Origin of the sequence: Streptomyces sp. NPDC092045 (genome assembly GCF_044756005.1) — a bacterium.
Taxonomy (GTDB): Bacteria; Actinomycetota; Actinomycetes; order Streptomycetales; family Streptomycetaceae; genus Streptomyces.
Genome location: NZ_JBIVSC010000018.1, coordinates 55,546 through 112,313, shown reverse-complemented (window position 1 = coordinate 112,313; position 56,768 = coordinate 55,546). Strand labels below are relative to the sequence as shown.

The window sequence follows — 56,768 nt, the reverse complement described above, 5'->3', positions numbered from 1 at the left end:
TCGACGGCCTCGTCCAGCCGGCCGAGGTCGGCCAGGACCCGGGCGATACCGGCCGACCCGACGAGCAGCCCGGGAGGCAGCGCGCCACGCAGCGCCAGGGCGTCGCGGCGCAGCCGTTCGCGTATCTCCTCCGGTACCTCGGTCCCCGTGCGATGCAAGGCGTACACCGCCCCGGCCGTGCCGTGGGCCAGGCATACGTTGTTCGTGCGGAACGCCTCGGGCGAGGGCGGGAAGGCCCACTCCGGCCGGTCGACATCGGCCATCTCCAGCAGCCCCGCGGTCACCTCCTCGGCCAGCCGGGTGAGACAACCGTGCGGATCGGTCTCCGGTTCGGTGGGGGAGGGCGGACGGTCGGGACCGTTCTCGTTCCGCGTCCGGTCCTCCGGCAGGTGGAAGGCGGTCGCGCGCCGCCACAGGTCCTGCGGCGGAGCCACGTCCGCCAGATCGCGGCGCAGGAGCACGAGGTTGGCGGGCGCGTGCTCGGCGACCTCGTTGAACGGCGCCAGGAAGGCGAGGGCGACCGCCGACGTACCGTACCGGTCCTGAAGGAGCGGATCGGTGTCGGTCCGGCGCAGTCCGGGCGGCGGTGTGAACCCCGGGGTGCCGATCCCGCACGGGGCCGCGGACAGTGCCGAGGCCGCCTCGAAGTCCACCAGCCGGGCCCCGCCCGACGGCGTGACCACGACATTGCCCAGGTTGAGGTCACCGAACCGGTAACCGGCGCCGTGCAGTCGTTCCAGCGAGGCGTCCAGCGTAGCCAGCAGCCGCCGGCACGCCTCGTAGTACGCGGCGACGGACTCGGCCGTGCGGTCGGCGCGGGCCAGCGGGGAGGACCGGCTCAACCAGCCCACCAGCGGCTGCCCGGCGACGTACTCGGTGACGAGGAAGTCGTGCTCCCATTCCGTGAAGTGGTCCAGCGGCTCCGGGCCCACTCCCGGGGCGGCGGCGTGCAGCTCGCGCAGCACGTCGTGCTCGTGCCGCAGCCGCTGCCTCGCGTCGGTGCCGTCGAAGACCAGACCGTTGTGGGCGCGGGCCTCCTTGAGGAAGACGGTGCGGCCGGTCCGCCGATCGCGGGCCCGGTAGGTGCCACCGGCGTTGCTCAGGCGCACCGCCCGGGTCACCTCGTAGTCGCGGATCAGGATCGGACCCGCGTGGGACTCCTCCTCCTGCTCGACGAAGGGGTCCGTGATTCCCGCGGGCAGGTGGAAGGCGGGCAGCCGCGAGTCCACGACCTCGCGGCCGGAGCCGTCGCGGATCGTCCCCTCCCGGGTGCCGTCGGCCCTGAGCCGGCTGCGGACGCCGTCGAAGGAGCCGTAGCGGTAGTGGACCGTCCGCGAGTCGCGAAAGCGCCGATCGGTGAGGACGTACGGTCCCTCCTCCCCGTCGAGCGCGTCGCGCAGGCGTTCCAGCAGTCGGCGTGCGGTCGTCGTGTCCGGTGGGTAGACGGTGCAGAACTTGCCCGCCTGGGTTCGCGCGGCGTGCTTGTGGTGGAGGAACAGAAAGAAGAGCCGGGCGCTCAGGTGCTTGAAGGGAACCCCTTCGGAGAAGCAGATCCCGGCGACCCTGTCGAGCACGTGCTGAGCCCGGTCCAGACGCGCCGACACGTGGATCTTCCAGCCCTGCTCGGGAAATCCGGTCCGTGAACCGGCCCAGACCGTCCAGAGGCCCTGGGCGGAGCCGCGCAGGCCCGGCGGCACCTCACCGGGAGCGAAGCGCGGGCCGGGATCGGCCGCGCTGGGCAACGGCAGGAAGTACTCCTGGTCCGCGAGTGCCTCGCCGAAGCCTTCGAGCACGGGATCTCCTCACAGAGCGATGGTGGGCCGCGACAACGGTCTCGTGTACCGGGCGCCGGAACCGGCAGCTGCGGCGGCGGTTCGGGCGGCGGTGTACGACCGGCGTCGGACGAGAGCGCCCCCGGGCCGGCCCGCAGGACCCCTGTACAGCTTGGTGAGGGGGTGGCAGCTCCCGGTCCGTCACGGCGTTCACCACACGCGGACGCCGTTCTCGTACGGTCCCGGGAGCATCGCCCGGTCCGGCCCGGGCCCGGGTCACCCGGGCGAGCAGCCGACTCCCTCAGGTGGAAGGCAGGACGGGACGTCCAGGCACGGGCACGGCCCACGACAAGTGCGCGGTCCTTGATCCCCTGCGGGACGAAGGGGCGGTCCGGCAGGACTTCTGCGGGTCCGGCCGGAGCGTCCGTCCCTGGCTGCCACCGCGTGCTGTTGCTTCTGGAGGCGGCGAAGGCGTTTCTCGGACGGTGCGAACAGCGCAGGGCGGCTGCCGCGCACAAGACTGGTACCGGGGCCGGAAGCCCGGACACCGAGGGGTCCGAGGGTGGTGGGGAACACAGGTGAAACGGGAAGCACGCGCCGGACCTGGACGCTCCGGACACGCTCCCCTTGTGCGCCCGCGCGCCCCTGCACGGCCATGGTCCGTCGTCCCCGGCGGCCCCACCATGGACGCGGGAGCCGGAACGGGGCTGTCCGCCGGACGAGGGCCCACAGCGATGCCGCACCACGGGGGGACACATGGGACGACGTTGGCTGGTGACCGGATGCTCGTCGGGTCTGGGCCGGGCGCTTGCGGAGGCGGCGGCTTCCGCCGGCCACGAGGTCGCGGTCACCGCCCGGAGCACCGCGGCGCTGGAGGAGACTGCCGCCCGCCATCCGGGTCGGATCGTGCCGATCGCGCTGGAGCTGCGCGACGCCGCCCAGTGTGAGGAGGCCGTCCGCGACGCCACCGCACGGCTCGGCGGCATCGACGTCCTGGTCAACAACGCCGGGTCCGGGCTGTTCGGCGCCGCCGAGGAGGTCTCCGACACCGAGATCCGCGACCAGATGGAGACCCTGCTGATCGGCCCCTGGCGACTCGTCCGCCTGGTCCTGCCCGGCATGCGCGCCCAGGGCCACGGCCACATCGTCAACGTCTCCTCGCTCGCCGGCCGGATGGCCTTCCCGGGCCTCGGCGCCTACGTCGCGGGGAAGTTCGCGCTGGAGGGCATGAGCCAGGCACTTGCCGCCGAGGTCGCCTCCCTCGGCATCCGGGTCACCGTGGTCGAACCGGGCGGCTTCGCCACACGTTACGGAACCTCACTCGCCCGTTCGGCGCGGCGAATCCCCGAGTACGCCGCCGCGACCGCCGGGTTGTTGGACGGACTGCGCGGCATGGCCGACGACGCGGCGATGGGCCGCCCCGAGGACTTCGCGGCCCGGGTCCTCGCTCTCGTCGCCTCCCCGGACACCGGGCCGCTACGGGTTCCGATCGGCGAAGACGCCTTTCTCCACCTCGAGGCCGTGGAACAGGCGGCCCGTGACGAACTGGCCGCCGCCCGCGCCCTGACGGGCAAGGTCCCGTCCCCGGCGGTGGAGGGCATCGCCCACGGCTCGGTGTGACGCGGACGCAGGATCCCCGCCGAAACGTTGTTGCCCGGCTGGGCGCGGAACCGCCATGGGCCTGTGGTCGCACGCGGTCGTCGGAACCGTCGACACGGAGGAGGTCCGTCGCGCCTCAGGAGTCGGCGGGGGCGTGGTGGGCGGCGGAGCGGTCTGCCGGAGCGGTCTGCCGGAGCACGGGGGAACCGTTGCCGTTCGGTCGTTCGCGCGCGACCTCCCCGACAGTGGGACGCCTCGTCCGGGTCGGCCTGCTCGCCCACCACGGCGGCGAGGCGGCGTTCTCCGATGTCCGTCCGAACCAGGCTCCCGCTCCGGTCCGCCGCCCCGCCCGCTCCTGGACCGTCATGCCCCCGACCCGACCCGACCCGGCCAGGCCGCCGTTCGGAGTTTCGGGACCGGTGACGGTCGGGCGAGCTCGCCCGTAGTACTCGAAGAAGCAGGCGTCGAGGAAGTTCCACGGCATTTCCGGAGCCGGTCGCTGAGGACGTTGCGGGCGATACCGGTGCGTCGCTGGAACTCGGTGAAGGAGCGGGCCCCGCCCATCGCGCCCCGGACGGCCAGGAGGCTCCAGCGGTCCGGCCGACCCCAGGGTGCGCGGCGGCCTGGCCGGGGCCGGGCGGAGTGTCCGCGGCAACGAGCTCGGCCGGGTCCTCCCGCCCGCAGGCTTCGGAGGTCTGACCGGGGCGGGACAGCGTGCTTTTCGGGGCGGGGGCGTCGTTTCACCGGGCGTCGGACACAGACGCGTACGAAGGAGGACCGGTGATTCCGGAAGGGCTGCAGTGCACCGAGAAGCACGCGCGGGTGCTGAGGGCCGGCGAGGCCGGGGTGCGGGTCGGGATCACCGACGACGCCCAGGAACAGCTCGGGGCCGTCGTCTCCGTCCAGCTCCTCCGGGTGTGCGAGACGTCCTGGCTGCTTGGTCTTACTGGTCGGCCCTCGCCATCCGGATCAACCGCCTCGAACAGAGCCTCCGGAAGGCGCTGTTCGAACGCGTGGAACACGGTCGCGCCATGAAACCGACTTGCCTCGGCGAGAAGGTCATCGGAGCCATCAGCACCACGCAGGGGCAGGTCGCGAGTCAGCCCTGACCCTGATCGTTTGCGGTGCCTGCAACAGCAGGCCCGCAGTTCGCCGGGAGCGCCCCCACCACCATGGAGATGGCTGCTGCAGCGGTGTCGGCTTCACCGATGACCGTTCCACGAGAAGGACCGCAAACGCGATACCGACCGTCGCCCAGCGGATCGACGAACGGCACGTCCCATGAATACGGGAACCCGGTACAGGTCGTGAAGTGCAGTGACCAGTGGCTGGTGAGCGGATACAACTGCCGCAGCCTCGGTTCGGCAGACGCCACCTCGGCGAGCGCCAGCGTCTGGCGGGCGAGGCCGAGGCGATCGGCATCCTGACGCAAACCCTCCAAGAGAAGTCGCCACTGCACAGTGACCGCTTCGGCCGGACCGCGTTCATGCGCTTCGGCCAACTCGCTCACTTCGATGAAGGCGGCGTCGCCCTGGATCTCGCGGAGCCCGGCCCCGTTGCGCCAACCTGCCGCGGCGCGGACCAGTGCGCTCAGATCGGAAGTCGAGCCCGAGAGAAGCCGAACCCCCTGGCGTGAACCGTTGATGTTGAACCACCGGCTCTCCGACCCCATGAAGATCCAGCAGGGCTCCCGGTCAGGAACTGTGCTGGCGACCCCAGCTGCCCGCGGCGGATCCGAATCGTTGCTCAGCACCACACCCAAGTCGAGTCCCTGCCTGGCGGCAGCCAGTGACAGGGCCGCTGCCAGGCTGCCGGCAGCCGCGAGATCCGGATGGAGATCAGGGCCGGCAGGAGTCGGTTCACGTCGGGCGGGGCGCGGGGAGGTGAAGGTCATTGCTGGAGTCTGCCGTCTGCGCTGAGCAAAAGACCACCTCAAGAGACGGACCTGTTGTACGGCGCTGCAGTGAATCCTTTCCAACCCGACCGTCAGATCTGCCGACCATGCCCGGCCGAGCGTTCGCGGCACGGCGGCTGACTGTGGATCTGCTGGCCACGGACCTGTCATTTGATCTCGTGTCTGATGACCTGTGAGAACGTATCGCCCGCTGCTGCCGCCCCGACCTCTGCGGCGTCATCGGTATCCGGGGTGTCTGCCGGCGGATGACCGTGCGGTTCCGCGGGGCATCGTGTAGGCGCTGCGCGAGAAGGCGAGCCGGAGGGATGCGCCGGCCGAGCGGGCCAGGGGCAGTGCAGTGACGGCCCGGAGGCGGCTGCGGGACTGGACCGAGGCCGATGTCTGGCCCGGCCTGCACGAAGTGCTCCTGTCCGAGTGGCGCAAGGTCGGTCTGCTGGACATGGACGACTGCGCGATCGGCGGCTCGCACATCCGGGCTCTCAAAAGGGTGGCTCGCATCGGACCTTCGCCGGTCGACCGCGCCCGGTCGGGCAGCGAGCTCCACCTGATCGCCGACCGACACGGCAGATCCCTGGCCGTCTCGCTGACCGGTGGAAACAGGCACGGGGTCACGCAGTCGACGCCGCTGCTGGACTTGATCCCCCGTATCCGCGGACTTCGCGGGCGGCTGCGGCACCGACCGGGCCGACTGTTCGCCGACCGCGGCTACGACTACCACGAGTACCGGCGCTGCTTACCACTGCACTCACCACGCCAGGCCAGGGCGTTGGCTACGGCTGGGGGAGCGATGGAGGCGGCCGCGCCATGCTGCTTCTGTGACACTCCGCCCGGTGACAGATGTGGCCCGGAAACTTCCTGGACCGTCCGACCCCTCTCGGCCATGATCCCCACATGACCACCTACCTGGAGTCCGAGCGGCTGACCCTGCGTCCCTTCGCTGCCGGCGACGTGGACCTGCTGATCGAGTTGGACAGCGATCCAGCGGTGATGCGCTACCTGACCGGCGGCGCTGCTACCCCGTCGGAAGAGATGCGCGACCTCGTCATCCCCGGCATCCTTGACGGGTACGAGCGTTGGGACTGCGACCTCGGCCTGTTCGCCGCGTACGAGAGGGACGGTGGCGCGTTCGTCGGCTGGTTCTGTCTGCGTCCGCTGCGCAGCGGTCCGCGTGAGGAGGCCGAACTCGGCTATCGCCTGCGCCGGGCGGCCTGGGGCCGGGGCTATGCCACAGAGGTCTCGCAGGCGCTGCTGGCGAAGGGTTTTGCCGAGCTGGGCATCCGCACGGTCTGGGCCGAGACGATGACCGTGAACCGCTCTTCGCGCAACGTCATGGAGAAGCTCGGGATGACGCTCGTGGAGAGCATCCCCACGCCGGACGACATGATGGCGGTTGAGGGCTCCGAGCACGGGGGCGTGCGTTACGAGATCACGAAGGAGCAGTGGGAGCGGCGCCAGACGTGGGCGGTGTGAGGTACGGCGCCCGCAGAGGTGAAGTCGTCAGCCTGCACGGCCTTGTCCCATGATGAGCTGTCGGGCATGTCTCGACAGCACCTCGCCGAGCCGGTTGCCGAGTTCGCCCCGTTATGAGAGGTGCGGCAGGTGGGTTGTGTTGCGTGAGCGGCGCGGCGACCATTCCTGCTGCGGAGCCGATGTCGGTCCGAAGTGTCGTCTGGTGTTCGTCGACCGGGTGCTGGTTGCGCTCGCGTACTTGTGACACGCCCTTCGGAGCCGTCACCCGGTACGAACGGGACGTGTTCGGGCGGGCCGTACGGATCACCGACGCGCTGGGCCACGCGACCCGACCGGAGTGGACGACCGAGGGCAGACTGGCCCGCCGGGTCGAGCTGGACGGAGCCGATCAGGCGTGGACGTACGACGGCGAGGGCGACTGCGTCCACTACCGGGACGCTCTCGGCGGTGTCACGGCATACGAGTACTCTCACTTCGATGTGCTGACGGCCCTGAACGGTCCGGACGGCGCGCGGCACGAGTTCGACCACGACACCGAACTGCGGCTGCTGTCGTTCACCAACCCCCAAGGCCCCACATGGACATAGGAGCATGACGCGGCCGGCCGGACTGTCGCCCAGACGGACTTCGACGGCAGGGCCATCCGTTACACGCACGATGCGGCGGGCCGGGTCGTCTCGCGCGAGAACGCTGCCGGACAAGTCATCCGGTACGGGTACGACGCCCTGGACAACCGCACGTCGAAGGAATCCGGAGGAGTGGTCACCCGCTACGAATGCGGAACAACTCCCACAAATCATCCGGCACCAGCCGCCCGGCAAGACTCGTCATGCCCAGCACGACGAGCCCTCCTGCCACAGGAGACGTCGTCTTACCGGTGACACGGTGACCTTCGGGCCGACCGCTGCCACTGCGTGAACTCCGGGACGAATTCCCTACCTGTCACGTCGCAGGGACCCGGCCCACAAGGCCAGCTAGATCGGGTTCGTGGCCATCAGTATCCCCAGCGAGACCATCGGTGCTCGGTGCCTCGCCACCTGCTACACCTGGGCGTTCTGCGATAGCAGGTCCAGAGTCGGGACCCTCACGAGGATCCACCCGCTGGGGAATCACTCGAAGGCGCCGGCGGGGCCGTGATCGTCTTGCCGGATCCGGTCACGGGCACGATCGTGTCCTGGGCGCCGTACGGGGGCACCGGCGACCGCGCGGGGAATCCGACCCATTTCCGGAAGGCCGCCTTCTGCACCACCTGATGTTCGCGGAGACCGACCACCGGGCGACCGTGACCGTGACGCTCGAAGCCGGGCCGCCGGCGCCGGGAGCATCGACGACCTCGCATTCTTCTACGCCCGCCGAGCCGTGGACCGCTTCCGCACGCTGCTGGGCCGCCAGGGACTCCTCGACCTTCTGGCCGCGGATATCGAGGAGGGCAACGCCTTCCTGCGCGAGAGCGCCCGCACCTCCGGCGGCGTCTTCAAGGGGGCACCACCGTGCTCGCGGCACAGGGCCTCACCTCGGGAGAGTCCCTCGCCCGGATGGACGAGGCATTCGCCGGCGAAGAGCGTGTGCTCCTCGCCGCGCACCCCGAGCACCACGTGATGGGCACCGACGAGATCGGCGCGCGCGTGGTGGAGAACATCGGCCCCCACGTCGCCTCCTTCTACATGGACGGCTGGGGCACCGACGCGCTGGACCGGGCCGAGGACGCGGACGAGCTCCTCCCGGAGGCGGAGTTCCCGCGCAAGATGTCCTCGAACCTCTTCCTGGCCGACGGCACCGTCGTCGGACGGGCGCTGATCCGGTTCGGCGACACCACCGACGGTCTCACGGCACACCTGGCCGTCCGCTTCCCCGTCACCTGCCCCGGCGAGATCCTCGACCACCACCTGCGGCACTACGCCGTCGAGTTCCGCAACTGGATCGTCGCCACCGCGACCGCCCGCGCCTGGGATCCCGGCCGGACACCGGGACCGACCCGGCCGTCACCGGAGCATCCTGGTCGCGAAGACGGTCGGCCAGCAGGTCGGAGAGGCACGGGAAGACGAGTACGGCGTCGACGTCGACCACCAGCACATCGACCGCCCCGTCCCGTCCTCCTCCACCTCCGCCTGACCGCCGGTGCAGAAAGAGGGCGGTCGTCCCGGGTTCTCCTGGGACGGTCGCCTCGTCGCGACCGCGCCGGGGTTCATGTCAGGCGGCGAGGGCGTCTTCGAGGGTGGGGTGGCAGTGGATGACGGTGTCGATGCCGATGAGGGTCAGCACGCGCTGGACGGCTTCCTGGGGGCGGCGATGCGCAGGTGGCCCTGGAGGTCGTTCAGGTGCTGGTGGGCGAAGACGAGGACGTTGATGCCGCTGGAGTCCATGAAGCTCACGCCGCTCAGGGCGGTCACGACCCGCGGGGCCGTTCCTTGTGCGGGCGGCAGGGCGTCGCGCAGGGTGTCCTTGGTGGTGTGGTCGATCTCGCCGAGCAGGGTGGCGCCGCGGACGCCGTCGACGGTGTGGTGCGTGACGGACAGCCGCTCGGGCCGGTCCGTTTCCTCGTTGCTGCTCGTCTTCCCCCCGACCGCGCTTAGGCCGGCCCGTGACGACGGCGCCCGTCCTCTGTCGGACGGGTTCCTGCATGCGCGCCGGTTGCGCGCTCGGCGGGGGTGGCAGTCGCATCCCCGACGCCCGCCGCCACACTGTCGCCTTCCTGGACAAGGCCCGCGCCGAGCACAATCCGACGGTCTCCGAACGGGTACGGGACCTGACCACGCCGGTGGTCGGCGAACTGGTCACCGACGCCTGCAAGTGCGCTCCCGGCCCCGTGCCGATGGAACCGCGCATCAGCACGGGCAGCGTGGACATCGTGGTCCGGGACAGCGACCCGTCCCTTCCCGAGGCCCGACCCGACCCGACCCGACCCGACCCGGGCCGGGTCAGCCGGCACGGTATGGAGATCATCAAAGCGGTCGCGGAGGAGCTGTTCGTCGAGCAGGAGCCGGTCGGCAAGCGCGTCCCCGCATCGCCCTGGCCGACACGGCGACGACAGTACCGTCCACGGCCTGAGCCCACACGCCGCCCCACCCGCTTCGACACGGACGTGCGACTGGCGGCACGGAAGCGCCCACCACCTTCAGCAAGCGCCGCGCTCTGCAAGCCGGACGGGGTCGGTGACCGGTTCCGTCTGACCGGTTCAGGCGACGAGCTCGGCGTGGTCCGTACGGCGCCGGCGTCCAGCGCCTCGACCGACGACCTCGCTCGCCGGCCGTGAGCTCGCCCGCCGGGCCTCGCAGTCGACCACCCGGCGCGCGAGGCCGGCCCCTGCGCGGGGCCGGGCACGTGTCGGTTGCGTCCGGGCACGGTGCGACCCCTTCGCCGTCGGTGCGTACAGGAAGGGGTCGCTCGGGCCGGCCCCCGGAATCGCCGGGGCCGGTGGTGGGGGAGTGATCCGGGAAACCTGGTGTCAGGGCGAGGGGCAGGGGCCCGGGGTCCGGGTGAGGGAGGCGCGGGCGCCGCCGACGACGATGTCGGTGCCGTCGGTCAGCCGGATGTGCAGGGCGTTGACGACGAGACCGCGCCCGTCGCCGTACACCCGCTGCTCGTTGAGGGTGACCGTGCCGAGCTGCGGGAGGGCGACGACGGTGTTCGGAGCCGGGTGGGCGGCGAGCGTGGTGTTGCCCACGCGGGCTCCGGTCAGGGTGGTCGCGCCGGTGACGCCGATCGTGCCCAGAGCCGTGGGTGCGGTCGCGGTGGCCGTGGCGGTCACCGTGGTCGCACTGACCAGGCCGCCGAGGAGGTGCAGTCCGTTCACGGTGGCGGTGGAGGTGGCTGTACGGGCACCGCCGGTGCCGGCGGTGCCCGCCGCGTGGGTCGTGGCGGAGGTGAACGAGCCGGTGGAGGAGCCGATGTGGGTGTTGCCGAGCTGGGCACCGTCGGTGGCCGGATCTTCGGTGCAGGTGACGTCCGCAGGGGCCAGCGGCGCGGTCGGGGCGGCCGTGACGGCCCGGGCGTGTGCGTCCATGAGCAGCGCCACGAACGTCACCGAGGTGCAGCCGGGCGGGTCGATGCCGTGCCGGGCGGTGGTCGCCACGGCGCACAGGGTGTACGTACCGCTGCGGGCCGAGGTCACCCGGACCGTGATCGTGCAGGACTCCTGCCCGGCGGCGAGGTCGCCGCCGGAGGTGAGACCGTGCCCACCGGGGTCGACGGTGACCGTGCCGGAAGGACAGTCGGTGGTGGCGGAGCCGGGGTCGGCGACGAGCCCGGGCGGCAGCTGCTCGGTGAAGGACCAGCCGCGCTTCGCCGCCTTCTCGGTGGTGTTGGTGACGGTGAAGGTCAGCGTGGTCGGGTCGCCGACGCCCACCGGGTCGGGGTCGAAGGCCGTACTGAGCTGCGGTGTGGCGTCCAGGACCCGGAGGTTGTCGATTGCGCCGTCGTTGCCGGTCCCGCTGGCCTGGGCGTTGACCATGCGGACACCGGCCGAGGGGCCCGAGAAGAGCACGGCGTCGTCACCCGCGTAGGTGCCGACGTGGGTGCCGTTTGCGGTGACCGTATCGGCGTCGGTGCACGTGTCGATGGGATCGGTGAACGCCGGGACGGCCCGCTCTCCGTCGAGCAGGGAGAACTCCAGCAGCGGATGCGCGGCGAAGCAGTTGACGGCCGCCGCGTCCACCGAGAAGGTCAGGAAGCGGCCGTTCGCCGCCACCGGCACCGGCTGCACCGTCTCCAGCTGCGTCTTTCCGGCTCCGGGGTTCCCCGCGGTGTACGCGGTGACGGCGTGGTTGGCGGCCGGGTCGCCGCCGGCCCATTCGGCCAGTGCCGACGCCATGGCCTGTTGAGAGGGCCAGGACGTCCCGCAGCCGCTGCCGGCCGGGGCGGTGGCGGGGTCGGCCGCCGAGACCAGCCAGCCGTTGCAGGCGGTCAGCCAGGCCGGGTCGGCGGTGTACGTCTCGGCGAGCGGCGGAGCTCCGGTGTACGAGGTCAGCAGGCGGGGAGCCCCCGGGGCGTTCTCGAACCCCTCCTCGAAGAGGACGGTCGCCGCGCGGGGCACCGGCGCGGGCACGGCCGCGGTTCCGGTGGGCGCGGGTGCGGTGGACGCGGGCAATGCGGCGGCCAGTACCGCTGCGCACGCCAGGCCGGACGTCACGACGGCATGCAGGAACGGTACGGTCCGGCGCGGCCGGCCCGGTAAGTGTCTGTACACGTCTTCCCCTCCTCGATTCACTCCGCAGACCGCGACCGCAGCGTGCGGGACGCCCGTCGTCGAGCAGCGCGGGCCGCCCGACGGTCGCGGCCCGACGCGGCAGGCGATCCCCGGCCGCGAAACGGTGACCAGTCTGGCCGCCGCGCCCGGACCCGGCAGCAGCGCACACAGGAGGGCAGGGCGGCGCGCGCCGGGCGCATGCGCCGTCAGATCCTCTCCAACTGCGCCAGGGGACTGCCGCCTCGGGTAGCCGGCCGCGACGGATCTGCCGACGACTACCGCCCCGGCCGCATCAGCCCCGAGAGGAACCGGCCACCGTCTCCCCGGGGGCCGCCTTTCTCGCCTGCCCGGCCTCCACGCCGGTTCTGACACCGCTTTCGCCTCCGCCTTCGGGCGCAGTGCGGCGGGCGGCGGGCGTCGGCCCTCCCCGATCTGGCGGAACTCCTCCCCGCCGGCCTCGGGGTGCGTGCCGGCGAGGGAGTCGACACTGACGATGCGGTGGAGCGGGACCCGGACCGCACCGGTCCGCGAGGTGCCGAACTCGACCTCGGCCCGCTCCGCAGACGGGGTCCATTCGAGCCTGACCATCCAGTCGAACTCCCTCCTCCTCACACCCAGGGGGCCTGGGCGAGCCCGAGCGGGGTGCCCGCGGCGACGAGCTCGGCCAGGTTCTCCCGTCCGCAGAACTCGGCGATCCGACCGGGATGGTGCAGCGTCCCCTGCGGGTTGCCGGACAGGTCGACCAGCAGCCCGCGGGCGGTGAACCTGCGGGCCACGAACGAGGTGACGCCGTTTTCCCGCTCATTGTGTTCGGCGTGCCGAGCGGGGCGGCGATCCGGTCCACCGCCGCTCCACCCGAGATCGGCTCCTTGCTCATCGCGGCCCGTGCGGCGCCGGCGTCCAGCGCCTCGACGGCCGCCCACGACTGCTTCCCCGAGGAGACGCCGGGGGACGGGACGACCCCGGTGCCCCGCGCCCACCGGCACACCGTCACCGCCACCTTGAGCCGCTGGGCGTCCTGGTACTCCAGTGCGGTTTCGTGATCTGTCCGGCGAGTTCATCGGCGGCCAGGAAGACCGGAGCCTGCACTCTGCCGCTGCCAGGCGGTGGCGGTCAGGCGTTCGGCGACGGTGTCCGCGCGGACGGGGGCCCGGCCCTGGTCGATCCACACCCGCGTTGAACAGGCGACGGCCATCACGTAGCCGGTCCCGCGTGCCTCCAGACCCGCACGAAGCTGTGGGTCCTGCCCGTATAGGCTTCGTCGCCGGTCACCCACTGTGCCTCCACCCCGGCGTCCGGCACGGCAGTGATCATCTCCCGGGCCGGACGGGACTTGGTCGCGAACGGGACCGTCCCGGGTGTCCCGGCCGCCTGGCGGCGTTCGGAATCGGTGCACCAGGAGTGTTCGGGCAGGTGGAGCCGGCGGTCGATCAGTGCCCGTTCCCGGCTGGTGGCACAGGCGAGGAAGGCACCGACCTGAGAGTTCTCGATGTGCCCGGCGGTGCCGGTGTACTGCCGCTGGACGCCTGCCGGGGCCCGGCCCTTCTTCACGAAGCCGGTCTCGTCCGTGATCAGCACGCCGCCGTCGGCGCCGAGGTGTTCGACGGCGTGGGTGCGGATGTCGTCCCGGACGGCGTCGGCGTCCCAGCGGGCGTAGCGCGGCAGTCGCTGCATCGGCCCCGGTCGGACGTGACCAGCCTGTTCTGCCCACTGCCGGCAGTCCTTCCGCTCGACGCGCGACAGCAGCCCGAGCAGGTGGGCGCGGGCGGTCGCCCGGGGCTCAACTCGGCCGAACCGGACTGCGATCCGGGCCATGATCTGGTCGAACATCACCCGCCGGCGGGCACGGTCCACGCCGTGGCCGCGGCCACGGCGTGATCTTCAGGAGTCCACACAGCCCCCGATGATCACGCGATGGCCGCACCCGTTCCCAGCCGGGTCCGTCACGAGATCGCGAAATCAGAACGGATGACCAGAAGTCCCGTCGCCCCCGACATTGGCCACCATCTTGCGCAGTACCTTGAGCGCGGCCACGTACTCCTCGTCGCTGATGCCCCGGTGGACCACGGCGCGTACCTCGGTCGCCAACTCACGGAGCCGAGCTCTGGCGGCCTCCCCGGCGTCCGTGAGGTGCAGGCGCTGCCCGTCGTCGATCCGGAGCCATTCGCGGTGGAGCAGCTGGTCGACGACCCTGGCGATCTCGTGCGGCCCGTCGGCGAGGTGCGTCAGCTGTGCGATCGTCTCCTCGCGGCTCGGCGCCGTGAGACCGCCGTTCACACGGTTGAGCACCCAGTACTGCGGCTGCGTGACGTCGATCTTGGCCATGGCGTCACGCAGATGCCGGGTGACGGCCGTCTGGGTCAGGCCGCACCAGTAGCCGACCGGCTGGGTGGCCAGCACGTCATCGGTGGCGGCAGGGTCCGCCGGCGCCTGGTCGGTGGTGGATCCCGTCGGTAATTCCATGATCGCGACGCTGTACGCCTCCGGCGTGCCGAAGCATCGGAACGCGACGTTCACCGCAACTCGTCCTGGGCGCGCATCGGAACTGCCGACGGCCGTACTCCTCGGGTCCGCCACAGCCCGCGCCGTCATGCCGAAGCCCACCGCGGCCTGTGCCGACGATGGCCCACCCACGCAGCCGGCGGGGACATCACGAAACCGCACCGGAGTACGAGACCCCGCAGAGCCGCACGGTCGTCCGCCGGCAGGCGCCCGGGACACCGATGACGCCGCGGCGGACGGGGCGGCGGCAGCGGAGCGACGCGTTTCCACAGGTCATCAGGCACAGGATCACCCGACACCCGCGCCACTCTGCCGCGACCACGCCCGACCGCCAGCCCCCGACACCGAACCCATTCCGAAACGATCAGCAAGGCCGCGTTTGAGGTCTCAGTAATTCTGAGAGTGCGGCTCATGAGCTGATGTCCGTTCCTGGCGGCTCGCTCACCAGCGGCGGGTGGTGGCTGACCTCCCCACGCGTAGTGCGATCGGCCGGCTCGGGAACTGCGAGCAGGGCTGTGGCGTCCGAGCTGCCGTGAAGGAAGAGATCAAGGGTCTTGCTGGTTTCCTCGTCGCCGGTCTGGGTGCCACAGCGGTACTGCTGGCCTGGGCACCGCTGGCGAGGGTCAATGTGGTGGGTGGATTCGACGGGAGGCACCAGGACCTCAGCGTGCTCTACGTGGACCTGCCCCTCATCGCCGCGGGGGGCGCCTTGGTGCCGCTCGCCTTCTGGATGCTCGCCTTGCGCCGGTTCCATCGCCCGTGGCTCGCCGCCTTGGTCGTCGTCACCGCGGTCGGCCTGGGGATCTGGGGCCTGACGAGTTGGTGGGCTCCTTATCAGGCGCCTGAGTTCGGCTACTGAGATGGCGGTTCATGAGCCCTTGCGTTCTGTATGTCTTCGCGTGATGGCGTGAGTGCGGGCGGAACCCTCCAGCCCACAGCAGATGGTCTGCTGGTGTGGCGGGGTGAGCGAACGCAAGCCGTACCCGAGCGACCTGGGGCGTGCATCGAAACGGATCTTGAGCCGTGAATGATCACCGTTCATGGGACGAGGAGATCTCACGGACGAGCAGTGGGCGGTGCTGGAACCGTTGCTGCCGAAGGACGCGAGAGTGGGACGGCCCCTTGTCTGGCCGCGCCGGCAGATGATCGACGGCATACGGTTCCGTGTGCGGACCGGTGTTCCGTGGCGGGACGTGCCCGTCGCGTACGGACGATGGAGCCGGATCTATGACTCGTTCCGCCGGTGGCAGCGCAACGGCACCTGGCAGCGGATCCTCACCCGGCTCCAGTCCCTGGCCGATTCGGAGGGAGCGATCGCGCGGGACCTGGGCGTCGACTCCACGGTGTGCCGCGCCCATCAACACGCGGCCGGGGCTCGCAAGCAGGGCAACCTGCAGAAGGAGCCGCCGGGCGGTACGTTCACCGAGTCCGATGATCACGGACCGGGTCGCTCGCGCGGTGGGTTCACCACCAAGTCGCACCTGGCCGTCGAGCAGGGGCAGGAGCCCATGTCGATCGTTGTCACGGCCGGGCAGCGCGGCGACTCGCCGCAGTTCGAACCGGTGCTGGAGAAGGTCCGCGTGCCCCGCCTCGGGCCGGGCCGACCACGCGTCCGATCCGATCAGGTGCGGGCGGACAAGGCGTATGCCTCCCGAAGAAACCGCGCCTATCTGCGCCGCTGCGGCATCCGCTGCACCATTCCGGACGAGGCCGATCAGGCGCGCAACCGCGAGAAGCTCGGTTCCCTCGGTGGTCGGCCGCCCGGGTTCAACGCCGAGGACCACAAGGCTCGGCATGCCGTCGAGCGCTGTATCAACCGCTTCAAAAGGAACCGGGCCGTGGCCACGAGATACGACAAGCTCGCGGGCCGCTACGAAGCCACTGTCCTCGTAGCGACCATCAACGAATGGCTGTGACCAGCTCAACCAGGAGCGACGGACGGGTTTCTGCGGAGCTGTGGAGGTTCAGCTGTTGATGGCGTGTTCGACGAACTGGCCGCAGGCGCGGAACCCCAGGCGGCGATACACGGGCTCACCGTCGGCCGACGCCTGCAGGACCGCGATGCCGTGGTCTCGTTCGCGGGCGGCGTGAAGGGCCGCGAGCGTGACGCCTCCGCCGTAGCCGCGCCGGCGGTGGGCGGCCAGGGTGGAGATGTTGTAGATGCCGGCGACTCCCGCGTGGTGGAACACCTCGGCGGAGCAGACCGGACGGTTCTCCACGTAGCCCACCAGGTACCGGGCCGGGCAGGTCGCGGCCAGCGCCTGGGAGGCGGTCCGGGCGAAGAAGTCCCGGACGGTTTCGGCGGGTGGATTCCAGTTCGCGGCGAGGACCGTGGCGTAGTCGGCGAGCTGCTCGGGCGTGGTCACCGTTCGGATGTCCAGACCCGGGACGGAGGGACTCGGCAGGGTGTCGTCCAGCTCGGCCCACATCGCCGTCTCACGCTCGGACACCGGCAGACCGGCTGCGGTCAGGCGGGTGGTGAGATCTGTCGGTGTCGATGCAGGTCCCACCCACCAGGAGAAGCCGCGGCCGGTGCCGACCAACGACCCGACGGTCTCGGAGATGCGGGCCGCGGCGTCGTCGGCGGTGAAACGGGCCGCTGCGACGATGTTGAACGTGTCGTCGTCCAGGCCGCTGTCTGCGACCAGGAGGTCATCGGTCTCCGTGACGGTCGCACCGGAGATGCTCCGGTGCAGATGGCAGGCGTGTTCCGCCAGGTTCCGCTCCATCCTGTACGTCAAGTCGGCTTCATCGGGAAAGTAATCATTCATGGGGAATCATCCCAGCACGGCGGAGCGAGAGCCGCATGTCATTTTAGGCGGTGCCACGCCGACGACCAGCCCTTTCGACACACGCTCCAAAGGGTGTCGCGGAAGGTCGGGCTTCAGCAGGCTGAAGTGGCTTCTGGCCTGTTGTTCCACCGTGTCACGGCGAGGTCGTGCGTGGTGGCGACGGCCTGGACCGCGTGGTGGGGGCCGTCTCCTTTCTGGCGGCAGTCGCACGGGATCTTCCGGTTCTTCGTCCGGGCGAAGGTGTGCTCGACGCGGGCACGGACGCGTCGGTGTTCGGCGTTGTCCTCCTCCTGGTCGCACAGGAGCGGGCGGCCGGCTCTTCTGCGGTGCGGGGCTATCAGGCCGGTGCCGAGGTGGGCGCCGTCAGCGATCACCGTCGTTCCGGCCGCCGTGGCCGACAGGCCCGATTCCCGCCACACGGGGGCGTCGGCCCTGTTGCCCGGCGCCGGTCGGGCCGGGTCGGGCCCGGGCGATCACCAGGCGGGTGTCCGCGTCGATGACGGCCTGCACGTTCGCCGAAAACCGGTAGGTGCGGGAGGAGGCTTCGACGGTGCGGTCGCGGACCGGGATCGAGGTTCCGTCCACGATCCACAGCCGGTCGACGTCGGCGACCGGCCGCGGGGCGGGCTCCAGGGCCAGCAACGGACGCAGCCGGTGGACGGCCCGGCAGACGGTGGCCGGGGAGATCCCGAAGAGCGGAACGAGCTGCCGCATGGTGAGGTTCGTCCGGTGGTGGACGGCCACCAGCAGGACCCGGTCGGCCAGCGGCAGGCACCACGGTCGGCCACCACCGGGACCGTTCCCGCCCCGCTCCCTCATTGCTTTCACCAGCTTCGCGAAGTTGGAGGCGCTGCGCGGCCCCGTGGGCGATCTGTTCGCCCGTCCAGCCTCGCGGGAGAATCTGCGGCGATGGCGCGCGGGCTGCTGAGCGAGGTGCCGCGTAAGAACCTGTGGCAGCCGGCGGAGTTCGCGGGTCGTCCCCACCCTGGCCGGCTGCAGGGCTTCCTGGCGAAGGCATCCTGTGACGCGGACGAGCTGCGCGACCGGGTCCGCGCGTATGCGGTCACCGCCCTGGCCGCCGACGACGCGGTGCTGATCGCGGACGAGACCGGCGACATCGAAAAGGGCACCAAGACCGCGGGCGCGCAGCGCCAGTACGCCGGCACCGCGGGCCGGATCGAGAACGCCCGGGTCAGCGTCCACCTGTTGTACGGCTCAAGCCGGGGCCGCGCTCTGATCGACCGCGAGCTCCACCTCGGCAGGCCCTGGGTCGGCACCACTGCCGAACACGAGTGACGCCGTGCCGAGCAGGGCATCCCGCCCGAGCGGGCCACCACGGTGGCGGCCAAGCCGGAGCTGGCCCGGCGCATGCTGGAACGCGCCCTGGCCGCCAAGGTGCCCTTCACCTACTTCCTCGCCGATGAGGCGCACGGGCGGTGCCGCGCGCCGCGCGCCTGGCTGGAGGAACGCCAGGTGCGCTATGTGCTCGCGGTACCCAAGGACGAGGTGGTCCAGCTGCCGGACGGACGCACCCGCCAGGCCCGCGAGCTGCACGTCCTTGTGCCCATGGAGGCGTCGAGCGCCGCTCATTGCGCCGACGGCGCCCAGGGCCCCCGCGAGTACGACTGGACAGCCGTCCGGCTCGCCTCCACAGCGGAAGGGCTGGAACGCCACCTGCTGATCCGCCGCTCCACCGTGCCCGACGAGAAGACCGGCGGACTCGTCCGTGAGATCACTTACTTCCTGTGCCACACCGCCCCGGGCGTGACCATGGCCGAGCTGGTGACCGCCGCCGGGCAGCGGTGGATGGTGGAGGAGGCGTTCCAGGTCGCCAAGGGACAGGCGGGACTGGACGAGCACGAGGTGCGTAAGTGGTGCTCGCGGTACCGGCACGCCACCGTGTGCGTGCTCGCCATGGTCTTCCTGGTCACCGCCCGGAGTCGGCCAATACCCTGTCAGCCGCTGACGCCCGGCCACCGGCCGTGAACGGGATCCGCCGCCTGTACGACCAGATTGTCCTCGCTCCCTTCCGGACCTGACTGGCCATGCACTGGCACCGCTGGCGCACCCGCCACCAGGACCGGGCCCGGACCAGCCACTACCGTGCCCGAGCCACACACCCTCCTCGCCGTGAAACCACCGGCCGTGACATCAGTGATGCCAGGCCCGCCCGCCCGTGTTGTGGATGAACCGCTGCAACACCTTGAGGGTGGTCAGGTACTCCTCGTCGGAGATACCCGCGTGTCGTTGCGCCCAGAGCTCGTCCTGAAGGGCCGCGGCCTTGTCGTAGAAGGCCCTGCCTTCATCCGTGATGCCCAGGCGTCCTTCGGAATCCTCAGTGATCCAGCCCTGAGCGATGATCGTGTCGATCTCTGACTCCATGGTTTCCGGGCCGGTGTCGAGGTAGTTCCGAAGGAGACGGGACACTTCGTCACGGGTCTTGACGGTATCGGCGTTCGCCACCTGTGCGAGGGCCCACCACTGCGGTTGGGTGGTACCGATCCCGGCCAGGGCGGCCCGGGTGCGGGCGATGACGGCCCTGTAGGCCGCCCAACTCCAATAGCCGATGGGCTGCTTGATCAAATGGGCGTCACTGTGCGAGTACTCCACGGCTGCAATCCCTGTCGTTGTCTGAGTCGGTTCGACGAGATCGACCGTAGAAGCTCAACCAGACTTGAGGTCAAGGGCGTACCGGTCGACTCTCCGAGAGGGCGCTGCTCACTTGCCCGGGCGGTCGCGCAGGGTGTGGAGGAGCAGGTCGTGGAACTCGGCGGCGGCTGCCTCGATCGGGCGGTGCTCTGCTCGGCCGGGCACATGATCACCGCGCCTTCGACCGCGGCGATGATGAAGGCGCCGAGCCGTCGGCTGCGTTCCTCTGTCAGCCCCTGCCGGGCAAGGAGTCCTGCGAGGGCTTCCTGTCAGCGGGCGAAGACGGCGGCGGAGCGGGCAAGCCGGGGTGCGTCGTCGTTGGTCTCGACGGCGACCGTCACGATCGGCCAGCCGGCCCTGAAGTCGCTCTCGACGAGTCGGTCGCGCCAGGGCACGAAGAACGTGTCGACGGCTTCCACTGGATCGTCCGCCTGCATGGCGGCGTCGATCAGGCCCGCGATGAAGTCCCCCGCCAGCGCCAGCGCCAGTGCCTCACCGCACAGGACACGATCTTCCTGATCGTTTCGGAATGGGTTCGGTGTTGGGGGTTGGCGGTCGGGCGTGGTCGCGGCAGAGTGGCGCGGGTGTCGGGTGATCTCGTGCCTGATGGCCTGTGGGAACGCGTCGCTCCGCTGCCGCCCCGTCCGCCGCGGCGTCATCGGTATCCCGGGTGCCTGTCGGCGGACGACCGTGCGGCTCTGTAGGGCACCGTGCACGTGCTGCGCAAGAACGTCAGCCGGAGAGACGTGCCCGCCGAGCTGACCGGGTGTGCAGTGGAGTGACGGCCCGGTGCCTGCGGGACTGGACCGAGGTCGGCGTCTGGCCCCGCCTGCACCAAGTGCTCCTGGCCGAACTGCGCAAGGCCGGCCTGCTGGACATGGACGGCGCCGCGATCGACGGCTCGCGCATCAGGGCCTTGAAAGGGGGGCTCACACCGGACCTTCGCCGGTCGGCCGTGCCCGGCCGGGCAGCAGGCACCACCTGATCGTCGACCGTCACAGCACTCTTCTTGCTGTGACGCTGACCGGCGGAAAGCGTCATGACGTCACCCGGCTGACGCCGCTGCTGGCCGCGATTGCCCGCACCCGCGGCCTGATGGGCCGGCCTCGTCACCGGCCGCGACGACTGTCCGCCGACCGCGGCTACGACTACGACAAGTACCACCGCATCCTCCGGGCCCGCGGCACCACACCTGAGATCGCCCGACCCGGCGTCCCGCACGGTTCGGTTCCGGGCAGGACACGCCGGCTCGTGGAGCGGACCTTCGCCCGGCTCCACCAGTTCAAACACCTCCGCATCCGCTGCGAGATAAGCGCCGACCTCCACCTTGGCCTGCTCCAACTCGCCTGCGGCGTCATCTGCTTGCGACGACTCCGAACCTCATTCCGAAGGGATCAGTTAGAACGCAAAAAAGCGGCTTTTCCGCCCGGGGCTTGGGCCCGGGCGGAAGGGGCCGCTTTGCGATGTTCAGGTGGTGAGGTCGAGGTCGGGTGGGAGGTGGCGTTCGGCGTGGGTGTGGTCGAGGGGGCGGTACGACGTCGTCCAGGTGCCGTGGATCCGGGCCCAGGTGCGGTGGAGCGGGCCGGTGAGGGGGTCTCGGTGCCGGGATGGGTGAGGACCAGGGCGACGGGGTCGGTGTCCGGCCACTGTCCTTTGGCGGGGCGTGCATGCTCCAGGCCACGAGCATCGAGGGTGAGGCGTACGGCGATGTCGCCGTGTCCGGTTCATGGTGCCGGGTGTCGGCGGGCGGCAAGGAGCATGATGAACCCGCTGACTACTTTGCGGTCTTCTGGTGAAGAGACGGCGTTCTGACCCTGCACTGTTCAGCCGGGCCAACAGGTGCCACTCGATGTCGCGCACTTGGACTGGAAGCGCGCGTCCTGTTGGCGCGTACGATGCCTCGAGCTGTATTCGCCTCACGCGCTCGGCGCGTTCCGGGGGCGAGGGCCGGACGACGTCGGACTGAAGGCTGCGGCCTGAGGCGCAGCTCGCGGTCGACGGGGTTACGAACCCTCAGTGAACGCGATGGCGTGGTCAACGGCCCACCGACGAAACGTTCGCGGCGCCGTCCCGAGGATGTCGGCCACCGCAGTGGTGATGTAGGCAGGCTGTCCGATCGCCGCACTCCAGGCGGTGAGCAGCATGTTGATGGCCGAGCCGGGCACCGTACCCGCCCACAGGCTTCGGAACTCGTCTGGCGTTATCTCTTCGAATGCGATCCGGCGTCCCAGGGCGTCACCGATGACGTCCACCTGCGCGGCTTGGGTCAGCGATTCGGGGCCCGTAAGGACATAGTCGCCTCCGACGTGTCCGCCCTGATAGAGCGTCCGTACCGCGACGGCTGCGATGTCGCGGTCGTCGACCGGTGCCGCCTCGGCAGCGCTGTAAGGCCACCGGACGACTTCGCCGGCTCGGATCGCGGGCGCCCACCAGGCCAGCGAGTTCGACGCGAACATCCCCGGCCGGATGATCGTCGACTCGAGTCCGGTGGCCGCGATGAGCCGCTCGATGTCGGCGTGCAGCACCGCCATGGGATTGGGCTGTTGGAAGAGGGGGTGCGGCGTCTGATGCGGGGAGGAGAGGAAGACGATCCGCCGCACGCGGGCTGCCAGCCGCTCGACGACTGCCTCCGCAGTCCGAGGTGGGGCGGTCCAGACGAGGAAGACCGCACCGGCGCCGTCCAATGCCGGGTCGAGTGTCTCAGGCGCGGTGAGGTCACCGACGAAGACCTCGGCCTTCGCCGGCAGCGTCACCGCCGCCCCAGAGCGACGGGCGAGGGCACGCACCGGCACGCCCGCGTCGAGCAGTTGGTCGATGACGAGGCGACCGACCCGGCCCGTCGCCCCAGTGACCAGCACGGGGGGAGCATCTGTCTGATTCATGCCACCCATGAAAACGTTACTCGGTTAGAAAGGCAACTCGGTTAAGAATGTTACAGTGGTCAGATGAGCGAGTCGACGGGACTGCGGGCCCGCAAGAAGGAGCGGACGCGCGACGCCATCGGAGACGCGGCCGTCGCGCTGTTCCTGGAGCGCGGCTTCGACCGCGTCTCGGTCAACGACATCGCCGCGGCGGCCGAGGTCTCCAAGCCGACTCTCTTCCGGTACTTCCCCACCAAGGAAGACCTGGTGCTGCACCGGTTTGCCGATCACCAGGGCGAGGCGGCACGCGTCGTACGTGACCGCGAGTCCGGCATCAAGCCGGTGACGGCGCTGCACCGGCACTTCCGGGCAGGCCTCGATCGGTACGACCCTGTCACCGGTCTCAGCGATCACCCCGAGGTGGTGGCGTTCCATCGGCTGGTGTTCACCACACCGAGCCTGGCAGGACGGCTCACGCGGTACCAGCTCGAAGACGAGGAGGCACTGGCGGACGCCCTCGGCGAAGACATCCAGGCACGCCTGCTAGCCGCCCAGGTGCTCGCGGTGCAACGGGTGCTCGCCCGGACCAACTGGCAGAAGATCGCCGACGGTCGCACCGCCCACGACGTCCACCCCGAGGCCGTGGCCGACGCCGACCAGGCATTCAACCAACTGCCGTGACAGGCGCCGCTCCCAGTCGAGGAAGACTCTGCGGCCTGGTGCAGGCACGGCCAGATGACTCCCCGGGGCCGTCGGTTGGGAATCAGAACTGGCCACCGACATCACGATCCTTCCTGCGATCCCGTTTCGTCATTGGAGCAGGCAGCGAGGTAGTCCGCCCAGCGGGGCGGCCTTCGCGGACGGTCCGGCGACCGCCGAAGTTGGGCCGTACGACCAGGAGCAGGAGCAGGAGCAGGAGCAGGAGCACGGCGGCGGTCGCGAGGGTGAGGACGGTGGCTCCGCCGGCGATCCGCGTGGATAGCGGGAATGGCTTGTCGGCGAGGCCGGCCAGATCGGCCAGGGCCGTGCCGTCGAAGGCCAGCAGTAACGAGGCCTTGCTGTCGGTGTGGCTGAAAGCGCGCGGGTTCCCGGAATCCTTAGCGTGGGGAGGCCGGAACCCGTACGTCAGCTGATGGCTGTGGTGGTCCGGCGTGTGGTTTCGCCGTGATGTACGGACTTTGGTTTCCTGAGCGTTCGCGGTGCCGCATCTGAGTGGCTGTCTCACAGGCCAGTGCGGGTTCGGCATGCCGTCATTACTCATGTGCGCCCGCTGCCAAACCCCCTTCCGGTTGAACGGCGTCTCCGTGGCGAACCGGTGCCGCTGACCGCACGGACACGGCACCAGCACCCGTGCGCACCCACAGCACAGCTTTACTCAGCCGTGCCCGGTCGAGTTCGACACCAGCGGTCTCTCGTCCCCGCAGGCGGGGCATTGTCGGTGGCTATGTCGGCCACCCGGAACCCGCCGGCGGCGAACAGGTCGGGCATGGTGAGCAGTCCGTGCAGGAACGCGCCGAGCGGGTCGGTCGGGCACGGCCCGTGCTCCTCGTCCGGCTCGAAGTTGTTGCACTCGGCGATCCGCATAACCGCCGTGCCGACTTCCGCCGGAGTCCGCTTCCCGTCCAGTACGAGGCAGCCGTACGACTCGTGCTCGCCAACCGGTCACAGGACGAAGTCGCCGGCAGCGAAGGTATCCAGAACGGGTTGCATCACAACCACACAGGGATGGTGTCGGACCCGCTGCGTCGCCGCCACGGGCTTTCGCTGCGGCATCGGGCTCGGCGGATGCCTGCCACCCGGGCAGCTTCGCATTTCGTTCCGGGTAGGCGATGCCGGCGTAGCGCATGGTGATCTGTTCGGCGATGCCGAAGAGTCGCACGAGCCCGAGCGGGTCGCCGGTGGTGAACGCTTCGTTCCCAACGTCTCGCCAGGTGCCGAACACCACTACCGCAGGCGCCGCGACGAACAAGGAGACTGGCACGCGCCCGCCCGGCGCACCTCTTCAATCGTTTGCCCGGGCAGCTCTTTCACTGCATCCAGTACGCGACGGGACCATGGCCCCCCACAGCAGCTTCCACGGGCGTGCTGGTGGCGCGAAGAGCCGGAGGAGCGGGCGCGGTGGGTCCTCGATCCCTTGGTGGCGGTGGGGCCGCTGCGGTTCGGGATGGGGCATGAGGAGGCGAAGGCGGCCCTGGGCGGCAGGTGGAACGGCGGCGGACAGCGCACGGTCGACGGTTGGCGCTGGACTCCGTACGACGACTGCCATGTGAGCGCTGTCTACGACCAGGGCAACCACCTGGTCGCGGTCCAGGCCGATGCGACAGGGGGTCCGTTCGTCCGGCTCGACGATGTCGAGCCGATCGGCCGGGCCCCCTCCGGGGCTCGCGCCGAAATTCTCGGCCTCGCGGCCCGGTGGGGCGCCGGGGCGACGACGAACCGCAGTGGGAACCCGCAGATCGCGGCGTGGAGTGTCTCCATGATCGCCGGGCAGGAGGGGGGGATGGCTACCGGAAGGGCACGTCGGACGGAAGGACACCGTGATCACCAGTGCCCTGTTCACCGCCCCCGGCGTCACCGACGATACGGCAGCGAGCGGCCGGCCCGCTCGTCCCACGATCGCGTTGTCGGATCCTCGTGCCAGGATCCGCGCGAATGGGCGAATGCACGGATGCAGGGAGCACAGCATGGATACCAAGGAAGCCGGTCCCTTCCGGAACGGCATGAGCACGGATGCGGGCGACGCGGCTGCAAGGGCCTGGACCGCCGCGTCCCGAACCCCGCCCGCTCCCGGGACGTACGTCGAGGGGCCACCGCTGTCCGTCGACTGGGTCGACCACGTCGACACGGACCCCGTGCGCGCGCTGGAGATGCTGGTCCTGGGCTGGTACCCGGCCGAGGACGCGCCGCCGGACCCCGACGCCCCCGCGGACGACATCCTCGCTCTTCTGCCGAAGGCGCTCGCCGCGTTCCACCGTCTGGCCCGCGTGCGCCCCGCCCTGTACCGCTTCTGCCACCCGATCCTCCTGCACCCACGGCACGTCACGAGGCGGGACGGCGGCCGGCTGGTCTTCGCGGTGGAGAACCAGGGATGCGCGGACTGGTCCATTCCCTGGCCGCCCCAGGGCGGCCCGGAGGATGTGGACCCCCCGGTCCGGCTCACCGAGGACCCCTGTGACGATGACGATCCGGAGACGGTCCTCGAAGCGGAGCCCCTCAGCCGCTTCCTTCTCCAGTTCACCCTCAAGCAGGCGTCCGGCATCGCACCCTTCAACGCCTGGACCTGTGTCATGCCCACCGAGCGCCTCGAACCGCTGCGGAGCTCCCTGCGTCCGGTCCCCCTCCGCCCCTACATGCCCGCCTACGGGGGCCACCTGTTCTACGCGGCCCCTGGCCTGCTGGCCAGTATCAGCGCCGACGAAAACCATGCGGATGCCGCGTTCGGAACACGTCACCGCGAGACCCTCGCCCCGCTGAAGGCCTACGACTTCCCCTGGAGCCGCTTCGACGCACAGCCCTCGTAGACCGGACTGCGCCGCTGACCAACGGGGCCTTGTGCGGGAATACGCGAGACGGCCCGAAACACGCGCGGCCCGGTCGCCCCGGCCGCTGGTGGCAGCGTCCTGGCCCAGTGGGAGACCATCCTCGTCGTGGCCGCGCTCGAACCCGTCGGGCGTGTGAAGGCGGTGGGCTTCGACGCGGGCACCGGCTGCCTGGACGTCATCCCCGACGCCTCCGCGTACAGCACGAAGGTGCGCTGGATCGCGCCGAAGCTGATCACGGCGGCCAACGAGCGGGTGCCCCACGCGGGCGTGCGCTCCCTGCACCTCCTGCCACCCGCACCCGGGAACACCGGCTCCGCCATCACGGCCGTCGACCCGACCTCGCCCATCCCATCCGTGTCGCGCCCCGGTCCGTCGGCCGGCTGCCGTCGCGCGCTCGAGGCGCACCGCCAGGCCACGTCCGGGGTGGACTCTGCCCCGGTCCGGAGCCTGTTCCACCGACAGGCGAAGTAGGCGCGCTGACCTCACGCCTCAAGTGCGGGCAACGTCTCCGTGACAGTGCGTCTTGGGTCGTACTCGACGACTCTGTGATCAGGGGGACAGGATGCGATCCGGCTGCTTCGGCGGAAAACGTTTTCCGGTCAGCTTGCTTCCCGGGAAAAGTGCCTTGAGACGTGGCAGGTGTTGCCCGGCGGCATGATTTGAGGCGGAAAGACCGGTCGCACACTTGTCCGTTTCTCGCCCGTGTGTGCGACGAGATGGCGGGCAGGCCCCGGCCGGTCGCGAAGCGGCTGTGGCAGCGTGTGCGGCGCCAGCGGCCGGTGGGGCTGCTGTGACATCTCTTCTCGTGGGGGGAAGTGCATGACTTCGCGTGCTTCCGGCACGCCTTCTCGGCGTGCCCGCACAACGGCGGGACTCTCTCTGACCGCGGCGATCGCGGTTCTCACACTGGGCGCTTCGTCGCTACCGGCCCTCGCCGCCTCACCCGCGCCCGACCCCGGCCCCGGTTCGGTCTGGGGCAAGAAGGCAGCGCCTCTGGAGATCCCGCCGGTCAAGGTGGGATCGACCAAACCCGTGCCCGGCAAGCCCGAGGCGGTGCCGTCGAAGGAAAAGGCGGCCTGGCAGGCGGCACAGAAAGAACGCGCCCGCACCGGCGGCGTCCCGTCGAACGGAGGTCGCGTCACGGCCAACGGCCCGGCCGGCGAGACCGGAACCCTGGTATGGGTGCCCAACGGACAGGGCGCGGTGCCCTGGCACCAGATCTCGGACTTCCGCATCACCGACTCCCTCGTCGCGCGGATCAACCTGTCCAACGGCAACCTCATGCTCGCCGCGACCGACTTCGAGGTCGCCGGCGTGGGACGGAAACTGCGCCTCGCCCGCACGTACAACTCGCTGGACGCGCCCTACGGCAAGGTCTCGGACCGCTGGTGGCAGGAGTACGAACGCTACCTGCACGTCTTCACGAACTCCGTCGTCGTCTACGACGCGACGGGTGACACGCTGTCCTTCACCACGAACGCCGACGGTACCTTCACCACGCCCAAGGGATATTCGAAGGACCTGAAGAAGAACGCGGACGACACCTACACCCTGACCGACCGCAAGTCCGGTGTGAAGGACACCTACGACGCCAACGGAACGCTGACGAAGGTCACCGACCGCAACAAGGGCACGATCACGGTCGACCAGCACGACGAGACCGGCGAGCACAAGGGCTTCAAGCTGACCGAGACCCGCTCGGGCCGCTGGGTCGACCTGGTCAAGACCTATCCCAACCAGTGGCAGGCCAAGGACCACACCGGCCGCACCGCCGTCTTCGACCTCGACGCCGACGACAACCTCTCGCGCACGACCGACACCGAAGGCAAGACCACCTCTTACGCCTTCGACTCCAGCGGCCGCGTCTCCAAGGTCACGACCCCGGAGGGAAGGGTGACCGTCTTCACCTACGACGCCCAGAACCGGGTCACCTCCATGCTGCGGGCCACCCAGACCGGCGCCTCCGGACACACCGGCCCCACCTACACCTACGCCTACACCGGCACCTATCCCTCCAACGCCGGGACGACCACCGTCACCGACCCCGAGCAGCACGCCACGAAGTACGAACACGATGCGGACGGCAAGGTCACCAAGGTGACCGATGCGCTCGGTCGCTCCCGTTCGAAGACCTTCGACGGAAACAACAACGTGCAGACCGCGACGGACGCGATGGGCGTCGGCGGCACCGGCGGCAACGTGACCACGTACGGCTGGGACACCCGCAACAACCTCACGTCGGCGAAGCTGCCCACCGGCGCCACTGCCGCCGTGGCCGGCTATCAGACGTTGTCGGGCGCAGATTTGCCCGGGTCCATGACGACCGCCGACGGTGAGAAGACGGACTACACCTACGACGCGGCCGGCAACACGAAGTCGGTCGCGGTGACGGGTACCGGCGGCGGGACACAGTCCTTCGAATACAACCCCGCCACGCCCACCTGCGGAGGCTTCGAGGGCCAGCGCTGCAAGGCCACGACGAAGATGTCGTCGACGAAGTCCGTCTCCACCTCCTTCACGTACGACGCGAGGGGCAACCTGACCAAGGTCACTCCTCCGGCCCCGCTCGGTGTGACGACCTACACCTACGACGACCTCGGGAGGCCCGCCTCCGCCAAGGACGGCCGGGGGGTCACGACCCTCTACACCTACGACCACCGCGACCGGATCGTGAAGGTCGACACCTCCGGCTACGCCATGGTCACCTACTCCTATGACGGAGACGGGAACCTTACCCTGCGCTCGGACGGCACCGGTGTCACCACCTACGCCTTCGACCCGCTGTCGCGTGAGACCGTCCGCACCCTGCAGAACGGTTCGCAGACCCGCCTGACCTACACCCCGGCCGGCAACGTGGACACGTACGAGGACCCGGCCGGCCTGACCGACTACACCTGGAACGAGGTCAACAAGCTCACTGAGCTCAAGGACCCGACCGGCAAGGTCACCACGTACACGTACAACAACAACGACGTCCGCACGAAGACGACGTACCCCGGCGGGACCGCCCAGGAGGTCACGCTCGACAAGTCGAGCCGTCCGGAGCGGATCCGGGCGACATCGCCCAAGGGCACGCTGGTCGACCTCGCCTACACCTACGGCTACGACCACGACGCCAGCACCACCACCGCCCCCAAGGACGGCGTGAAGGTCCGCACCCGCACGGACACGGTCGCGGGGATGAAGACGACGTACACCTATGACGGCGCGGGCCGGTTCTCCTACGCGAAGGAGGAGAAGGGCACCACCCTCGACTCGTCCTGGCAGTACTGCTACGACCTGGCCGGCAACCTCACCTCCCAGGGCGTCGACCCCGGTTGCCCCCGCGGCACCACCTACACGGTCAACGACGCCCAGCAGATCACCGCGAAGAACGGCGTCACCACGAACTGGTCGTACGACAAGGTCGGTAACGAAACCGCCGGCGCTTCCACCCCCGAGGGCACCCGCACCGCCGCCACCTGGTCCGACCACTCCCAGATGACCTCGGTCACCGTCGGGGGCAAGACCTATGCCGGCCAGTACGGCTCGACGGACCAGAGCGAGCGGATCAAGCTCGGCGACACGTACTTCCACAACGGGCCGCTGGGCCTTTCCGCGAAGAGCCTCGGGGGCGTCGACACGGGATTCAACCGCGAACCCGGGGGCACCCTGAACTCCATGACGACCGGCGGCAAGTCCTACTACTACCTGACCGACGCGCTCGGTTCGGTCGTGGCGCTCGCCGACGAGGCCGGCACGAAGGTCAACTCGTACTCCTACAGCCCCCGCGGTGTCCAGCGTGCCGGGACCTCGGAACAGGTTCCGCAGCCGTACCAGTTCGCCGGCGGTTACCACGACGCCACCGGGCTCTACCACTTCGCCGCCCGCTACTACGACCCCAACATCGGCCGCTTCACCAGCACCGACCCCTCCGGTCAGGAGAAGAACCCCTACCTCTACGCCGAAGGCGACCCCGTCAACCGCATCGACCCGCACGGGACCCTCAGTCTCAACGGCGTGATGGACACCGTTGGCAAGGCCGGAGACGCCATCGCGGTCGGTGAATTCGCCGGTCAGCTCGTGACGGGCGACTACAAGGCGGCTGCTGGAACAGCGCTCAGCTTCGCCGCCGACAAGGCGTTCACCGCCGGCTGCACCTACCTGACCGGAGGCGCCGGAGCAGTCCCCTGCGCCGTCGGCGGAATGGCGGTCGGCGAAGCGACCGAGTCGGCCTACGAAGACGCCACGAGCTGAACCAAGGAAACCTCGACCGAAGGAGCTCTCGTGCAATCAGCCACTGATACGGCGGTCCTAGCCTACAAGGGGCTCGACGGTGTCCCCCTGTGGCTCTTGTTCGGTATCGCCATCCTCGCCTTCGTCATCTTCGGCATCGCACAGGCGCGGAAGAGGAAGTAGTCGCAGCCGACGTGCCGTGGCTCCATAGGTGATCTATTCGGCGAGGGGGGAGGACGCTTCACAGCGTCCTCCCCCCACGTCCAGGAGCGGGACCCGTTGCCCAGGCCACCGGCCAGGACCCCGAAACCGGCCGCCTCGACCTGCGCCCCGACGTGCCCGCCTGCGCCACCCGGCTCCGCCTCCTGACCGCCTCGATCATCGCCACCGCCGACGGACACGTCGGCTCCGCCGCCGTACGGGCGCTGCGGATCCTGCCGCCCGGCGCCGTCGACACCACCCCACCCCCGGCCACCGACCGGCCCGCCCCCGGCCACCGACTGACCCGCCCCCGGCCCGGCCGCGGCCGGGCCGGGGCCGGGCCGGGGAAGACCAGAGAAACCGCATCGGCCGGCTACCGCGTCCGCCCCAGGAGCGACCGCTATCCGCCGCCTTACCCAACACCCCTTGCAGGACAAAACGCTCTTCAGGCGTCGTTCCTTATGGTGTGATCGTTCGCTGTTCCGTGCATGACGGATCTGGTGGAGCGGTTGGTGCCGGACGAGTTGCGGGTGCTGTTCCGGCGGGTGGTGCCACCGACTGAGGTGATACGTCCGCAGGGCGGTGGCCGGCGCCGGGCGGGTGACCGTGAGGCTTTGGCAGCGATCATCTTCGTGGCGACGTCGAGGTGCGCGTGGCGTCAGTTGCCGCCGGTGTTCGGTCCGGCCCGGCCCACGGTCTACCGCCGGTTCGCCCAGTGGAGCCGGGAGCGGGTCTGGGCCCGGCTCCACCGTGTGATCCTCGACGAACTCGGGGCGCGGGGCGAGCCGGTCCGGTCGAGGTGTGCGATCGACTCGGTCAGTGTGCGGGCGACAAAAGGAGGCCTTTGACGGAACCGAATCCGACCGACCGCGGCATCCGCCACCGCATCGCCCGCAAGGGCCTCGAATCCTCGAAACGGCTGGGCCGACACCGCTGGGTGGTCGAGCGAACCGTGTCCTGGCCGATCGGCTGCCGAAGGCTGCACCGCCGCTACGAACGCAAGCCCGAGCACTTCCCTGCCTTCGCCGGTATAGCGGCGACTCCGATCGGCTACCACCGCCTGAGCACCCTGGTCACGGCCTGAGCCGGTCCTGCTGCACGTCGAAGCAGACCAGCCCCATGGTCTCGGCCACGGCCGCTGCATGGGCCGACGCCTCTTCGGCCATGCTGAATCGCATGGGGAAGCAGATCAGCGGCCCGCTGGCTTCTTCGATCAGCGGGCCGGTCGACCAGGGCGAGGTGTCCTCGTCGTCCTCTGTGAGGTCGCACCACCGCTCAAGCAGCACGGCGACATACGCCGCGATGCGTTCGGACGGAGGCTCTTCCGCCTCGCTGTCGATGTAGCGCTCGTACGGGTCGCCGAAGATCTGGCCGGCGGTCTTGTCATCCGCCGGCCCCTCGCCTTCCCGGACAGCGAGGTCGTAGCTCATGCCCGGAGACTCCCATGCCGCTCCGACAGCCGTAAGAAACGGCGTTCGGAGATAGAGCTAGGCGAACCGAGCCCGGGCTTCCTGTTCCGGAGGTTCTGCCGTCGGACTCGGAATCGCGGCGGGAAGCCGACTCTCCCCACCGTAGACGGTCAGGGCGGCACCGTATTCCCGGCGTAGGCGCTCGAAACGGTCCGGGTCGACGTGCTGGCCCGTGGCTTCCCCGAGGAGGCGATGGTATCGACTCAGGTTGTCCAGCCGAGAGCTCAGTCTGATGGCGGACCGAACGGGGCGTCGCAGCCACCAGGAGCGGATCCAGTCGGCCGGACGGGCGACCAGCGCCTCGGCGTAGCCGCCCACGTCGAGCGGATGGGCGGCCGCGTTGACCACGCCGGGCACGATGTCGATGAGCTGGTCCACCGTGCCGGCCACGGCCTGGTCGGGCGGGTCGAGGTCGCCGCGCAGGGCGTCCAGAGCCGCGTTGAGTCGATGACGGGCGGCCTTGGCGTCGCCCAGGGTCGAGCCGGACTCAAGAGACTGCTGGAGCTCGGCCAAGGCCCGACGGAGTTTGCGGTGCTGGTGGCGCAAGTCGTCCACGGCCATGGCGATGTCGCCGTGTGCGCGGAGGTGGTTGAGGAAGAGAGCCAGCGCGGGCGGCAGGTACAGCGGGGCCGGGTTCTCGTCCTCGTACACCTCGTCCACGGTCGTACGGAAGGAGTCGGCGACGACCTCGTAGACGCGGTCCTGGACGGTGCGGCGCACGTGATCCGTGATGAGGTGGTAGGCCGGTAACCGGTGGAGGGACGGCAGAAACGGAATGCGGAGATGGGCGGAGACGCGCCAGTAGACGAAGGTGCGCAGGTGCGAAACGCCCCCGTATATCGCGCCGCTGTGGAAGTAGCCGATATTGGTGAGCATGGTCCAGCCGAGCGTGCGCAACGGATCGGCGGGCCGCGAGGACCAGGTGCGGCCGGCGGAGAGATCACCCTCCGCCTCGCCGCGCATGATCGAAGCGATCCCCCGGTCACGAGGATTCGTGGATTCCCCGGACTCGTCCGGGTGGGCGAGCAGGAGGCGGACACTGTTGGCCACGTCTTCTCCGGACGCGAGCCCGCCCGGGCTCCAGGGCTCTTGGAAGGTTTCCGCGTCGCGCAGGAACCCGGTGAGTTCGTCTGCGATGTTCGCTGAGAGCGCGCGGGTGTCGACAGGTCGGAGGATGCGACGGTCGAGCAGGACTTGTCGCAGGGGCAGCGTGCCGGCGTCGTGTGGAAGCTGCGCGTCGAGGACGTGGAGCTCGTCGTAGAGCAGCAGCGCGTCAAGCAGCGTCGCCAAGTGGACCAGACGCTCGGCCGTGTCGGGCGTCCACGCCAGCGGATGACCCATCCGGATCCGGGGCGCGTCAGCGCCCGACAGGAGCCGTGCCGCCTCACAGAGCATCGTCTGGTCGATCAGTACTCGACTGGGCTTCGAGGTTGCCACGTCGTCTCCCCCTGCGATGACCGGCCTGGCTCACCCGCCCATCTTGCACGATGTCCTTCCGCTCGACTCCCGATGGGACTAGGGCGTGTGTCGAAAGTCCCGCCTGCCCGGCGGCGCCCGGCACGCACGCTCGCCGCGTTGTCGGGATCACCCCGATACAACCAGTATCGAGGCGACCCTCCGCCTTGCGATCGCACGCACCGGACACCGCCGGGCCTGCCCTCCGGGCAGACGGCGCTACTTTCGACACACGCCCTAAGGGCTGTCCCGTGAATGATCTCCGAGTCGCCTCGGGCATGGTTGATCGCGGTCGAGCCCGTTGATCTATCCGGCAAGGGCGAGGTTGTGCATCCGGGCGATGCCGAGCATGGCGTGGTGCACGCCGTCGCCTCTGAGGCGGCAGTCACGGAGGATCTTCCAGGTCTTCATGCGGGCGAAGACGTGCTCGACGCGGGCCCGGACCCGCTTGTGAGAGGCGTTGTGTTCCTCCTTCCACTCCGGGAGTTCACTCTGGCCGCACTTGCGGCGGTGCGGGACGACCAGGCCGGTGCCCGGGTATCCGCCGTCGGCGATCGTGGTGGTCTTGCCGACGGCGGCCTCGGCGCCGGACTCCTCCCACGCCTTGCAGTCGTTGCGGTTCCCGGCGAGCGGTCGGCCGACCACGACGACCAGGCAGGTGTCGGCGTCGACGACCCGGTGGTGGGTGGAGTACCGATAGTTCTTCGACCGCTCGGCGATGGTGTGGTCGCGGCTGAGGACCAGGGCGCCGTCCACGATGAGCACGGTGTCCTTGGCGAACCGCCGGCGGAGCCGGAGCGCGGACATCGGCCCGAGGTGATCGATGATGCGGCCCGCCGCCGACTTCGACACACCGAACGGCGGCGCGAGCTGCCGCACCGTGAGGTTCGTGCGCCGGTACGCCCCAACCAGCGGGGCCCGGTCCTCCAGCGGAAGACCCCGCGGCCGGCCTCGGCGAACCGCGTCGGCACCCTCGCGCCGCAGAACCGTCACCAGCTTCCCGAAGGCACGAGGGCTCAGTCCGGAGAACGAGGCTGTCCAGGACGGATCCGACTCCGTGATCACACCAACCACATCAAGATCATCCCGGTTGCCGATCGGCCGGCCGGAGCTGGCTGCACCATGAAAATCGGGTGACCGGGTCCCGGTGTGTCGTCCAGGATGACGCCATGGACCACGATCTGGTGACGTTCCTCCACGCACGGCTGGACGAGGAGGCCGACCTGGCCCGACGCTGCGACGGTGACGGACACGGGAAGTGGACCGCTCAAGGACGCACCGTCGACTTCTGCCGAGGAGAACTTGCCGGATTCCATCCCACGATCGCCCTGCACGTGGCGCTGCACGACCCGGCTCGCGTCCTCCGTGAGGTCGAGGCCAAGCAACGCGTGCTCGCCCGCCATGCGTTCAGTCCGGCCATAGGCGACCCGGAACTACCGTGGGACGACCGCGATGACTGCCAGTACGACGGCGAGCCCTGGCCGTGCGACGACCTGCTCGACCTCGCCCTGCCGTACGCCGATCATCCCGACTGTCCCAGACGCCCCTGAGCAAAGATCTCTTACGGGACAGCCTTCAGGCCGTGTCTTGGCCGGCGTGGGCGGCCAGCCACTTGATGAGGTGGCCCGCGATCCGGTTGACGCTGGTCGCGATGGCGACGTTGTGCTCACGCCGACTGGTGTCGCGCCGGACGATCTCTTGGCCGCCCTCGTTCAGCACCGCGACGGAGGCGGACCAGGCGGGATCGTCGGCGTCGGGCTGGATGACGACGAAGGTGTCGTCCGTGCCGTTCAAGCCGCTGATCAGCACGAACAAGGCGTCTTCGGACGGGTCGTCGACGTGGTTGCCCTTCTCGGTGTCCGCGCGGTAGCGGCCGGCGGCCACGAACCCCCCATGTGCTGGTCGAATCGGTGGCCGGCATCGCACGCCCTGCACGGCCGGCGGGTGGATCACAGCCACTGATGGGGCCGCCAGAAGTTTTTGACCCCCTGGCGGCTCCCGCCAGGCCTCCGACGCCCCGCGCCCGGGGGTCTGACCCCGTTCCGGCCCCGCACCCCCCGTACCACCGCCCCCTTCTCCCGCACGGACGAGGCGTCCGGCCTAGGACGGGAGAACGAAGGCGGTGGGGGCTTCGGGCCGAGGCGCGGACGGGCCTGCGGCGACAGGATGATCCGCATGCGTATAGGAATCCTCGGTACAGGACACGTGGGCAGGACACTTGCGTTGGCGTGGTCGCGGACCGGCCATGACGTGGTCCTCGGTTCACGACGGCCGCGGGACCCGGCGCTCCTCGCGGAGCTGGATGAGGTCGTCGCGGAGGGCGTACGGGTCGAGGACCCGTCGGCGGCGGCCGAGCACGCCGACGTGCTGGTGAACGCCACCCCGGGCACGGCCTCGGTGGCCCTGCTCGACAGGATCGGCGCTCCCGCACTCGCCGGAAAGGTCCTGCTGGACGTCGCCGTCGGCTTCCGGGAGGACGGGGCGCCGTCCCACCCGGTCGTCAGTCTCGGCGAGGAGATCCAGCGCGCGTTCCCGGACACGCGCGTGGTGAAGACGTTCTCGACCGTCGACCGGGGCGTGATGGTCGCGCCGGACTCCCTCGACGGGCCGAGCAACGTGTTCCTCTCCGGTGAGGACGCGGACGCGAAGAAGGTGGCGCGGGGCCTGCTCGCCGATCTGGGCTGGTCCGAGGAAGCGGTCCTCGACCTCGGCGGCATCAGCACGGCACGGGGCCAGGAACTCTTCGCCGACCTCTTCATCGCCATCGCCGGGGCGACGGGCACCTACGGGTTCGGCATCCGGGTCGTGCTCCCGGCGGCCCGCGAGAGCGGCCCGACCGGCGTCTAGGACTTATCCGGTCGATCATGTGACTACTTCGCAGTCCTGTCGTTGATGTGGACATGGGGCGGGGCGATCCGACGGGTGCCGAGTGGGAACGGCTGCGGCCGTTCCTGCCGGTCGGCAACAGGCGTTGCGGCAGGTGACGGGATCACCGACAGGTGACCGACGGGATTCTGCACCGGGTTCGGACCGGCGTTCAGTGGCATGACCTGCCCGAACGGTTCGGCCCATGGAAGACGGTGTACGAACGCCACCGCCTGTGGTCGGCCGACGGAACCTGGGAACGCCTGCTCCAGCAGGTCCAGGCCGAGGCCGACGCCGCAGGTGAGATCGACTGGGACATCTCGGTGGACTCCACCATCGTGCGGGCACATCAGCACGCCGCCGGCGCCCGCACCGAACCACCGCCGGCACCCGCCCCAAAGGAGGTCGCAGCGGCAGAACACCAGGGCGAGACGACGTGGCAGAGCCTCGTCGCCCGCCTGGTGGAGGTGGCGCAGGAGGTGAGGGCCTGGGCCGCTCGCGCGGCGGGTTCACCCCCAAGCTCCACCTGAGCGCGGACGGCCGCTACCGCCCGCTGTCTCTGATCGTCACACCGGGACAGCGGACGGACTGCACGCAGTTCAAGCGCGTGCTGGAGAAGATCCGCGTCCCGCGGATCGGACCGGGCAGGCCACGCAGGAAGCCTGACAGCCTCGCGGCGGACAAGTCTTACAGCAATGGCTCCTGCCGCGAGTGCCTGCGGGGCCGGGGCATCCGGCACACGATTCCGGAGAAGACCGACAGCCAGGCCGTCCGCCTACGCAAAGGGTCACGCGCCGGGCGGCCACCCGGCTTCGACGAAGAGCGGTACAAGAAACGCAACACCGTCGAACGGGCGGTCAACCGGCTCAAGCACGCCAGAGCAGTGGCCACCCGCTACGACAAGCGCGGCTACGTCTTCCTCGGCACCGCAGCCGCAGCAGCCCTCGTTATCTGGCTTCGCACCCGAGTGCGTGTGTCACAACGCGATCGCCCGACAGGCCAATGCCTGATCTACCACTTCGTCGGCAGAGAGCTCTCGCTCTGGAGGCCAGAAGATCAGGCTGCTGACGTGGCCCGATGGACAGGCCAGAGCGCTGTCAAGCCTGTCCAGCCACCCGTCCGCCTCGTCCTCAGACGCATAGTCCACATCCATGATCCGCTGCACGAGCGCGACCGCTTCAGCCCGGCTCATCTCGATGGCACCCATCACAGCCTCCCTGGGCGTCAGCCTAACGAGCAGCATGATCGCCCGGACAAGTCCGCAGTCGGTCCTTCGCGTCGCTCACCTGCTGGTGGAGGGCGACCAGGACGTCGGTGCCACTGGAGTCGAGGAAGATCGCGCCGCTCATGTCGGCCACGACCGGCGGCACTGGCTCGCCTTCGGACAGCAGGGCCCCGCGCAGGAGGTCCAGTTCGTCGTAGTCGATCTCACCGTGCAGGGCAGCGATGCGGACCGAACCCTCAGGTCGCATCGGCGACATCACCCGCGCCGCTCTCGTCCTCAACGGACAGGGGAGTGATCTCCGTCGAGAAGACCTCACCGACTACGCCGAACAGGGCTGGACGAAGCCTGTAAAGGGCCGCTTCCAGGCGTTCCGCGTAGTCCACTGCGAAATCCGCAGTAGCGTGCTGTTGAGTCCTGCGGCCGGAGATCGAAGGCCGTCGGCGATTCGCTCCGACCTCGACGAGGGCCTCATCGCAGACCCGTGGACCTTGTGAGCACAATGAGCGACGTGACATCGACGATGGACTATCAGCAGGTTCTGGAACACATTGCCGAGGAGATCGCCCGGACGCCCGGTCGGGGGCGGTCCGCCGACTACATCCCGGCGCTCGCCACCCGTAATCCGCGCGCCTTCGGCATGGCCGTCGCCGAGCTGGACGGCACCGTCCACGGAGTGGGCAAGTGGCGCGAACCGTTCTCCACGCAGTCCATCACCAAGGTCTTCACTCTTGCCCTCGACCTGGCCCATGAGGGCGATGAACTGTGGGAGCACGTAGGACGTGAACCCTCCGGCAACCCGTTCAACTCCCTGATACAGCTTGAGTACGAGAACGGCATCCCGCGCAACCCGTTCATCAACGCCGGCGCCCTGGTCGTCACCGACCGCCTCCACACCCGCACCGGTGACGCGGCGGGCGAGCTCCTGCGGCTGCTGCGTGCCGAGAGCGGAAACCCGGACCTCGATTTCGACCTGGCGGTCGCCGCCTCAGAGGCCGCACACGGCGACCGCAACGCCGCCCTCGGCCACTTCATGGCCTCCTACGGCAACATCGACAACCCTGTCCCGCTCCTGCTCAACCAGTATTTCCGCCAGTGCTCGATCACAGCCTCCTGCGCCGATCTCGCACTGGCGGCCACCCTCCTCGCCCGGCACGGTGTACGAGCCGACGGCACCCGGCTGCTGACCCGCAGCCAGGCCAAGCAGGTAAACGCCGTCATGCTGACATGCGGAACCTACGACGCCGCCGGCGACTTCGCCTACCGCGTCGGCCTACCCGGCAAGAGCGGGGTGGGCGGCGGCATCATCGCCGTCGTGCCCGGTCGCTGTGCACTGTGCGTATGGAGTCCCGGGCTGGACGAACGGGGCAACTCCGTCGCCGGAGTGGCGGCGCTGGACCTCTTCACCACGCTCACGGGGCTGTCGGTGTTCTGATCCCGACGGGGCCGGGCGGCTCCGGGGCTCCGGCTTGCCGATGGTTGGCTGCGTAGGTTTCAAGTGGGTTCTGGCACAGGAGTGGGCCTGGTCAACGGAGGAGCCCACGGGCGCCTGTGGCAGGCGCGGGAGGGAGACTCTTCGACCACCGAGCTCGTTGACTGTGTCGGTCAGGGCCGCGGGCTCGGCGTGGAGATCGTGTGCGGCGAGTCCGTAGTAGTGAGCGGGCTCGTCTCCCGGAGGTACAGGCGGCAGTTTGGCCGCGCGGAAAAGGTGGTCGAGGACCGCCATGGTCGACCGCAGCCGGTCGAACAGGAAGTGCCGGTCCCGCCGCACCAGGACGATGCTCGGCATGCCGCTCGCCGGACGGTCGATGACCGTGCCCGCGGACACGCGGTCACGGTCGAGAGCGACGACAGCTGTCCACTGGTAGTCCTCACCCCGCACCGTGATCGCGCGTCCGAGGCCGTTCTCCGGCTCGGCCGGTGCCGTATGGGGTTGCGTACCGTCCCTCTGGCCCGACGCGCGGCCTTGCTGCCCCGGCTTTGGAGCCACGACGGCTCGCCGTCCTCGTGCTTGTCTCGCTTTCGCGGCTCTTAACCCGCACGCTCGCGCTCCGGCTGCCGGCCATGAGGGTCCGGTTCCCGACTCGCGCTGCCCTGAGGGGACCTTCCGTTCCGGATCTTGGAGCGGAAGACGAAGCCAGACAGGCCCCACATGGCGGCTGCCTGATGGGCCGCGAGCTCGGCCCCCGTGCCCCGGTCGACGCCTTCGGGAAGCGGGAGAGCCGCTGGCACCGTGCGGACACAAACACCTGTGGGCGTATCGACGGTCTCGTAGTCGCGGGGGAGGCGGCGGCGCATCACGATCCAGCCGATGCCGCGCCCGACGACCCAGCGCCTTTCCACGCCGTGGAAGTCGCGTTCTCCGGTCACGTGCTCGATGTCCTCGCCGTGATACGTCGTCCCCGGATCGGCGGCCAGGCCGGGCTTCGGCCCGGACGTCTCCCGGTCCAGGACGTGTATCTCCGGCCCCCGCCGAACACCCAGCAGCGCGGTCAGCAGGCCGATCGGTCCGGCGCCGGTGACCAGCACTCGCTGCGGCTCGAACCACGACCGGGCGCCGACCCGCTCCACCCGCTCCCACGCCTTGGCCGCCACCGCGGTCGGTTCCAGCAGCACCCCGACCGTCGCCGGGGTGGGGTCGAGCCGGAACGCGTAGCCGCTCTCCACTGTCCAGGACTGGCCGGCGTAGCCGTGGCGCTCCTTGATGCCGCGCTCGGCCCAGCGACTCGTGCCCCAGGATGAGGCGGTCTTCCCCGGGCGGCGCCCACCCGTACTCGCCGGCCACGATCTCCCCGTCCGTTCCGCAGACTCCTGCGGCCAGCCCGTCCACCAGCAGCTCACCCTCGCCGCACACCGGGTCGGGAACATCGCCCACCCTGTGGCCAGGTTGCTACGGGCTGGTGAGCACTTGCGGGGACAAGGCCTTGAGCAGGGTGTTGGTCCAGTGCATCTGACGCAGGGTCTGGGGATGGCAGGAGGAGGCGAGAGTCAGAAGCCGGGCGTCCTTCAAGGCCTGTGCCGCTTGGGCGAGCATCTCCCAGTGCAGTGAGTTGTACGTCGCGGCCAAGTGGACTTCTCGCAGGTCACGCAGGAGCAGCAGGCCGGGTTCGGGGCGGCTCCCTCCCCTCTCCGACGCCTTCTTCCGGAGTGTGGCGAACAGACCGTGGGAGGAGCCGTCGGGCGGACCGTCGAGGTCCAGATCGTAGTGGATGGCGATGTCGGCCAAGCGCTGGACGTGCTCCCGGGACCAGGCGGCGACATCGGTGGCGACGTGGTGGATCTCGTGCTCGGTACGGTGTCGCTCGGACAGGGCCGTGAGGTCGTCGACGAGATCGCGTTCGCCGTGGTGGAGGGTGCGCAGGATGAGTTTGACGCCGTTCACCGGCTTCCTTCCTTCCTGTCCCATGCGGGATGCGGGACCTGGGTGACGTGCGCGGCGGGGCCGCCGGTAATGGCCGGCACGTGACGCGGGGCCGTCGGGGCGGAGGCGGTGGTGGTGGGCGCCGGCGACGGGGTCCCGTCGCCGCGTTCGACGAGGGTGAGCGCGGCCGCGGCGGTCTTGAACAGCGGCTGTTTGGACGCGGGGTCCCAGTCGGTGATCGTGGTCTCGTTGGCCGCACGGCCCGGTGTGGAGGCGTCCGGACCGGAGCCGGCGGGCGTGTCCCAGTAGCCGTAGTGGAAAGGGACGAAGAGCACTCCCGGCCGCAGGTCGGTGACACGCAGCCGTCCCCGCAGAGCGCCGCGGGGGGAGCGGACCTCGACCAGATCTCCCTCACGCAGGCCGGTCCGCTCCGCGTCCTTCGCCGAGACTTCCACCCACACGTCGGGGGCCGCCGCGTTCAACTGGGGCGCCCGGCCGGTCTTGGTGCGGGTGTGGAAGTGGTAAAGGGTGCGCCCGGTGGTCAGCTGGAAGGGGTACTCCTCGCTCGACCCCTCGTGCGGGGGGAGATAGGCGGCGGCTTTGATCATGGCCTTGCCGTCAGGGTTGAGGGAGCGGTACTCCATCGCCCCGTCCGCCGCCCCGGTTACCAGGTCCTTGCCGTAGTTCTCGCACACGTCGGGGTGCGCCCACGTGATGCCGTCGGTGTACAGCCGACCGGTGCCCTCGGGCGCCCGTTCGTTGACGGGCCACTGGATTCCGCTGCCGCCCCGCAGCATGTCGTAGGACAGGCCGGTGTAGTCGCACGGGCGGCCGGCGCTGCACCGCTTCCACGCCTCGAACGCGCTCTCCGGGTCCTGCCAGGTGATCAGCGGACCGCCGTCCTTGTCGCGGAAGTCCATCCGCCGAGCGTAGTCGAGGAAGATCTCGAGGTCGGGCCTGGCCCCACCGGGCGGTTCGACGGCCTTCTCCGAGAGGTGCACCGTGCGGTCGGCATTGGTGAACGTGCCGGTCTTCTCTCCCCAGGTTGCCGCGGGCAGCACCACGTCCGCGAGCTGGGCGGTCTCGGTCAGGAACAGGTCTTGGACCACCGTGAAGAGCCGCTCCTGCGACAGGACGGAGCGGACGCGAGACAGCTCGGGCAGGGAGACGGCGGGGTTCGTTCCACTGATCCAGAGCATGCGGATCGAACCCTGCTCGGCGTAGCGGAACATCTGCAGGGCGTGGGTCGGCGGGGCGTAGTGGGGGATCGTCGACGGCTCGACGTTCCACACCTTCGCCAGGTCCTCGACGTGGGCGTCGTTCTGCCAGTTGCGGAAACCCGGCAGGTCGCCGTCGGCCCCGCACTCGCGGGTGTTCTGCGCGGTGGGCTGCCCGTTCATCTGCAGCACCCCGGCGCCCGGCCTGCCCAGCATGCCCCGGATCAGGTGCAGGTTGTTGACCTGGACGGCGGCGGCCGTCGCCTGGTGGGACTGGTAGACGCCCTGTAGCACCGTGGACAGCAACCGGTCGGCGGTGCCCAGGAGCTCGGCGGCCTCGGAGATCCGGGCGGCCGGGACGTCACAGACGCCGGCCGCCCACTGCGGCGTGCAGTCCGCGACCCGGGCCGCGAGCTCCTCGAAGCCGACCGTGTGCGCGCGTACGTAGGCGTGGTCGACGCGGTCGGTCCGGATGACCTCGTGCAGCAGGGCGTTGAACAGCGCCACGTTCGTGCCGATCCGGGGAGCGAGGTGCACGGCCGCCCTGCGGGCCACCGGAGTGGGCCGGGGGTCGACACAGAGCAGACGGGGCGGATCGGTGCCCTCCAACCGGTCGAGGACGCGCATCCACTGCACGGGCTGCGTCTCGGCGATGTTGTGGCCGAAGAGCGCGATCACGTCGGCGTGGTCGATGTCGTCGTAGCTCCCGGGCTGTCCGTCGCAGCCGAAGGACTCCTTCAGCGCCTCGGCCGCGGTCGAGGTGCACAGGCGCGTGTTGCCGTCGAGGTGGTTCGTCCCGATGCCGGCCCGGGCCAGGACCGCGAGCGTGTAGTACTCCTCCAGGAACAGCTGCCCGCTGGTGTAGAAGCCGAGGGAGCCGGGGCCCCGCTCGTCGAGCAGTTCGCGGGAGCGGGAGACGACGCGGTTCATCGCGTCGTCCCAGTCGGTCTCCACCAAACGTCCGCCCTCGCGGACCAGTGGGCGGGTCAGCCGGTCGGGCGAGGCGTTGGCCTGCCAGCCGAAGAGGTCCTTGGGGCCGAGCCTGCCGCGGTTGACCCGGTCGACGGCCCGCCCCCGCACCCCGACCATCCGGCCGTCGACCACCGCGATGTCCATGGCGTCCCCGTCGGAGTGCAGGATCGAGGCCGCCTGCACCCAGCGCTGGACGTCCTCGGACCGGACGCCGTCCGCGAGACGGGTGTCCACTCTGGCCGGCCACGGCTGGTGACGCCCGTGCGGTACGCGGCCGCCCCAGGGGTCGGCGATCCGGTCCACCGAAGACTCCACCATGATCTCCTTGCCCACTGATCGACGGCTTTCCCTTGTACGCCTGAACCGCGGACCTGGCCGTAAACCACCACCGGAAGCGTTGCCGCATCACCCGGATACAGGCAGCTGCCGAGGACGAGGAACCCGCCTGACGGATCACCCACGGAGAGGACGGGCTCCTTCTCGGCTTCGCTGGTCCGACATCACGCGAAGCCGATATGTTCGGTAGGCGCGGCTGGACGGCCCTCGACCGCGTTCAACCCCTCCCAGGACGTAGAGGCCATCGCCGTATGCGACAGCGACCCGGCCGTTCCTGTGCTCCGGGCCGCGTATTCGGACCGGGTGGGCCGGCACGGCTTGGAGGTCGTCGAAGCGGTCACCCAGAGCGTGTTCATCGAGTGGGAGCCGGCCGGCAAGCGCATCACGGCCCGTATCGCTCTGTGTGCCCTTCCCCGGCGTAGAAGCCGACCAGGTCTGGAGCTCCTCCTCACCTCGGGCGGGCAGGGCTCCTTCCGGCCCATGCCTATATGGCATGTATGGGTCAGGACTAGGGCCTGCGGCGAAAGTGCTGGCAGTGGCTGCTGTGGTTGAGTAGTTCGAGGTGAAGGAGGGGCGTGACTACTTCGGGTGACGCCTAGGCTGCCATTAGCCATGGCGAGGTTCGGCAGTACTACTCGGTCTCGGCTCAGGCTCTCGAGGCCGCAGGCTTGCCGCCCACAGGGCAATGGGACGAGTCCGGCGGGACGGCCTTCTACTGGCCGAAGGGCGATCCTGCGCTCGCTCATGGGCCCTGGGCGAACGGAATCGTCGTGTTCCGGGGAACCAGGGGCGCACGTCGCGGCTGGGGCTGTGCCTCCCTCGATGCGACTGGGAGCCCCTTGCTCAAGGCCGCAAACTGGCTCCCCGTTGCCCCCTCCGCTGCCCCCGATCTGCTGGCCGAACATCTTCGGCACCTGTTCGCTGAAGGTGTTGCGACGCCTGAGCCCGAGCGTTGATGGAGTGACTGCGGTGTTCGGTCACGGCCATTCGTCGAGGACTGCGACCAGCACAGTCGCTTCGTAGCGGACGGCGAGCTCGTCGTACCTGGTGGCGACAGCGCGGCGGCGCTTGAGCCGGTTGATGCTGCATTCGACCGCGTGGCGCTGTTTGTAGTCGGTCTTGTCGAACTTCGGCGGCCGGCCGCCGAGGGAGCCAGGCTTGCGCCGGTTGCGGACCCGGCCCGCCGGAACCGGGATTGTCGCCTTGATGCCGTGTCTGCGCAGGTAGGCGCGGTTCTTGCGGGAGTCGTATGCCTTGTCGGCTCGGACTCGGTTCGGGCGCTTGCGCGGCCTGCCGAGCCCCAGCCGGGGAACTCCGATAGTTTCCAGGACCCGTTCGAACTGCGGGGAGTCGCCTCGCTGGCCGGCTGTGATCACCACGGACAGCGGCTTCTGTCCCTGCTCGACCGCAAGGTGGATTTTGCTGGTCAGGCCGCCGCGCGATCGTCCGAGTCCGTGGTCGGCCGGCTCGGAAAAGATCCCGCCCGGTGACTCCTTCTGAAGGTCCCCTTTTTCGTCGCTCCGGCGGCGTGCTGGTGGGCCCGGTAGACCGTGGAGTCGACGTTGACGTCCCAGGTGATCAGGCCTTTCGCGTCCGCCTCGGCCTGGAGTCGGGTGACGATCCGGGCCCGGGTGCCGTCCCGCTGCCAGCGGCGGAACAGGTCATAGGCTCGATCCCACGGCCCGTGGCGTTCCGGCACGTCCCGCCACGGGGCGCCGGTCCGGGTCCGCCACCGTATGCCGTCTATCAGCCGTTGCCGAGTCCACACAGGCGGCCGGCCCGGCTTGATGCCCCGCGGCAGCTCTGCTTTTCCGGTGTCGAGTGTGCGGGCCCGCAGGATGGTGAGGCCGGCGTGGGCGGCCGTGGCCAGGGTGATGTGGCGGTGCCGGTCGGGACGGCGGCGGGCCTGGTAGTCGTCCAGGCCGCATTCCTGCTTCGCGCTCTGGAAGCACTCCTCGACCGCCCATCGGGCGCCGGTCATATGAATGAGCTGGTCAAGGGTGGTGTCGGCGGGGCGGTGGGCGATGTAGGAGGAGATCTCCCCGGGCCGGCTGACGCCGCGGCGGGCGATCACCCGGTGCCTGCGGTTCTCCCGGTGCGAGGGCCGGACCTCAACCCTGGCCCAGTCGAAGACGCGGGGTCCGTGGGCTCCGTTGTCGCAGGAGCGGCGTTTTCACTTCTGCCTGGGCAGGTCGTGGACGGGGTGGTCCAGCTGCCCGCGGCCCCGGAGTACTGCCGCTGGACCCGGCCGGGCGAACACCCTTCCTCAGGAAACCGGTGTCGTCGACGATCAGCACCGCATCCCGGTCGCCCAGGTGCTCGACGACGTACTGACGCACGTCGTCCAAGACCTCCTCCGCGTCCCAGCCGATCCGGTTCGACAACCGGTGGGGTCGGTCCGGACACCCATGCCCGGCCTCCTCGGCAAGCGTCCAGCGGTTCTTCCACTCCAGCGGAGCGAACAGCCCCCGCATATACGCCAGCGCCGACTCACGCGGCTCCGACCTGACAAAACGGTGCACGAACCGCTCGTGCGGAGACTTCAGTTCACCCGCCCACGACCGGACGTCAACCAGCACCCCACCCATGGCCAGACCAACGACCCACCTGCCGAACCGTCACGACAAGCACCCTTGCAGCACTAACGAGCTTGTGCACGGCAAGTGGTGAGACGTTGAAGGCTTTGGTGGGTACGGTGCCCGCCTCTGGCCGTGGCGGGTTCAGGTCTGTGGTCTGCTGGTGCGACAGCAGACCACAGACCATTACCGGCAGGGTTGGTCGGCCGCGGTGACCACCAGGCCGACCGGTACCTTTCGGCGTCTTCCCGTCAGCCATGCATGAGCTCGTCAAGCGGCGGGGGTGGGATAGTCGTCGTAGAAGCCGCGGCCGGTCTTCACCCCGAGGTGGCCGGCGTCGACGTAGCTGCGGAGCAGCGTGCGCGGACCCTCGGGCAGGTGCGGGTTCTCTGCGGCGTAGTGGTTCTCGATGTCGAGCACCACGTCGAGGCCGACCTGGTCCATCATCCGGAACGGGCCGGCCTTGAGGCCCATGTTGATCTGCCACATCCGGTCCACATCCTGGGGGGTGGAGACGCCCTCGGCGACCACGGCCAGGGCCTCGCGCTTGATGGCGGCCCAGATGCGGTTGAAGATAAAGCCGGTGCTCTCCTTGTGGGCCTCGAACGGGAAGACCCCGTACTTCGGCAGTTCCTCCTTGAGGAATGACAGCACGTCCGGGTCGGTCCGGCCGTCGGACATCAGGTCGACGGCGTTCTGTTTCGGCGGCATGTAGAAGTGCATGTTGACGACGCGTTCGGTGTGGGTGACGCCGTCGACGAACCGGCTGGTCGGGTAGGACGAGGAGTTGCTGGCCAAGATCGCGTCGGAGTCGGCCTGCCGGTCGAGGTCGGCGAAGACCCGCTTCTTCAGGTCGAGGTGCTCGGGCACGGCCTCCACGACCAGCCAGGCGTCCGCCACGGCGTCGGCCTGGTCGTCGTGGGCCACGACGGTGCCCGGCCGGCCCGCCTCGACGGTGGCGGCGACCTCGCCGACGTGCTCGGCGACGTAGGCGACGGCCTGCTCGGCGACGGCACGGTTGGGGTCGAAGATCCGGACCTCTCCACCGCGGGTGGCGAACATCAGGGCGATCCGGCGGCCGAGGGTGCCCGCGCCGATCACGGTGACAGGGCGGGACTCGATGCGTGTGGGGAGGACGAAAGCCATGGTTCTGCGCTTCTTTCCGGAAAGGTGGGGGATGGGGCGTGCGGTCCGCGGTTACGGCAGGCACAGTCCGGTCAGCGGGGTGCCGAGGGCGGCCACCTCGCGCGGGGCACGGCCCGCGGCGGGGCCGTCCGGGAGAGGGACCTCGCGGATGTGCCCGCCGAGGTCGGCGACGTAGGCGAGGCCGGCGGCGGTGTCGATGGCGAGGCCGATCGCCTCGGCGAAGCCGGACGCCAGGACCTCCGGTGGCGTGCCGGACCCGCCGGGGCCGGGCAGCGGGGCCCGGTTGAGGGTGTTGCCATCAGGGGCCGCGCCGCGGTCGGTCCAGTACAGGGTGTCACCGTCGAGGTGCAGGTCGATCGGTTCGGGCAGGTGGTCCCAGAGCACCTCGACGTCGGTGCGGTGCTCGGCGCTCTGTCCGGCGGGGATCTCCAGGCCGGCCCGCAGGATGCGGCCTCGGCCGCCCTTCGCGGGCCCCTTCTGGGTCCAGTACAGGTGGCCGCGGACGAGGTCGACGGCGATGCCGACGCACTCCCCGGTGACCCCCTCGGCGGCGGGCGTCACCACGAGGTCGGTCAGGCTGCTGCCGTCGGTGCGCACCCGGCTGATCCGGTGGCCCTCGCGGTCGCACCAGTACAGGGCGCCCGCGCCGTCGGAGGTGAGCTGCTTGCCGGTGGTCATCGCTCCGGCCGGGACGAGGTCGCGCCGCGGGCCGCCCGGGCTCCAGGAGTGGATGCCGCCATTGCGGCGGGAGAAGTCGTAGCCGCCCTCGCCCGGGGTGCCGGGGTCGATGTCGGGCGCGCCCATCGTGGTCCAGTACACGGCACCGTCCACCGCGACCACGCCGTCCGGGGCGTCCCCGGCGTCCTCGACCAGGGTGCGCACCCGGCCGTCGGCGGTGTCCACCTCCAGCACCCGGCCCGGGACGAGCTGCAGCGCCAGCAGACGTTTCGGGGTCGCTCCGGCCGCGGTCACTTCCTGCCCCCTTCGGTGGCGCCGGTCGGAGGCTCGGGCCAGTCCAGCGGAGCGAGAGCGGCCCTGGTGCGCCGGTCGCGGAGTTCGGCGAGGCGCCGGTATGCCTGCTCACCGGTGCCGTAGGCCGCTTCGACTGCGTCGAGGACCTCGCCCATGCCGGCCGGGTCGGGGTTGCCGGTCTCGAAGGTCAACTGGGACCCGACGTGCTCCACCAGGTGCCGCATGCCTGCCGGTCCGCCGCCGAGGGCGCCGCTCTCGAACGGCCCGATGGTGGCCCAGCGCAGTCCGAGCGAGGCGCGGACCAGGTCGTCGAGATCCGACACGTCGATGACGCCCTGCTGCACCAGGTAGACGGCCTGGTCGTTGAAGACCTTCTGCAGGCGGTTGCCGACGAAGCCGGGGATCTCCCTCTTCAGCCGGATCGGCAGCTTGCCGAGCCCGCGGTACACCTCCACGGCCCGGTCCACCGTCGCGGCGGAGGTCTGCGGTCCGGGCACCACCTCCACCAGCGGCATCAGCTCGGGCGGGTTGAACGGGTGACCGATCACGATCCGGTCCGCCGCCGGGTTACCCTTCGCGATCACGGAGGGCACCAGCGAGGACGAGGACGAGGCCAGGACCACGCCGTCCGCCGTATGCGCGGCCAGCGTGCCGAATATCTGCTCCTTGGCGTCGGTGCGCTCCGGCCCGGCTTCCTGGACGAAGTCGGCGCCGACGGCCGCGGCGGCCAGGTCACCGGTGGCCGTCACCTCGAAGCCCGTCAGGTCGCGAGCCACCACCTCGGCCAGGTCGGGCCGTGGGTCGCTGATCCGGACCTCCCAGCCCGCTTCGCCGAACAGCCGTGCCCACGAGATGCCAATGACACCGGCCCCGACGACCGTCACGACCGCCATGGAGATCACCCCAGAGAAACTCAGAAGGACAGGAGAGCCCGGCCCCAGTCCGTCACCGGAACGGATTCCAGGAGAGGGGCCGCCCAGTGGGGCGGCAAGCCGACGGGGCCGAACGGGGTCGGACTGCGACGGTGTCCCAGGGGCCGTGCACGATCCAGTCCACACCTGCCCAGCCAGGTCTGTCCAATATATGATCTAGGTATGAGCGATAGGTCTAATGATATTGCGCTGTCTCGGCGGCTGTTGGAGCAGTTCCTCACCGTGGCCCGGGAAGGGCACTTCGGACGGGCCGCCGAGCTCCTCGGCATGAGCCAGCCGCCGCTCAGTCAGTCGATCCAGCGCTTGGAGCGGATGCTCGGCGTCCGCCTGCTGGACCGCGGCCCCGGCGGGGCCAGGCCGACCGCCGCCGGGCAGGTGTTCGCCGCCGATGCGCAGCGACTGCTCGACCTGCAGGGCGCCGCGGTCGCCCGGGCCCGCCGGGTCGCCGACGGCGTCGAGGGCGACCTTCGGGTCGGCTACGTCAGCCTGCTCAGCCACCTCTACCTTCCGGCGGTGCTGCGCGCCGCGGCCGAGGAGCTTCCGGGGCTGCACATCCACCTCCGGCACGGCTCCTCGGCGGCGGTGGCCGACCAGGTGCGGACGGGCTCGCTCGACCTCGGCTTCCTGCGCGACCCGGCCAGGCTCTCCGCCGACCTGGTCAGTGCCGTCGTGGCCACCGAGCGGATCGAGGCCGCCGTCCCCCGCGGCCACCACCTCGCCGGCACCGGCGGGATCGAACTGGACCGGCTCCGCGACGAGGACTTCGCGCTGCCCGACCCCACCGCCCTGCCGGTGCTGGCCGAGCAGGTCCACCTGGCCTGCCACCGGGCCGGCTTCACCCCCAGGGGCACCGTCCTGGCCGACGACCTCAGCGGCCTGCTCAGCCACGTCGCTGCCGGGCGGTGTGTCAGTCTGCTGCCCGCAGGGGCCCGGCAGCTCACCGACGAGGCGGTGCTCATCCCCCTGCTGGGCGACACCGGCGACCTGCGGACCACTGTCCGGGCGGTGCACCGCACCGACGCAGACCCGACCGTGACCCGCCTGCTCCAGGTGATCGCGAGCCTGCGCCCCGGGCACGCCTGCTGACCTTTTTCGTTACGGGTCGGTGCGTGATAGCGGCTGGGATGCGTCTGCCCTGTTCGGAGTCGTCTTCAGGGGTGATGTTGCGGTCGGAGACGAGGGCGGCGATGGCCTGGTAGGTGGTGGGCGGGAGCTCGCCGGTTCTTCAGGTGGGCGATGCCGTGCTCGACCCGGATACGGCATGAGGAGTGCGCCTTGCGCTGCCGCTCGTGCGTCTCCTCGCGCCGGTCCGGGCGTCGTTCTTGAACTTCCGGTGCGGTGGCGTCACTACGCGTCTGCCGGTCCGGGCGCCGAGTCCCTGGTGGCCGGCATCGGCAAGGACCTCGACGACGGGCCCGTCGGCCAGGAGCTCGACCAGCCCCAGCTGGCGGGCGTGGGTGATGTCCGCGCAGCTGCCTGGTCCGGCCGGGCTGCCGAAGAGCACCCGTCCGTTCTGGTCGGTGAGGATCATGGGTTCGACGGCGTTCTGCTCGTTCTTCCCGGAGATCAAGACGCCGCGGTCCTCGCGTCCGGCGGCCGACCGACGGACGCGGATCCCGGTGCCGTCGATGATGCCGGTCTGCCCACCGGCGCCGAGGTGGTCGACGGCTCCGGCCGGCGTCCGCAGCCGGACACCGGGGCTGATCGTGCACCCCCGCTCGGCGAGCAGGGGCCGTATCTCACCCATGGCCCGTGTGATGGTGGAGCGGTCGACCGCGAACCAGCAGGCCGGCACGTCGCGGGTAACCCCATGACGAAGGTGCACAAGCGTGGCCAGGCGCCGGTCGACGAACACCGTCCGGTGCTTCGCACCGGCGCCCACAGTGCGCTTCCGCGGCCGAGAGGTCGGCTTGGCCCGGTGACGCTCACGCCGCGACGGACCTACGTCGGCGACGAGTTCAGCGATCACATCGGCCGGCAGACCCGTGATCCGACGGTTGCCGACGATCGCTGCACGGGTCGCGTTCCCCGCCACCCGACCGTGATCAACCGTCCCGGGTGTGACATCTCACCGCTTACCGTGCACGAGCTCGTTAGCCTGCCCCGTGTCGAACCGCACTCGCGCCAGAGGCGGGCGCTTGCGCGTCTTCGTCGAGCAGGAAGGCTTCGGTCTCCCCGAAGTCGGGCGCCTGGAAGGGATGTGTGGCGGGGGGCGGCGATGCTGCGGTGGTGCAGGGGGACGTCTCTACCGGAGCGGAGAACGGCGAGGTCAGGTCGATGAGAGGGATCCTCTTTCTTGCGGGTCGATGGACGGGTCTGGTGTGCCGTGACCGGGCACGGCAGTTCTACAGCTTGCTCATTTTGGCGTACGGACTCAAGATCCGTTCTTGCGTCGAGCCGAAATCCACGACCGCCGCTATCCCGTCCTCGATGCCGGTGACCCGGCCGAGGCCGTGCACATCGTGTGTGACCTGGTCGCCTACGGCGAACTGCTTGGGAGGCGGCGTGACCGGGGCTTTGAAGGGGCTGGTGGGCAAAAAACGCTTCGGTGCACTGGGCTTTGTCATTGCTGTCAGTATGCACCCACGTGTACCCGCTACGCCGTTCTCGTCCGCAGCGCGCGTAGCCGAGAAGGCTCCGGTTGAAAAGCAACGGACCTCGTCGCCCACCTGGGGCTTCGCTGTGGAGCGGAGGACGGGAATCGAACCCTCGCCGTAGGCCTGGGCATCACACGGAGCCGGCTGAGGGCTGTCCCGTAAACGATGTCCGAGGCGGCGGTGTGCTACCCCATGACCGCGCGGGCCGCGTCCAGAAACGCCAGTCGGTTGTCCTCCAGGTAGTCGCGCACGCTCTCGTCGTCGGGCAAGCCCTCCCACACCGTCCGGTTGAGGTCGAGGAAGTACGCGCGTGCCGCGTCGTGCACGGGCAGGGGGAACTGTATGCGGATGAGGCGCTCCGCGACCCACAGCCTGTTCATGACGTCCCGGGTCGTGAGGAACCAGGCGTCGGTGTCCTCCCACTCGGAAGGCCGGCTGAAGGCGGAGCGTTCGGCCTCGGCCCCCACCTCGATGAACCGCTCCAGCAGCGCCAGTCGTTCCCCGCGCCGGGCCTCCGACAGGGCGATCTGCTGCCGTTGTTGTTCAGCACGTTCCGCCGAGAGTTGGGTCCTGTGCTGAACGAGGTAGGACAACGAGCCGCCGAGGACAACGCCGCCCAGCGATATGAGGGATACCCAGACCTGACCTGACATGGCGGTCATCGTGCCATGCCGTCGCTCTTTGGGACGATCTCGCTGTGGCTGGTGTGATCACGGCGTCCGAGCCGTCCTGGACGGTCCCGTTCACCGGGCTGAGCCCGCGTCGGTTCGGCAAGCTGGTCAGCGAGCTACGGCGCGAGGGCGCTGATCCGGTACGCAAGGGCCGGCCGTGGAGCCTGCCGCTGGAGGACCGGGTGCTGCTGGTCGCCGCGTGTTGGCGCACGAACCCGGCACTGCGGCAGCTCGCCCTGCTGTTCGGCATCTCGAAGTCCGCGGCCGACCGCATCACCGGCCACCCCGGGCCGTCGCCGGCGCTCCATCCGCGCAGGCGGTTCCGCAAGGACACCGTGCTGATCGTGGACGGGACCCCGGTGCCCACCCGTGACCACACGGTCGCCGAGCGGTCGAAGAACCACAGGTACGCGACCAACCACCAGGTCGTCATCGACGCAGACAGCCGGCCCGTGGCCGCCGTCGGCCGGCCCCTGCCCGGCAACCGCAACGACTGCAAGGCGTGGGAACCCTCCGGCGCGAAAGACGCCGTCGGCCGCACCGCGGTCATCGCGGACGGCGGCTACCGGGTAACCGGCCTGGTCGTCCCGCCCCGTCGCGACCGCGGCCAGACCGAGCCCCCGGCGCGGAAAGAGGAACACAACGCATCTCACCGCAAGGTCCGCGCCCGCGCCGAGCACGTCTTCGCCCGAACGAAGAGCTGGAGGATCCTCCGCGACTGCCGCCTGAAAGGTGACGGCGTTCACCACGCCGTGCTGGGCATCGCCCGCCTGCACAACCTCCCCCTGGCCGGGTGACAGAGAAACGGGAGGACCAACCAGCACGCCGTAGATCATTTACGGGACACCCTTTAACCGTCCCCCCGCACGTGCGGTGGGGTGGCAGGCCCACTGGCTGGTCATCGAGGACACGCGGACCGAGGAAGGGTCGCTGCTGTTCGGCCGGGAGGACTTGGAGATCTTCCACTCGGTCTCGACCCACGGCAGCCTTGACCTCGACGGTTCATAAAAAGGCGAACGCGTCTCTCTGCACGGGCATGCACGAACGGAAACCGGCCCGGACGGGCCGGCCCTTGTCCGGGCTGGTCAGCGGCTTGTCCAGCTCCTGTTCGGGACCGTACGGAAACGACTGCGGAGGGCCGAAACCAGCGTTGTCCACGTGCCGCGGGGCCGGTCACCATGTCCGCATGGCGAATGTGGGGGAGTTGCAGCCGCAGGGGACCCGTGATGTGGGGGAGTTCACGGCCGCCTTACGACAGCTCAAGGAGCGTTCCGGGCTGACGTACCGACAGCTTGAAGAACGGGCCGCCGAGCACGGGGGAGTGCTGGCTCGCAGCACGCTGGCGGACGTCCTCGGCGGGAAGACGACCCCGCGTCCCGAACTGGTGGCCGAGTTCGTGCGAGCCTGCGGAGACGCGGAGCGGGTGCAGGAATGGCTGGAGGCCCTGGAAAGGACCGTCAGCGGTGCGGCGGGCCGGGACGAAGACCACGACGGAGGCGGGGGCGCAGACGGTGCGGGACCTCCCGGTCGGCGCACCGGGTCGGCACCGGGCCGACGTCGGCTGTACGCGCTGCTGGTGGGGCTCGCTGTGCTGTCCGTCGTTGCCGTCACCATCTGGCTCCTCGGCTTCTTCGGTGAGCAGGACGGTTCCAAGGAAAAGCCGAACCGGACCGCCCTGCCGCAGGGCCCCGTGCAGATCCGCCCGGTCCTGGCGGACGGGCTGTGCCTGACCGACGGGCATGCCGAGGGGTACGAACCACTGGTGGCCGTGCAGCGTCCGTGCGAGGACGTCGCACCTCAGCAGACCGAGCTCGTGCCCGCAGCGGACGACACGTTCCGCGTGCAGTGGTACCACCCCGACCACGGCAAGGGCTGCCTGAACTCGGTGACCGTCGGCACCGGCGCCGCCCTGCTGGAGCCCTGGGACGACTGCGGGAAGACGAGCAGGTTCCGCATCGAGCCAACAGACTCCGGCCGAAGCGACCAGTACGTTCTCCGGTTGGTCGGCGACGGGTGCGTGGGCATGAGCGGCTCGGGGACGGTCGCCGGGGTGCCGGCGGTGACACAGCCCTGCGACGGGAGCAGGAAGCAGATCTTCTCCATCTCGCCCGCGTAGCTCAGGAGAGCTGTGCCCAGAGGGTCGTAAAGCGGGCGGGAGCCGCGAACGCGGCCCGGCGGGTGGCGCAAGCGACGGTAAACGCTCGCGCCACCTGGCCAGGAGCCGTCAAACCTGCTCCGCTGCGGCCGACCTCCAGGCCTCGTCGGCCCGCAGGGCACTATGGCTTCGGGCGACGCCTGTTCGTGGTGTGTGACAGACGCGGGCGGGTGCGATGCGGCGCCGGACCGCGACCATGAGGCCGGAGGCCCGGACATTTGCGTACACCGGGAAGCTCACCCTCGCCGCAAACTTGTTCGCCCTGCACGTTCCATGCTGGGTTGGTGCATGGGCTCCGGGCAGTGTTCAGCAGTTCTTGATCGTCCCTGCATCGACCTTCACGTTGCCGGAGTAGATCCAGCCATTGCGCCAAGACGAGTCGGCCGGGTCGACGTAGTACCAGGTGTTGCCCGAATCGGGGTTGCGGTACTTGCATACAGCCCACAGTCGCGTGTCCACGTCCATGTCGCTCCACCCGATGAAACCGCAGCCCGCAGCCGGCCCGTACCTCAGCCGGATCTCCTTGGTGGTCCGCATGCCCACGCCGCCGCCCGACCCGGTGGGGTCCCAACTGCAGTTCACAGCTGCGGGAGCCGGGTGGGCTGACAAGGCGCCCGCCTGAGTGGCTGCTGACGCCGACGGCAGCATCGCGAAGGCTGCCGCCGTCGCAACGAGGGCTGCTCCGAGTCCTTTGGACAGTTGCGAGATCTCCTCCTTCATAGTCCTGCTGAGCGTCCGCGGAGCAGGCCGAGGTGGAGGTCGGCGCGTATCTCGTAGCGGATCCGTAATCGCTTGAACTGGTGGAGCCAGGCGAAGGTTCGCTCGACGACCCAGCGGGTCCTGCCCAGACCGGAGCCGTGCGGGACGCCGCGTCGGGCGATCTTGGGCGTGATGCCGCGGGCCCGGAGGATGCGGCGGTACTTGTCGTCGGCGTAGCCGCGGTCGGCGAACAGCCGGCCCGGCCGGTGCCGCGGCCGGCCGCGCATTCCCCGGATGCGGGCAATCGCGTCCAGCGGCGGCGTCAGCCGGGTGACGTCATGCCTGCTCCCGCCGGTCAGCGTCACGGCGAGAGGAGTGCCGTGCCGGTCGACGATCAGGCGGTGCCTGCTGCCCGGCCGCGCGCCGCCTGCCGGCGAAGATCCGGTGTGAGCCCCGCTCCCAGGGGCCGGATGTGCGAGCCGTCGATCGCGCAGACGTCCATGTCCAGCAGACCGGCCTTGCGCAGCTCGGCCAAGAGCGCTTCGTGCAGGCGGGGCCAGACGCCGGCCTCGGTCCGGTCCCGCAGACGGCGCCGAGCCGTCACCCCGCTGCGGCCGGTCCACTCGGCGGTACCTTTCTCCGGCTGACGTTCTTGCGCAGCACGTGAACGATGCCTCGCAGGGCGGCACGGTCGTCCGCCGGCAGGCGCCCCGGATACCGATGGCGCCGCGGCGGACGGGACGGCAGCAGCGGAGCGATGCGTTCCCAGAGGTCATCAGGCACAAGATCATCCGAAACCCACACCACTCCGCCGTCCGAGCCGTACTCACGAGCGGTCTGGCACCGCCTCGCCCCGGGCGGACCCACCGAACGCACGAACCTGACCTGGCTGGAGGGAATGGCCGAGCATGGGGTCCAAGCGCACTTGCCGCCCTCCACGTCAAGCCATCCGCACACCCGGCTGCTGGGCTTGGACGCGGTCCGCGGCCGGGTGAAACTTCTCGATGCTCCGCACTCGACTTCCGAGTGGATCGCCCTTCCCCGGCCGGTCGATCCGAGCAACGACTGCGTCCGCTCAGCGGCTTTCACCACCCTGGCAGGGAGCAGCGTGCTGCTGACGGGCACCCGCCCGATCTGGCGCCGGGAAAGCAGCGTGGCAGGCCGGCACGACCGCTCGGCCGAAGACGAGACACCGCGCACCGACGTCACGAAAGGCCGGCTGTGGGACGTATCGGTGGGCACGCCCGGCAGGGGCACGCCGCTGGAGCTCCTCAGCGACGTCTGCCTTCTCCTGCCGCACCACGCCGAGGCCGGGACGCGGTGGGCGGCCCAGCAGGGGCGGGAAGGCACGACGGAAGTCATCGATCTGTCGGCGGACAGCGGATACCAGATCCGGCTGAACCGGCCGGTGGCCAGACCC

50 protein-coding genes and 11 pseudogenes (2 of these 61 only partly in view) are annotated in these 56,768 nt (G+C 70.0%); 26 read left to right on the top strand and 35 right to left on the bottom strand.

From position 1 onward, the window contains the following. Positions 1-1,793: the 5' portion of a class III lanthionine synthetase LanKC gene (gene lanKC / locus ACIQKA_RS28845; RefSeq protein WP_402542848.1), read on the bottom strand. It extends 808 nt beyond the left edge of the window; the window shows 1,793 of its 2,601 coding nt (coding positions 1-1,793); the start codon lies at positions 1,791-1,793; the stop codon falls past the left edge of the window. A gap of 735 nt (positions 1,794-2,528) precedes the next feature. Here lanKC and ACIQKA_RS28840 point away from each other — a divergent pair. Beyond that, positions 2,529-3,392, top strand: coding sequence for an SDR family oxidoreductase (locus ACIQKA_RS28840; RefSeq protein WP_383431486.1), 864 nt, complete (start codon positions 2,529-2,531; stop codon positions 3,390-3,392). A 462-nt stretch (positions 3,393-3,854) separates the two neighbouring features. Here the strand turns inward: ACIQKA_RS28840 and ACIQKA_RS28835 are convergent. Both ACIQKA_RS28835 and ACIQKA_RS28830 read right to left on the bottom strand, forming a co-directional pair. After that, positions 3,855-3,953 (bottom strand): annotated as a pseudogene (locus ACIQKA_RS28835) (transcriptional regulator); the annotation flags it as partial. Positions 3,954-4,470: 517 nt separating this feature from the next. Next, a complete protein-coding gene (locus ACIQKA_RS28830; protein WP_402542847.1) occupies positions 4,471-5,265 on the bottom strand; it encodes a DUF6193 family natural product biosynthesis protein in 795 nt (264 codons plus the stop codon). 137 nt (positions 5,266-5,402) lie between these two features. On the opposite strand from ACIQKA_RS28830, the pseudogene ACIQKA_RS28825 reads away from it, so the two are divergent. From ACIQKA_RS28825 to ACIQKA_RS28805, 5 genes and pseudogenes are all read left to right on the top strand, one after another. Then, positions 5,403-6,022: pseudogene (locus tag ACIQKA_RS28825) on the top strand (transposase); the annotation flags it as partial. Between the two features lie 155 nt (positions 6,023-6,177). Then, positions 6,178-6,756 (top strand): GNAT family N-acetyltransferase, encoded by a 579-nt coding sequence (locus ACIQKA_RS28820; protein ID WP_383431492.1) that lies wholly within the window; start codon positions 6,178-6,180, stop codon positions 6,754-6,756. 113 nt (positions 6,757-6,869) lie between these two features. Beyond that, positions 6,870-7,343 (top strand): hypothetical protein, encoded by a 474-nt coding sequence (locus ACIQKA_RS28815; RefSeq protein ID WP_402542846.1) that lies wholly within the window; start codon positions 6,870-6,872, stop codon positions 7,341-7,343. Between the two features lie 15 nt (positions 7,344-7,358). Continuing rightward, positions 7,359-7,637, top strand: a pseudogene (locus ACIQKA_RS28810) (RHS repeat domain-containing protein); the annotation flags it as partial. 609 nt (positions 7,638-8,246) lie between these two features. Beyond that, positions 8,247-8,990, top strand: coding sequence for a hypothetical protein (locus tag ACIQKA_RS28805; protein WP_402542845.1), 744 nt, complete (start codon positions 8,247-8,249; stop codon positions 8,988-8,990). Positions 8,991-9,011: 21 nt separating this feature from the next. Here ACIQKA_RS28805 and ACIQKA_RS28800 read toward each other — a convergent pair whose 3' ends face one another. Next, a complete protein-coding gene (locus ACIQKA_RS28800; RefSeq protein WP_402542866.1) occupies positions 9,012-9,179 on the bottom strand; it encodes an STAS domain-containing protein in 168 nt (55 codons plus the stop codon). Positions 9,180-9,337: 158 nt separating this feature from the next. Between ACIQKA_RS28800 and ACIQKA_RS28795 the strand changes: the two genes are divergently transcribed. Beyond that, a complete protein-coding gene (locus tag ACIQKA_RS28795) occupies positions 9,338-10,009 on the top strand; it encodes an ATP-binding protein (protein WP_402542844.1) in 672 nt (223 codons plus the stop codon). A 192-nt stretch (positions 10,010-10,201) separates the two neighbouring features. Here ACIQKA_RS28795 and ACIQKA_RS28790 read toward each other — a convergent pair whose 3' ends face one another. Together ACIQKA_RS28790 and ACIQKA_RS28785 are read right to left on the bottom strand one after the other, a co-directional pair. After that, positions 10,202-11,884 carry a choice-of-anchor P family protein gene (locus tag ACIQKA_RS28790; RefSeq protein WP_402542843.1) on the bottom strand — a complete coding sequence of 561 codons (1,683 nt, stop codon included), beginning with the start codon at positions 11,882-11,884 and terminating at the stop codon, positions 10,202-10,204. A 665-nt stretch (positions 11,885-12,549) separates the two neighbouring features. Next, the gene (locus ACIQKA_RS28785; protein ID WP_391096883.1) at positions 12,550-12,717 is read right to left on the bottom strand and encodes a hypothetical protein; all 168 of its coding nucleotides are present in this window, start codon (positions 12,715-12,717) and stop codon (positions 12,550-12,552) included. A 39-nt stretch (positions 12,718-12,756) separates the two neighbouring features. Here ACIQKA_RS28785 and ACIQKA_RS28780 point away from each other — a divergent pair, with 39 nt between their 5' ends. Further along, positions 12,757-12,984: a hypothetical protein gene (locus tag ACIQKA_RS28780; protein ID WP_402542842.1), complete on the top strand. Its 228-nt coding sequence runs from the start codon at positions 12,757-12,759 to the stop codon at positions 12,982-12,984. A 151-nt stretch (positions 12,985-13,135) separates the two neighbouring features. Here the strand turns inward: ACIQKA_RS28780 and ACIQKA_RS28775 are convergent, their stop codons facing one another. Next, positions 13,136-13,795: an IS701 family transposase gene (locus ACIQKA_RS28775; protein WP_402542841.1), complete on the bottom strand. Its 660-nt coding sequence runs from the start codon at positions 13,793-13,795 to the stop codon at positions 13,136-13,138. Positions 13,796-13,900: 105 nt separating this feature from the next. Further along, positions 13,901-14,404, bottom strand: coding sequence for a MarR family winged helix-turn-helix transcriptional regulator (locus tag ACIQKA_RS28770; protein ID WP_383431504.1), 504 nt, complete (start codon positions 14,402-14,404; stop codon positions 13,901-13,903). Between the two features lie 571 nt (positions 14,405-14,975). Between ACIQKA_RS28770 and ACIQKA_RS28765 the strand changes: the two genes are divergently transcribed. After that, positions 14,976-15,302 carry a hypothetical protein gene (locus ACIQKA_RS28765; RefSeq protein WP_402542840.1) on the top strand — a complete coding sequence of 109 codons (327 nt, stop codon included), beginning with the start codon at positions 14,976-14,978 and terminating at the stop codon, positions 15,300-15,302. Between the two features lie 181 nt (positions 15,303-15,483). Further along, on the top strand, positions 15,484-16,359 hold the full coding sequence (locus ACIQKA_RS28760; protein ID WP_402542839.1) for an IS5 family transposase: 876 nt from the start codon (positions 15,484-15,486) through the stop codon (positions 16,357-16,359). A gap of 48 nt (positions 16,360-16,407) precedes the next feature. Here ACIQKA_RS28760 and ACIQKA_RS28755 read toward each other — a convergent pair whose 3' ends face one another. Next, the gene (locus ACIQKA_RS28755; RefSeq protein WP_402542865.1) at positions 16,408-17,172 is read right to left on the bottom strand and encodes a GNAT family N-acetyltransferase; all 765 of its coding nucleotides are present in this window, start codon (positions 17,170-17,172) and stop codon (positions 16,408-16,410) included. A 155-nt stretch (positions 17,173-17,327) separates the two neighbouring features. Next, a pseudogene (locus tag ACIQKA_RS28750) lies at positions 17,328-18,105 on the bottom strand (transposase family protein); the annotation flags it as partial. Between the two features lie 39 nt (positions 18,106-18,144). Between ACIQKA_RS28750 and ACIQKA_RS28745 the strand changes: the two are divergent. Next, a pseudogene (locus tag ACIQKA_RS28745) lies at positions 18,145-19,221 on the top strand (IS701 family transposase). 165 nt (positions 19,222-19,386) lie between these two features. Here the strand turns inward: ACIQKA_RS28745 and ACIQKA_RS28740 are convergent. Both ACIQKA_RS28740 and ACIQKA_RS28735 read right to left on the bottom strand, forming a co-directional pair. Continuing rightward, positions 19,387-19,845 (bottom strand): MarR family winged helix-turn-helix transcriptional regulator, encoded by a 459-nt coding sequence (locus tag ACIQKA_RS28740; RefSeq protein WP_383431512.1) that lies wholly within the window; start codon positions 19,843-19,845, stop codon positions 19,387-19,389. 239 nt (positions 19,846-20,084) lie between these two features. After that, positions 20,085-20,543 (bottom strand): annotated as a pseudogene (locus tag ACIQKA_RS28735) (hypothetical protein); the annotation flags it as partial. Between ACIQKA_RS28735 and ACIQKA_RS28730 the strand changes: the two are divergent. Then, a pseudogene (locus ACIQKA_RS28730) lies at positions 20,469-21,264 on the top strand (IS5 family transposase); the annotation flags it as partial. The pseudogenes ACIQKA_RS28735 and ACIQKA_RS28730 sit on opposite strands and share 75 nt — an antisense overlap. A 623-nt stretch (positions 21,265-21,887) precedes the next feature. Here ACIQKA_RS28730 and ACIQKA_RS28725 read toward each other — a convergent pair. Further along, positions 21,888-22,766, bottom strand: a complete 879-nt coding sequence (locus ACIQKA_RS28725; RefSeq protein WP_402542838.1) for an SDR family oxidoreductase — start codon at positions 22,764-22,766, stop codon at positions 21,888-21,890. Between the two features lie 63 nt (positions 22,767-22,829). On the opposite strand from ACIQKA_RS28725, the gene ACIQKA_RS28720 reads away from it, so the two are divergent. Further along, complete coding sequence (locus tag ACIQKA_RS28720) at positions 22,830-23,426, top strand: TetR/AcrR family transcriptional regulator (protein ID WP_402542837.1); 597 nt, start codon at positions 22,830-22,832, stop codon at positions 23,424-23,426. Positions 23,427-23,508: 82 nt separating this feature from the next. Here the strand turns inward: ACIQKA_RS28720 and ACIQKA_RS28715 are convergent, their stop codons facing one another. Beyond that, the gene (locus tag ACIQKA_RS28715; protein WP_402542836.1) at positions 23,509-24,006 is read right to left on the bottom strand and encodes a hypothetical protein; all 498 of its coding nucleotides are present in this window, start codon (positions 24,004-24,006) and stop codon (positions 23,509-23,511) included. Positions 24,007-25,429: 1,423 nt separating this feature from the next. Between ACIQKA_RS28715 and ACIQKA_RS28710 the strand changes: the two genes are divergently transcribed. The 5 genes and pseudogenes from ACIQKA_RS28710 to ACIQKA_RS28690 all read left to right on the top strand — a co-directional run bounded on the left by ACIQKA_RS28710 (position 25,430) and on the right by ACIQKA_RS28690 (position 31,787). Then, the gene (locus ACIQKA_RS28710; protein WP_402542835.1) at positions 25,430-26,266 is read left to right on the top strand and encodes a hypothetical protein; all 837 of its coding nucleotides are present in this window, start codon (positions 25,430-25,432) and stop codon (positions 26,264-26,266) included. A gap of 126 nt (positions 26,267-26,392) precedes the next feature. After that, on the top strand, positions 26,393-26,758 hold the full coding sequence (locus ACIQKA_RS28705; protein WP_402542834.1) for a hypothetical protein: 366 nt from the start codon (positions 26,393-26,395) through the stop codon (positions 26,756-26,758). A 561-nt stretch (positions 26,759-27,319) separates the two neighbouring features. Continuing rightward, a complete protein-coding gene (locus ACIQKA_RS28700; protein ID WP_402542833.1) occupies positions 27,320-30,523 on the top strand; it encodes an RHS repeat-associated core domain-containing protein in 3,204 nt (1,067 codons plus the stop codon). Positions 30,524-30,553: 30 nt separating this feature from the next. Then, positions 30,554-30,685 (top strand): hypothetical protein, encoded by a 132-nt coding sequence (locus tag ACIQKA_RS28695; protein ID WP_383150577.1) that lies wholly within the window; start codon positions 30,554-30,556, stop codon positions 30,683-30,685. A 506-nt stretch (positions 30,686-31,191) separates the two neighbouring features. Then, positions 31,192-31,787: pseudogene (locus tag ACIQKA_RS28690) on the top strand (transposase). On the opposite strand, the gene ACIQKA_RS28685 reads toward ACIQKA_RS28690, so the two are convergent. The 3 genes from ACIQKA_RS28685 to ACIQKA_RS28675 form a co-directional block, all read right to left on the bottom strand. After that, positions 31,777-32,133 (bottom strand): hypothetical protein, encoded by a 357-nt coding sequence (locus ACIQKA_RS28685; RefSeq protein ID WP_402542832.1) that lies wholly within the window; start codon positions 32,131-32,133, stop codon positions 31,777-31,779. The pseudogene ACIQKA_RS28690 and the gene ACIQKA_RS28685 sit on opposite strands and share 11 nt — an antisense overlap. 57 nt (positions 32,134-32,190) lie before the next feature. Then, complete coding sequence (locus ACIQKA_RS28680; RefSeq protein ID WP_402542831.1) at positions 32,191-33,609, bottom strand: hypothetical protein; 1,419 nt, start codon at positions 33,607-33,609, stop codon at positions 32,191-32,193. Positions 33,610-33,933: 324 nt separating this feature from the next. Then, positions 33,934-34,701, bottom strand: coding sequence for a transposase (locus ACIQKA_RS28675; RefSeq protein WP_402542830.1), 768 nt, complete (start codon positions 34,699-34,701; stop codon positions 33,934-33,936). Positions 34,702-34,796: 95 nt separating this feature from the next. Here ACIQKA_RS28675 and ACIQKA_RS28670 point away from each other — a divergent pair, with 95 nt between their 5' ends. After that, positions 34,797-35,177, top strand: coding sequence for a DUF6221 family protein (locus tag ACIQKA_RS28670; RefSeq protein ID WP_402542829.1), 381 nt, complete (start codon positions 34,797-34,799; stop codon positions 35,175-35,177). Positions 35,178-35,202: 25 nt separating this feature from the next. Here ACIQKA_RS28670 and ACIQKA_RS28665 read toward each other — a convergent pair whose 3' ends face one another. Continuing rightward, positions 35,203-35,511: a hypothetical protein gene (locus tag ACIQKA_RS28665; protein WP_402542828.1), complete on the bottom strand. Its 309-nt coding sequence runs from the start codon at positions 35,509-35,511 to the stop codon at positions 35,203-35,205. A gap of 96 nt (positions 35,512-35,607) precedes the next feature. On the opposite strand from ACIQKA_RS28665, the gene ACIQKA_RS28660 reads away from it, so the two are divergent. Then, positions 35,608-36,474: an NADPH-dependent F420 reductase gene (locus ACIQKA_RS28660; protein WP_402542827.1), complete on the top strand. Its 867-nt coding sequence runs from the start codon at positions 35,608-35,610 to the stop codon at positions 36,472-36,474. 53 nt (positions 36,475-36,527) lie between these two features. Continuing rightward, positions 36,528-37,483 (top strand): annotated as a pseudogene (locus tag ACIQKA_RS28655) (IS5 family transposase); the annotation flags it as partial. Here ACIQKA_RS28655 and ACIQKA_RS28650 read toward each other — a convergent pair. Genes ACIQKA_RS28650 through ACIQKA_RS28640 form a run of 3 tightly spaced genes read right to left on the bottom strand, consistent with a single transcriptional unit; the run spans position 37,469 to position 38,100 of the window. Next, entirely contained in the window at positions 37,469-37,699 is a 231-nt protein-coding gene (locus ACIQKA_RS28650; RefSeq protein ID WP_383158352.1) for an e9imm peptide, read from the bottom strand. The pseudogene ACIQKA_RS28655 and the gene ACIQKA_RS28650 overlap by 15 nt on opposite strands. A 22-nt stretch (positions 37,700-37,721) precedes the next feature. Then, entirely contained in the window at positions 37,722-37,964 is a 243-nt protein-coding gene (locus ACIQKA_RS28645; RefSeq protein ID WP_402542826.1) for an STAS domain-containing protein, read from the bottom strand. Continuing rightward, positions 37,954-38,100 carry a hypothetical protein gene (locus tag ACIQKA_RS28640; protein WP_402542825.1) on the bottom strand — a complete coding sequence of 49 codons (147 nt, stop codon included), beginning with the start codon at positions 38,098-38,100 and terminating at the stop codon, positions 37,954-37,956. Before ACIQKA_RS28640 ends, ACIQKA_RS28645 begins: the two co-directional genes overlap by 11 nt. Positions 38,101-38,237: 137 nt before the next feature. Between ACIQKA_RS28640 and ACIQKA_RS28635 the strand changes: the two genes are divergently transcribed. Further along, entirely contained in the window at positions 38,238-39,149 is a 912-nt protein-coding gene (locus ACIQKA_RS28635; RefSeq protein ID WP_383219450.1) for a glutaminase, read from the top strand. Positions 39,150-39,745: 596 nt separating this feature from the next. Here the strand turns inward: ACIQKA_RS28635 and ACIQKA_RS28630 are convergent. The 9 genes and pseudogenes from ACIQKA_RS28630 to ACIQKA_RS28590 all read right to left on the bottom strand — a co-directional run bounded on the left by ACIQKA_RS28630 (position 39,746) and on the right by ACIQKA_RS28590 (position 49,187). Beyond that, entirely contained in the window at positions 39,746-40,381 is a 636-nt protein-coding gene (locus tag ACIQKA_RS28630) for a hypothetical protein (protein WP_402542824.1), read from the bottom strand. Positions 40,382-40,604: 223 nt separating this feature from the next. Next, positions 40,605-41,096: a hypothetical protein gene (locus tag ACIQKA_RS28625; protein ID WP_383158364.1), complete on the bottom strand. Its 492-nt coding sequence runs from the start codon at positions 41,094-41,096 to the stop codon at positions 40,605-40,607. Further along, complete coding sequence (locus ACIQKA_RS28620; RefSeq protein ID WP_402542864.1) at positions 41,093-43,579, bottom strand: molybdopterin oxidoreductase family protein; 2,487 nt, start codon at positions 43,577-43,579, stop codon at positions 41,093-41,095. The genes ACIQKA_RS28625 and ACIQKA_RS28620 overlap by 4 nt, the downstream gene beginning before the upstream one ends. A 998-nt stretch (positions 43,580-44,577) precedes the next feature. Beyond that, entirely contained in the window at positions 44,578-45,030 is a 453-nt protein-coding gene (locus ACIQKA_RS28615; protein WP_402542863.1) for a transposase, read from the bottom strand. After that, positions 45,027-45,368 (bottom strand): transposase, encoded by a 342-nt coding sequence (locus tag ACIQKA_RS28610; RefSeq protein ID WP_402542862.1) that lies wholly within the window; start codon positions 45,366-45,368, stop codon positions 45,027-45,029. The genes ACIQKA_RS28615 and ACIQKA_RS28610 overlap by 4 nt, the downstream gene beginning before the upstream one ends. Before the next feature lie 33 nt (positions 45,369-45,401). After that, positions 45,402-46,188: pseudogene (locus tag ACIQKA_RS28605) on the bottom strand (transposase); the annotation flags it as partial. Positions 46,189-46,446: 258 nt separating this feature from the next. Then, a complete protein-coding gene (locus ACIQKA_RS28600) occupies positions 46,447-47,322 on the bottom strand; it encodes a 3-hydroxyacyl-CoA dehydrogenase family protein (protein ID WP_402542823.1) in 876 nt (291 codons plus the stop codon). A 51-nt stretch (positions 47,323-47,373) separates the two neighbouring features. Further along, a complete protein-coding gene (locus tag ACIQKA_RS28595) occupies positions 47,374-48,294 on the bottom strand; it encodes a hypothetical protein (protein ID WP_391097012.1) in 921 nt (306 codons plus the stop codon). Then, positions 48,291-49,187 carry a 3-hydroxyacyl-CoA dehydrogenase NAD-binding domain-containing protein gene (locus tag ACIQKA_RS28590; RefSeq protein ID WP_391097013.1) on the bottom strand — a complete coding sequence of 299 codons (897 nt, stop codon included), beginning with the start codon at positions 49,185-49,187 and terminating at the stop codon, positions 48,291-48,293. Before ACIQKA_RS28590 ends, ACIQKA_RS28595 begins: the two co-directional genes overlap by 4 nt. Before the next feature lie 243 nt (positions 49,188-49,430). Here ACIQKA_RS28590 and ACIQKA_RS28585 point away from each other — a divergent pair, with 243 nt between their 5' ends. Continuing rightward, positions 49,431-50,312 carry a LysR family transcriptional regulator gene (locus ACIQKA_RS28585; RefSeq protein WP_402542822.1) on the top strand — a complete coding sequence of 294 codons (882 nt, stop codon included), beginning with the start codon at positions 49,431-49,433 and terminating at the stop codon, positions 50,310-50,312. A 139-nt stretch (positions 50,313-50,451) separates the two neighbouring features. Here the strand turns inward: ACIQKA_RS28585 and ACIQKA_RS28580 are convergent, their stop codons facing one another. The 3 genes from ACIQKA_RS28580 to ACIQKA_RS28570 form a co-directional block, all read right to left on the bottom strand. Next, positions 50,452-50,973, bottom strand: coding sequence for a transposase family protein (locus ACIQKA_RS28580; RefSeq protein WP_402542861.1), 522 nt, complete (start codon positions 50,971-50,973; stop codon positions 50,452-50,454). Between the two features lie 598 nt (positions 50,974-51,571). Continuing rightward, positions 51,572-51,793, bottom strand: a complete 222-nt coding sequence (locus ACIQKA_RS28575; protein WP_383158381.1) for a hypothetical protein — start codon at positions 51,791-51,793, stop codon at positions 51,572-51,574. Positions 51,794-52,008: 215 nt separating this feature from the next. Continuing rightward, positions 52,009-52,485: a hypothetical protein gene (locus tag ACIQKA_RS28570; RefSeq protein ID WP_383158383.1), complete on the bottom strand. Its 477-nt coding sequence runs from the start codon at positions 52,483-52,485 to the stop codon at positions 52,009-52,011. Between the two features lie 35 nt (positions 52,486-52,520). Here ACIQKA_RS28570 and ACIQKA_RS28565 point away from each other — a divergent pair, with 35 nt between their 5' ends. After that, the gene (locus ACIQKA_RS28565) at positions 52,521-53,291 is read left to right on the top strand and encodes a transposase (protein ID WP_402542821.1); all 771 of its coding nucleotides are present in this window, start codon (positions 52,521-52,523) and stop codon (positions 53,289-53,291) included. 389 nt (positions 53,292-53,680) lie between these two features. Next, a complete protein-coding gene (locus ACIQKA_RS28560) occupies positions 53,681-54,610 on the top strand; it encodes a helix-turn-helix domain-containing protein (protein WP_402542820.1) in 930 nt (309 codons plus the stop codon). Between the two features lie 345 nt (positions 54,611-54,955). On the opposite strand, the gene ACIQKA_RS28555 is transcribed toward ACIQKA_RS28560, so the two are convergent. Continuing rightward, positions 54,956-55,369 carry a hypothetical protein gene (locus ACIQKA_RS28555; protein ID WP_402542819.1) on the bottom strand — a complete coding sequence of 138 codons (414 nt, stop codon included), beginning with the start codon at positions 55,367-55,369 and terminating at the stop codon, positions 54,956-54,958. Then, a pseudogene (locus tag ACIQKA_RS28550) lies at positions 55,366-56,152 on the bottom strand (IS5 family transposase). Before ACIQKA_RS28550 ends, ACIQKA_RS28555 begins: the two are co-directional and overlap by 4 nt. Before the next feature lie 166 nt (positions 56,153-56,318). Here ACIQKA_RS28550 and ACIQKA_RS28545 point away from each other — a divergent pair. Continuing rightward, positions 56,319-56,768 carry the 5' end (the start) of a hypothetical protein gene (locus tag ACIQKA_RS28545; RefSeq protein ID WP_402542818.1) on the top strand. 540 nt of this gene lie beyond the right edge of the window, so 450 of the gene's 990 nt are visible here — the first part of the coding sequence; it begins with the start codon at positions 56,319-56,321; the stop codon falls past the right edge of the window.

Excerpts from the sequence above, each read along its gene's own strand:
- ACIQKA_RS28840 (WP_383431486.1), top strand. The coding sequence starts at position 2,529 with ATGGGACGACGTTGGCTGGTGACCGGATGCTCGTCGGGTCTGGGCCGG.
- ACIQKA_RS28830 (WP_402542847.1), bottom strand. The coding sequence starts at position 5,265 with ATGACCTTCACCTCCCCGCGCCCCGCCCGACGTGAACCGACTCCTGCC.
- ACIQKA_RS28820 (WP_383431492.1), top strand. The coding sequence starts at position 6,178 with ATGACCACCTACCTGGAGTCCGAGCGGCTGACCCTGCGTCCCTTCGCT.
- ACIQKA_RS28815 (WP_402542846.1), top strand. The coding sequence starts at position 6,870 with ATGAGAGGTGCGGCAGGTGGGTTGTGTTGCGTGAGCGGCGCGGCGACC.
- ACIQKA_RS28770 (WP_383431504.1), bottom strand. The coding sequence starts at position 14,404 with ATGGAATTACCGACGGGATCCACCACCGACCAGGCGCCGGCGGACCCT.
- ACIQKA_RS28760 (WP_402542839.1), top strand. The coding sequence starts at position 15,484 with ATGGGACGAGGAGATCTCACGGACGAGCAGTGGGCGGTGCTGGAACCG.
- ACIQKA_RS28755 (WP_402542865.1), bottom strand. The coding sequence starts at position 17,172 with ATGGAGCGGAACCTGGCGGAACACGCCTGCCATCTGCACCGGAGCATC.
- ACIQKA_RS28725 (WP_402542838.1), bottom strand. The coding sequence starts at position 22,766 with ATGAATCAGACAGATGCTCCCCCCGTGCTGGTCACTGGGGCGACGGGC.
- ACIQKA_RS28720 (WP_402542837.1), top strand. The coding sequence starts at position 22,830 with ATGAGCGAGTCGACGGGACTGCGGGCCCGCAAGAAGGAGCGGACGCGC.
- ACIQKA_RS28715 (WP_402542836.1), bottom strand. The coding sequence starts at position 24,006 with ATGAGTAATGACGGCATGCCGAACCCGCACTGGCCTGTGAGACAGCCA.
- ACIQKA_RS28710 (WP_402542835.1), top strand. The coding sequence starts at position 25,430 with ATGGATACCAAGGAAGCCGGTCCCTTCCGGAACGGCATGAGCACGGAT.
- ACIQKA_RS28685 (WP_402542832.1), bottom strand. The coding sequence starts at position 32,133 with ATGAGCTACGACCTCGCTGTCCGGGAAGGCGAGGGGCCGGCGGATGAC.
- ACIQKA_RS28670 (WP_402542829.1), top strand. The coding sequence starts at position 34,797 with ATGGACCACGATCTGGTGACGTTCCTCCACGCACGGCTGGACGAGGAG.
- ACIQKA_RS28650 (WP_383158352.1), bottom strand. The coding sequence starts at position 37,699 with ATGGGTGCCATCGAGATGAGCCGGGCTGAAGCGGTCGCGCTCGTGCAG.
- ACIQKA_RS28645 (WP_402542826.1), bottom strand. The coding sequence starts at position 37,964 with ATGCGACCTGAGGGTTCGGTCCGCATCGCTGCCCTGCACGGTGAGATC.
- ACIQKA_RS28635 (WP_383219450.1), top strand. The coding sequence starts at position 38,238 with ATGGACTATCAGCAGGTTCTGGAACACATTGCCGAGGAGATCGCCCGG.
- ACIQKA_RS28600 (WP_402542823.1), bottom strand. The coding sequence starts at position 47,322 with ATGGCTTTCGTCCTCCCCACACGCATCGAGTCCCGCCCTGTCACCGTG.
- ACIQKA_RS28590 (WP_391097013.1), bottom strand. The coding sequence starts at position 49,187 with ATGGCGGTCGTGACGGTCGTCGGGGCCGGTGTCATTGGCATCTCGTGG.
- ACIQKA_RS28580 (WP_402542861.1), bottom strand. The coding sequence starts at position 50,973 with ATGGGTGAGATACGGCCCCTGCTCGCCGAGCGGGGGTGCACGATCAGC.
- ACIQKA_RS28575 (WP_383158381.1), bottom strand. The coding sequence starts at position 51,793 with ATGACAAAGCCCAGTGCACCGAAGCGTTTTTTGCCCACCAGCCCCTTC.
- ACIQKA_RS28570 (WP_383158383.1), bottom strand. The coding sequence starts at position 52,485 with ATGACCGCCATGTCAGGTCAGGTCTGGGTATCCCTCATATCGCTGGGC.
- ACIQKA_RS28560 (WP_402542820.1), top strand. The coding sequence starts at position 53,681 with ATGGCGAATGTGGGGGAGTTGCAGCCGCAGGGGACCCGTGATGTGGGG.
- ACIQKA_RS28555 (WP_402542819.1), bottom strand. The coding sequence starts at position 55,369 with ATGAAGGAGGAGATCTCGCAACTGTCCAAAGGACTCGGAGCAGCCCTC.